The sequence below is a fragment of the Runella sp. genome (genome assembly GCF_965279615.1).
Lineage (GTDB): Bacteria > Bacteroidota > Bacteroidia > Cytophagales > Spirosomataceae > Runella.
In genome coordinates this window covers 2364398-2422068 of record NZ_OZ257252.1, presented here as the reverse complement: position 1 = coordinate 2422068, position 57671 = coordinate 2364398, and the positions used below count along the sequence as shown (strand labels likewise).

Here is a 57671-nt window from a genome sequence, read left to right as displayed (position 1 = left end):
TATTCCACACCATTTACAGTTACACGCCGAGCAGTTTCGGTATTTTGCCAAATCACGTAAGCAACAACCGTCAGCAGGCACCAGTTATCGGATTGTAACTCAACTCAATACGCAACCTAAAGTGCAACCTAAAGTTCGCCCTTTGGTTTCCTGGGGAATGCGCATTGCGGCAGGTATAACGCTGCTTTTGGTAGGATTTGCGGGTGGTTTGATGTACACAAATCGCACCTCAGCACAAGCTGAAACCGACAATGCAGAAGTAGCGGCGATGAAAAGTGCCCTCCGGTTCGAGCAAGTAAACCAAACCTCGGCGAGTGAGCGCATTCACGCGGTTAATCAGAGCGTGGAATTGGGGAAAGTAGATGCCGACATCACACAAATGCTCATCAATACCATGAACTTTGATGAAAATGTAAACGTGCGTTTGGCGGCGTGTCAGGCATTGAGCCATTTTGAAAATGAACCGTTGGCACGCGAAGGTTTGATTCAATCGCTCCGTATTCAGACCGATCCAAATGTCCAATTGACGCTGATAGAAATTTTGGTTTCCATCAAAGAAAAACGGGCGGCGGAAGAAATGCAGCGTTTGGCCGGGAATAAAGAAGTAATGGATGTAGTGCGTATGAAAGCCGAAGAAGGAGTTACGCACTTGAATCAATTGAAGAAAAATTCAACCTCATAACCATACAGCCAGACTTGTAAAGCCTGATAATTAATGAAATACCAAACTTTCCAAATCTTCGTCTTTTTTACAACACCCAAAAAAATCTTACAATTAGCAAATAACCACTAACGAGTGCTTTAGTACTCACAATCAAACCATGAAACGAAACATTTTATTGAGCGCCCTGTTTTTAGGGTGCTTCGGGGGAGCTTTTGCTCAGGAATTCAAGGCTAAATTTCCGAATGCCAAAGAGCGGAAAGTGGTCATTGAGATGGATGCCGGTAATATCAAAATCGAAGGCTACGATGGCGACGAAGTTATTATCAATGGGAATGGCTTTCAGGCGCCGCCCGAACAGGCCAAAGGGCTGAAAGCACTCTATAATACTGCCGTTGACAACACCGGTATCGGACTGTCTGTTACGACCCAAGGTAACCTGTTAAAAATTGAAAAAGCATCGCGAAAGCATGTAACCTATACGTTGCGTGTACCCAAGAAAACGGCGGTTTTTTATGAGCAAACCAATTGGAATCAAGCCAATATTACGGTCAATAATGTAGAGGGAGACTTGGAAATAAAAACCAACAACGGCAAAATTGAACTGAATAATGTTACAGGTCCTGTGGTGGCCAATACAACTGCCGGAGATGTAAAAGTGGTGTATTCGAGCCTGAATCAGGAAAAACCCACTTCTATCTCCGTGATCAGCGGAGCGATTGACGTAACGATGCCTGCCAATGCCAAAGCCAATCTGAGCCTGCGATCCATCAGTGGAGAAATGTACACGGATTTTGACCTTGGTACGAAGACCTCTAAAGATGGACTCGCAAAGGTGGGAGGAGGACATAACATTGACGCTACTACCAACGGCGGCGGTGTAGAGATCCAACTGAAAAGCATCAGCAGTAATATTTATCTCCGTAAACAAAAATAACCCTGTCTAACGCATACTGCCATGAAAATATTCTCATTCCTGTTGATTCTGGGTCTTTGTGTCAACGCGGCTTTTGCCCAGAAAATAATTGAAAAAAAATTTCCGTTCTCCACAAGCCAAACCGTTAACCTCAACCTCAGATTTGCCGACAGCATTCAGGTGCGGTATTGGGACAAAGCAGAAGTATCGGTACGTATCGCAGCGGTCATCAACGGCGGGCGATTGAACAATGCGCTAACGGTCGAATCAGGGTCAACATCTGACGAAATTTTCCTCAAAACAGACTTTGACAAAGAATTGCTCAAAGACGGAAAAGCCGAAGATTGCCCTGACCAAAAATACAGTTGGCGGACAGAGCATAACGGTGCCGATTATTATGTGTGCAGCAAAATTCATTACCAGGTGTACTTACCTAAAAATGCCAAACTAAAACTGGAAACCATCAACGGCAACATCGACATTAAAGGTGCTTCAGGAGCGGTATTTGCCAAAACCATCAGCGGTTACGTGGATTTTAGCTGGCCCAAAAGCAAAGGAGGCAACATTGCCATGAAAACCATCACGGGTGAGGTCTACACCGATCTGGATATTGATCTCAAAACAAAAAAACAAAAACATCCGATTGTTGGCTATTTGTTGGAAGGAACCGTCAACGGTGGCGGGCCGGACGTGCGATTGGAATCCATCAGCAACAACGTCTATATCCGGAAAAAAGACTAAGGAAGGTCGGTCTTTTTTAGTCACCAATTAAGTGCTTATAATTGGGCTTTATTGCCTTCCTTTTACTCCGTCCTTCAGGATGGAGCGGATAAGAATAAATCTATCAATAGGCTTTAGCCGTGACAGAAATACACAAGAAGTCAGTTTTTTCTCTTGTTGAAATACATTGTACTAACGAATTGATTTTTAAGGATATAACAGCCATGAACAAAGAAAGGTAAGAACGAAGCGGAAGTTGGAAGGAACTTTCATACGCCAAAAACTTTACGGTTCAAATAATCGTATGTTAGCATAAAAATACAGGCTTATGAAAACTCTTTCCTTCTTCTTCGTTTTTGCCTTCAGTATTTTTAACGTATTTGGGCAAACACCGCCTACCGTAACTCCCACGAGTGCTTTTATTGATTACGGTTCCAATGTAACTTTAACAGCGGCGGGATGTGCCGGCACCGTCAATTGGTCTACCGGACAAACAGGGACTTCCATCTCGGTTTCTCCCAAACAAAGCGCTCGCGTTACGGCCACTTGCACAGTTGGGATGCAGACAAGCGGAGCTTCCAACAGTGTATTGATTCAGGTAGGATTAACCACTTCCCCCTGCAACAGCAACGTAAGTGTTACGTCGTCGTTGTCAAACATCGGATATCGTTATGAATCAAGCAACTATATTTTAGGCTCAGCCGCCATCGAAGCCAGTGCGAGTATCCAGTTCAAAGCCCAAAGTTACGTACAGTTAAATCCCGGTTTTGAGGCAAAAAGCGGGAGCGTATTTAAGGCTTTTATGGGAGAATGCACCGAATTGCAAACGAGAGAAGTACTTACGGGAAGGCAATTACCGTGGGAGATTCTTTGGGGGCCTGATGATTTTATTTGGATGACCGAAAAGGATGGAAAAATCAGTAGGGTAAATCCGCAAACAGGCGCCGTTCAGACATTGATCACTATTTCGGATGTATATTCAAATGGAGAGGGAGGTTTGCTGGGAATGGTATTGCATCCTGATTTTACCAATAACCCTTACGTTTACGTCAGTTATAATTACAGTATTGACAATACCATTTCGGGAATGCGGGTAAAAGTGGTGCGTTTTACTTATAACAGCGGTAGTAATACGTTGGGCAGCCCCTTTATCTTGGTACAGAATATTTTAGGAAACTCCACGCACGATGGCAGTAGATTGGTCATTACCCCCGAATTGAAACTGTTTGTTACTACGGGCGATGCCCAAAATTTCAGTGCTCCTCAAGACAGTACTAACCTGAACGGTAAAATCCTGCGAATGAATTTGGATGGTACTGCTCCGGCCGATAATCCTTATCCCGGCAGTATCATTTGGAGCATTGGGCATCGTAATCCGCAAGGATTGGTGTATGCCAATGGAAAGTTGTATTGCTCATCACACGGGGCGAATATTGAAGATGAAATCAATTTGATTCAGAAAAAAAGAAATTATGGATGGCCTAATGTAGAAGGGCCATGTGATACGCCTTCTGAAATCACATTTTGTGGTGCCAACAATGTTGTTGAACCTATATTCTCTTCCGGCAATTCCGCTACATGGGCTTTTTGTGGATTAGACTATTATAACAATGATGCTTATCCCCGTTGGAAAGACCATTTATTGATGGTGTCCCTTAAAAACCAAACGTTATACAGTCTCAAACTAAGCACTGATGGAAACACTATTGACGGGTCGCCTGTTTTGTACTTTGTGAACCAATTCGGTCGCTTGCGCGACATTGCCATTGCGCCTAATGGGAAAGTGTATCTTTGCACAAGCAATGGAGGGAATGGTGATAAGATCATTGAAATAACCCCCATTGTGGAATAAGAGCCGCGAACAAAATAAATGCCTGAACACTATATTCCTGCCCTGAAATACCATTTTCTCACACCACTGTATGATTGGTTTATCAGGTTGACAATGCCTGAGAAGAAAGTAAAAACACAATTGATTCAACAGGCTGATCTACGGGCAGGAGAAACAGTGTTGGATTTTGGGTGTGGAACGGCTACGCTTACGCTTTTGATGGAAGAATTACATCCTGATTGCTCAATTGTTGGATTAGATGTTGACCCTCAAATACTTGCTATTGCTGATAAAAAAGCGAAGTTGAAAAATTCGTCTGTTCAATTAAAAGCATTTGAAGGAAGAACAATTCCTTTTCCCAATAATACTTTCGATAAAGTGCTGTCTTCCTGGGTATTTCACCATCTGACAACAGAGCAAAAATCCAATGCTTTTCGTGAAATTCACCGTGTGCTCAAGCCAAAGGGCGAACTTCACATTGCTGATTGGGGAAAAGCTGAAAATTGGTTAATGCGCTTTCTGTTTTTTATCGTGCAGGTGGTAGATAATTTTTACACGACCAACGATAACGTACGGGGAAAAATCCCTCATTTATTGTCGCAGGAGGGATTTCAGAAGGTTGAGCAAAAAGGCAATCAATCCACGTTGTTCGGAACATTAACTTATTTGAAAGTCCCCAAAAACTAAGCACGCTATGTCATTGCAGTTTTGCGGTAGGCTTCAAATACTTCCCCATTACTAATCGGGTCAGTAAAAATTTCCAGCATCTTTGATTTGCCGGTTGGAGCAATAAAGGCATTCCAACTATCCATAAAGTCTTCTCCTTCTTTCAGAGAGAAATAGTCTAAACCTGCATCTTCAGCAGTAGGACGAGCAGTTGTGGAATGGCGTGTTTCGAAGTATTGCTCCAGTTCGGGTTGAGCCGATGGGCCGTCAATGAGTCGAAAAATATTGCCGCCTGCGTTGTTGAACAGTACAATACGAAGATTTTGCGGAATATGCGGATGCCATAAAGCGTTGCGGTCGTAGAAAAAAGCCACGTCGCCTGTGATGATAAAAACGGTTTTTTCAGTCATCAAAGCCGCTCCGACAGCCGTACTTGTGCAGCCATCAATGCCGCTGGTGCCGCGATTGGCAAACACTTCGGCAGACTGACTGAGGCCGAGTAGATTGGCGTAGCGCACAGGCATACTGTTGGCAAGGTGCAATACGCTGCCTTCGGGCAGATTTCCCAGCACATTGCCTACTAAAGCAAATTCATTCCATCGGTTCTCGTGAAGCAAAAATTGATGCAAACTCCGTTTGGCTTTGCGGTCGGCTTGGAGCCATGCTTCACGGTAAGCACCGCGACCGTCGTCGTCGGAATCATTTTGTACAAACTGCTGATAATCTAAGTCTTCCAATAATTTTTGAAAAAAATACGTCGGCTCCACGGGAATTTGTGTGGTAAGCGTCTGAAAGGTATCGATGAGTTGTTCGGTCGTTTTAATGTGCCAATGACGAGCGGGAGAATGATTTCGCAGGAAAAGCTTGAAATTTTTAGAAATAAAGGAATCTCCGATGGTAATCAATAAATCGGGTTGGAGAGAGCTTAATAACTCTTCGTTTTTGCCCCGTAAAAACACATCATGTTGTCGAACAAATGCCTCATCCGCAGGTACATTGGAAATAATATCTCCCAACACCGGCACGCCCATTTCTTCACTGAACTCTTTCAAAACCGCCCAAAGTGCCGGAGTTGGAGGCAATTGCCCAACTGCAATAAGCACACGGCCGACATTTTCGAATTCATTCTGAAGCCGATGCCAAGTATCAGTGGACAATGTTGGTTCAGCTGCGAGCCGCTCGACCAGTTTTACGTGCCGGTCATAGATGATTTTTTCTTCTGCCGCAGGATAAAAAGGTTCGCGGATCGGTACATTGATATGAACGGGGCCTTTAGGGGTCGTTTGTGATAAATTGATCGCTTCGTTCAGAACACGCTCAATATACCAATTTGCGTCAGGATGAGAGTAGTCAGCCGGTAATTCAAACGATTTTTTTACATGTTTTCCGTATAATTCGTTCTGATAGATCGTCTGCCCATCCTGCTGATGAATCCATTCTTTGGGGCGGTCGGCGGTAAAAATAACTAACGGAATCTCCTGAAAATAGGCTTCTACTACGGCGGGAGCAAGATTGTAAGCGGCACTGCCTGAGGTACATACCAAGGCAACGGTCTTGCGACTGTATTGGGCCATGCCCAATCCGATAAAACCTGCCACGCGCTCATCAGGAATGACTTTTGTTTGAATGCCGCGATGGCGTGCAAACGCCAAGGTTAAAGCAGCACTACGCGAACCGGGAGAGATAACTACGTTTTTAACGTTTTTACGAGCGCAGATCTCTGCAATATTATTGATGGATTGAAGAAGCATATTTTTTCCGGAAGTGAGAAGGCAGTAGCGAGAATAAAAAAAAGTTTCTCACTCCTCGCTGCCGGCTTCCCGTTTCTGATTTATATCGGCAATGACGTTGTACTTTTTACCTCCGACATCACAAAGAAACTGCTTATGTGCGAAATCGCTTTGAGGGTAGCGAGTTTTTCCTGATAAAAAGTGTGATAACTTTCTACGTCAGTGGCAATGATTTTGATAAGATAATCAAACGTGCCCGAAACCACGCAACATTCCACCACTTCGGGCATTTGAAGCATAGCTTCGTTAAACTCCTGAAAGTTCTCTCGTTGCTGCTTATCGAGCGTCACGTTGCAGAAGACTGTAAGTCCTTTTCCCAGACGTTTCTTATTTAAGATCGTCACGTATTTTTCAATAACTCCTTCCCGTTCGAGTTTTTTGATGCGGTCGTGTACGGGAGTGATAGATAAATTGATCTCGGCTGCGATCTCTTTAATGGTCAGTTGCGCGTTCATTTGTAACAACTGCAAAATGCGGTGATCGGTTTCGTCCAAGTACATATAAATCAGTTGTTTTGTTCTCTTTTTTTGTTAACCATTCTTTCCGGCCGAATTTTTTTCGTTTCATAACCATTAAATAAGAGTAAAACAGAAAAAAACTATTTAATTACTTAAAAATAAGAAATATTTTCTTATTTTTAAGTAATTAACAGAAAATATTTTCCTTTAATGTAATTTTGTATCGTATTCCAATAAACACTTTAAGGCAATAAATCTCTTAACACATAGCTCATTAAGACAATGATCATCGGCGTACCAAAGGAAATCAAAAACAACGAGAATCGCGTGGCATTAACGCCCGCAGGAGCAGCAGAGTTTCGCAAAAACGGCCATACAGTGTATGTGCAGTCGACTGCCGGACAGGGAAGCGGTTTTGAGGATAATGAGTACGAAGCCGTGGGTGCCACAATTTTGGACACTATTGAAGAAGTGTATGCTATTGCAGAAATGATTGTGAAAGTGAAAGAGCCTATCGCTTCGGAATATGGCCTTATCAAAGAAAATCAATTGTTGTTTACTTACTTTCACTTTGCCTCATCGGAAGAACTGACCCACGCAATGCTGAAAAGCAACGCGGTGTGTTTGGCGTACGAAACGGTAGAAAAACCGGATCGTTCGTTGCCTTTATTGGTACCGATGTCGGAAGTGGCAGGACGCATGGCGATTCAGGAAGGAGCCAAATACTTAGAAAAGCCAATGGGCGGACGCGGTATTTTGCTGGGCGGAGTTGCGGGAGTTAAACCTGCTAATGTGTTGGTACTTGGAGGTGGAATCGTTGGTGCTCAGTCGGCCAAAATGGCGGCAGGTTTGGGAGCTAACGTAACGATTGTGGATATTAACCTGAACCGTTTGCGCTATCTGGAAGATATTCTTCCTGCCAACGTAGACACGGTCATGTCAAATGAATATAATATTCGTGATTTGGTAAAAACTGCCGACCTTATTGTTGGAGCGGTATTGATCCCCGGAGCAAAAGCGCCGCACTTAGTAACGCGCGACATGCTGAAATTGATGAAAAAAGGAACGGTATTGGTCGATGTGGCAGTGGATCAGGGAGGATGTATTGAAACCTGCAAGCCTACAACGCACGAAAATCCGATTTATGAAATAGATGGTATTGTGCATTATTGTGTTGCCAACATGCCGGGAGCCGTACCTTATACGTCTACCTTGGCATTAACCAACGCAACACTTCCTTATGCCCTTCAATTGGCTAACAAAGGTTGGCAAAAGGCGTGTGCTCAAAACGAAGATCTTAAAAAAGGCTTGAATGTAGTCAATGGTAAAGTAGTTTACAAAGCCGTTGCCGATGCATTTGGTCTTGAGTTTACCTCTTCAGCGGATGTTTTAGAGGAAGAACTGGTGGGTTAATTTTATTAATTGAGATTGATGGCGGAATGACCAAACATTATTGTTTGGTCATTTTTTTTATAACTTTTAATGCGGAAAAGAATGCCCTGCGTCCGAGATTAAATACCTTAAAATTTGTTTTTTTTAAGATTTTTTTTCACTTATTGATACTTTCAAAATAATATTTCTGTTATATATGATGGAGCATTTTTTTATTATTAATGCGTTATTTGCCCTCCTTAAATTTTAAATAAGTGCGAAATAAATAATTTTTTTATAAGAATTTATAAAAAAAAGTATAGTATTTCAATGGAAATGTTAACTTTGCATACCTTTTAGCAGGTTAAAAAAGTATTAAATTTTTGATAAAAAGTAGAAGAATATATATAAAATAAAAAAGACAGAAATACATAGCTTTATATGTTTAATTACGTCTTTTAAAAAGAATTTTTCATAACGTTGAGTAAAGTCAAAAAGCCGTGCGGACCTTCTGCATGGCTTTTTTGTGAATCTTCTGACTTATTGGGTCAAAATCAAAACCAGTCCGGATGCATTCCAATCGTAACATGATTATGACTTATTAATCGTTCGGCCAGCGAAATTGTCTTTACTACTTCGTATTCAAAGAAATAATTGGCAGTAGCCAATTTCCCCTGATAAAAATTACGCTCGTTTTCGGCATGTGTCTTACTAAGTGCCTTTTGTGCCTGAGTAGCTTGTTTTAACCATTGCCAACCAATTGTCACAATTCCGAAAAACTCTAAATAAAGTGTGGCATCGGCCAGCAATAATTCTTTATCACGTTGGGCAATAGCCAATAGGGAACCCGTGACTTTTTGGACTCGCTCCAAGGCAGCTTCCAACTGTAAGGCCAAGTTCGTTAAACCCTCTGACTGTTTAGCTTCTGCAATTGATCGTAGCATTTCTTCTGTCAGATAATTCAGCCCTTTGCCTCCGTGAAGAATCAATTTTCGCCCCAACAGATCCATACCGTGAATGCCCGTAGTACCTTCATGGATGGGATGAATGCGTGCCTCGCGATAGTATTGTTCTACCGGAAAGTCAGTCGTATAGCCTGCGCCGCCCAGGATCTGTACGGCAGCACTTGTGGTTTGGCAACACATTTCTGATGGGTATGATTTGGCAATGGGGGTTAGCAGATCTAACAGTAACTCAGCGCGTTGTTTGGTCTCACCTTCACTCACGTGTATCAGATCAGACCACAACCCACATTGCAACAGTAAAGAAAGTGCGCCTTCAACTACCGCTTTCTGAAATAACAGCATTCGTTTTACATCGGCATGATGAATGATGAGCGTTTGGGGTTGCGCCGGATCTTTAGCCGTAATAAGCCGTCCCTGCGGGCGTTCTTTGGCATATGAAAGTGAAGCATAATACGCGGCGGTGCCAATGGCAGTTGCATTCATGCCTACACCAACGCGGGCTTCATTCATCATTTGAAACATATAATTGAGCCCTTTGTGTGGCTCCCCAACCAAATACCCCAGGCAATCGTCATTGGAGCCAAACATTAAGTGAGCAATGGGCGCGCCTTTGTAGCCCATTTTGTGGTACACCCCTGCCGTAATAACTCCATTTTCCGTTAGTCCGGCGCTTGTTGGGCGTTTTTGAGGAACAACAAACAACGAAATTCCTTTGGTGCCTGCGGGCCCTCCTTTGATTTTGGCTAATAAAAGATGAACCACGTTTTCGCAGGCATCATGATCGCCGCAGGATATAAAGATTTTTTGCCCGTTAATTTTATATACTCCTGCTTCCTGCGTGGGTTCGGCAGAAGTGCTGATGTCAGAAAGCGAACTGCCGGCATTGGGTTCGGTGAGTGCCATTGTGCCTTGCCAACGTCCGCTGTACATGAGCGGAGTGTAACGTTCAATAAGTTCTTTTGAGCCAAAACTGCGAATTAAATTGGCCGCTCCCGTAGTCAAAAAAGGGTATACGCTCGCAGAATAATTGGCAGCCTGAAAAATAAATGCCGCCGCATTTTGAACTGTAACAGGCAATTGTTGACCACCTTCCTCATAGCTGAAAGTGGCATTGATCCAGCCATCTTCTCCAAATCGTTTTGTAACCTCTTTCATTCCTTCATAAACACGAATTTTGCCTTCTATCAGTTGTGGCTCTTTACGATCCATTACGGTTAAGAGCGGACGGAGCATTTTGTCGGCAATTTGTTCAGCGGCGTCCAAGACCATGTCAAATGACTCGCGATCATGGTCTTGAAAAAAAGGATAACGCGTCAATTGCTCGACGTTGAGCAGTTCGTATAAATTGAAATGAAGATCGCGTTTTGAGAAAAAAGAAGGCATTTTCGTAGATGTTAAAGACATAGAGCCGCAAAATTTTGCTTTTGCGGCTCTACAGGTTAATGGAAGATAAGATTATTTCACTTCATCGCGTAAAGCGCGGCGGAGTATTTTTCCCACGTTGGTTTTAGGAAGCTCTTTTCTGAATTCAATGTGTTTGGGGCACTTGTAAGCAGTCAGATTCTGACGACAGAACGCGATGATTTGCTCCTTTGTAAGGTTTTCATCTTTTTTGACCACGAATATTTTGACGGCTTCGCTGGTTTTCTCATCCGGCACGCCGACACACGCTACCTCCAATACGCCCGGGCATTGGGCTACTACATCTTCCACTTCGTTGGGATAAACATTGAAGCCGGAAACCAGCACCATATCTTTTTTGCGGTCAACGATTTTGAAGTAACCGTCGGCATCCATCATACCGATATCGCCGGTTTTGAACCATTGGCGACCGTCGATTGGGTCGGTGTACATTACTTTAGCCGTTTCGTCGGCTCGGTTATAATATCCCGGCATTACCTGAGGGCCAAAAGCACAGATTTCTCCCGATTCTCCTATATCCGCCCAGGTATCATCTTCCCGCAAAATACGCATTTCCGTACTTGGAAAAGGAATACCGATCGTTCCGATTTTATTCATCTTGTCATTCAGCGGATTGGCAGACAAAACGGGAGAGGTTTCTGACAGGCCATAGCCTTCGGTGGGTAAATTGCCCGTTAATTTATACCAACGCTCTGCTACCACCTTTTGCAATGCCATACCGCCGGCCGACGTGATTTTTAATTGACTGAAATCGATCTCCCCAAATTTCGGGTGATTCATTAACCCGTTGTAGAGCGTATTTAAGCCGGTAAAGACGGTCACTTTGTATTTTTTCAACTCCTTGATAAATGCCTCCATATCGCGCGGATTGGTGATAAGGAGATTCATTCCACCGTTTTTAAGGGCGGAAAGGGCATTACAGGTCAAAGCATACACGTGGTACAACGGCAAGGCCGCCACAATGACATTAGGCTGATTTTCAGGAAGATTATCAAGCACTGAGCCCAGATAGACGCAGTTGGCTTCTACGTTGGCTATAATATTGCGATGGGTAAGCATGGCACCTTTTGAAACCCCGGTTGTTCCGCCCGTATATTGGATAAAAGCCAGATCCAAATGATCCAAAGCAGGCTTGCTGTACGACTTTAACGCGCCCTGCTTTACAGCATCTGTGAATGACACGGCTTGCGGAAGATTATACGCGGGAACCATTTTCTTGACATTCTTCACCACGAAATTCACGATCTGCTTTTTGGGAAACCCAAGCATATCGCCGATCTGTGTCACAAAAACATGCTGTATTTGAGTAGCGGGAAGCACTTTTTCGAGTTTATCAGCAAAGTTGGCTAAAATCACAATGGCTTTTGCCCCCGAATCCTTGAATTGATGCTCCATTTCACGGGGAGTATAAAGCGGATTGGTATTAACAATGGTAAGCCCCGCCCGTAAAGCGCCAAACATTGCTACCGGATATTGAAGAACGTTGGGCATTTGAATCGCAATCCGGTCGCCTTTTTTAAGGCCGACGCTCTGCAAATACGCCGCAAAATCGTGTGACATTTTATCAAGTTGTCCGTACGTAATGTGCTTACCCATACAGGCATAGGCAGCATTTGAAGCATATTTAGTAAACCCTTCTTCCATCATATCCAGAAGGGAAGAATAGACAGCGGGGTCGATTTCATAGGGCATTCCCGGCGGGTAAAACTTCAGCCATGGAAAAGAATCAATAGTGACAGTCATCGGGTTTTAGGTTGATGTTTAGAAAAAATTGTACACTGCAAAGATACTAACGAAGAACTACACCCTAAGATTTCAGGTTATTTTTCGCAAATAAAATTCATATCCCTAATTCTTTTTGATCAATATCGAAAGATTTGGCCGAATCTTTCATGATTTCGATCACTTCACGGTAGCTAAAGAGCCGCCCGTTCAGGTAATCCTGCTCTTCGGGAAAAGCATAGATTTTCTTTCCTTCCAAATCGCGAATGTTTTCGTGCATAGAGATAATGACGTCGTGAAAGAATTCTGTAAATTGGGAAGAGGTCATCAGAGGAGACAGCTAAGATTTTTAAAATAAAGCCTAAAAGTTAAGGATTATTTGCGTTGCCGGTGTAGTTAAACCCGGATTCCTGATTCATCGTTAATTCTTAGCTCTGCGCTCGCAAGGATAATAACTGCATACAAAAACCTCCGTTTAATAGGGTATATAAATTATACTTTAAAAGTACTTTTTTGGACTGTTCGATACGTCTAAAAAAAACTTTCCGGCAATTAAAGTAATTTATGAGGTCGTACGTCTACATTGGTGAGCATTTACCATTGACGTTGGCAACACAAAAAAACAATATCGTACAAACCATCAAAAAGTACAGCAAGCAGTTGTTTGGCTTTATTCGTCAGCGTGTGAGCAATGACGAAGATGCCGAAGACATTTTGCAGGATGTATGGTATCAGTTGAGTACGCAGCCCGAAGTGGAAGCCATTGAACAAGTGGGAAGTTGGTTGTATCGAGTGGCCCGAAATCGTATTGTGGACGGTTACCGAAAGCAACGCCCCGAGCGACTGGAAGATTATGGTTATGAAGATGACGAAGGAGATGTCTATTTCAAAGATCTTTTACTCGCCGACGACGGTACGCCCGAAACGGAATATTTAAGAGAGATATTTTGGCAACAATTATTTGAAGCACTCGACGAACTTCCCGAAAATCAACGGCAGGTATTTATTTGGAATGAATTGGAAGATGAAACATTTCAACAGATTTCGGATCGTACAGGCGAAAATATCAAAACATTGATTTCGCGTAAACGTTATGCCGTGCAACACCTGCGTCAACGTCTCGAAAGCTTGTATCAGGATTTGGTGGATGGATAAGAGAATCACATGTAGCTGAAAAAATGATGAATTTGATTATTTATTAAATAGATAAGAATATGAACAGACCACATAAGTATAGACTCCGCTTTTTGCTCTTCCCCTTTTTTGCAGCAGCGGCTCTGGTGTTGGGGTGGGTTGTCAAATGGCTCTGGAACACTATATTACCGCCTTTATTGGGTGTAGGAATCATTTCCTTTTGGCAAGCGGTGGGTTTGCTTATCTTATGCCGTATTCTATTTGGAAATTTTGGACGCGGTTCGATGGGTGGAAATCCAAGATGGAAGCAGGAAGATCATTTTCAGGCAAGAGCGCAGTGGCGACAAAAATGGACAAATATGACAGACGAAGAACGAGCCAAATTCAAAGAAGAATGGAAAAAACGATGCAGAAGGTAGGGACACGATGTTCATATAAATCTTGATAGACCTTTGTAGGGGCAGGCTTTACGTCTGCCCTTTTTGCGTTTGTATTTGTGTTGAGGATTTCGCGGTTGTCGGGCGGAGGTAAACCCCGCCCCTACGTTTTGAAAAAAAATGAAAAATTTTCAAAATTCTTTAAAGTAATTTTTGATCTCATCCGTCATCCTTCCTGTACAGCAACTTGTACATTTTTCTAACGAACCATTTAAACACATTACAGCTATGTTTACGCAAATTTTGAAAGTTATCGGAGCAGGATTTTTAGGCGGACTGTTTCTTTTTATTCTTCCTTTTTTATTATTGAAGGCATTTTTGTTTTTCCTATTTGCAGGATTACTCTTTCGCTTGTTTGCAGGGCGTCGTCGCAGGTATTGGAGACATTACCAAGCTCAGTTTTCGCCTTACGAGGATGTAACGTCTCAGTACCGTAAAGAAGGCTTGAAAGATGAATTTCAACGCCCGTCCATCAAAATCTAATTAACCCCTACCATTTAGTAAATCAACATGAACCGAAGAACCAAATGGATCTTGGGCGTGACAGTTGCGCTCATTACCGCCGCAAGTTTACGCATTACCGTCGGACATCATCATTGGGGACACCATCGTCATCCTCAGGGGCAAGGCCACGAAAAATGCGAAAGCCGCTGGCATAAACAAGGCGAATGGGGCAAAGAAAAGCCTCAGGCCGAACCTAAAACAAATCAGTAACCAAACAAACTTATTACATTATGCATCATCATGGAAGATGCGGCTACGGAGATCCCGGTATGGGGTACGGCCGCTATGGAAAACGATTCGGAAGGCACTTTGGCGGAGGACAATTTCGCGTACCCGTCAACGTCTTGAAAACCGACAGCAGCTACGAACTTTTCGTCATTGCGCCGGATCGCGCCAAAGAAGATTTTAAGATCAGCCTGAAAGGCAATGAATTGACGATTTCGTATCAGGTAAAAGAAGAAACGGAAGAAAATAAGAACTGGATCCGCAATGAATTTCGCAAAGCCTCTTTTGAACGCAGTTTCTTTATCGACGAAACAATTGACTCTGCCGGAATTAAAGCCGAATATCAAAACGGGATTTTGCAGGTAACGCTGCCCATCATTCCGGGCTCAGAACAGCCGGCACAGGAAATTTTTGTGGCTTAGTATGCGGGTCACGCAGAGGCGCAAAGATGCAAAGGGAATAAATCTCTGCATTTTTGCGCCTTTGCGTGATTAAACAGTAATTCTTCGCTTTCTCCCCAATACCTGCCAAGTGCCGGCAATGGCCTGATTTTCCACTACATATGCTTCGTCATACAGATTGACCGTAGGGCAAACATGGTAAGGAACCCCGTACAATACATCGCCTACTTGGATGCTTTCCCAATCTTGAACTTTTAGTACACCGTGTTCTTCGCTTTGACCGATGAGCTCATAGTTTTCGAGATTCAGAAAACGAATGCGTTTATCAATGGGATTTTCGGCCGCTACGGCTTTATGGCCCATGTCAATGGTAACGATTCCTTTTTGCGGCTTGGAAATAACACGCGTCAATACCAGAGCTGCGTATTCAAAAGGTTGTTCGGGAAGTTTATCTCCATACCCCCAATCCCATAAAACGCACGTTCCGGGGCTGCAATAGATTTCGTTATGCAACGCATGCGCGGTGAACGTGGGTGTGCCGCCGGCTACAATAATAGGGGTGGGTAGGCCTGCTTCCCGGATGGATTCCACAAAATGCTGAACATCCACAAAACCCTCCTCCACTTCGTGTTTGCGGGTTTCAAAATCAGGCGTTCTCAAATGCCCGTCGTAGACATGCAATCCATGACATTTTAGGTTTGGCAATTCGTGAAGGTATTTATAGAGATCAAGAATAGTATCGTCGAGTGGGTGACCGGAGCGATCCATGCCGTTGTTTACGTCCAGAAAAACGTTGCCGGTAAGTCCATGATTTCCAAATATTTCATTGTGGTCGTTAGCAACGGCTTCAGTGTCAATGAGTGATGCAAAAAGCACGTCGGGGTATTTTTGACACAAAGCCACAAGTCGCTCAATTTTCGGACCTACCAGCTGGTGGGCAATGATAAGATGTTTGGCGCCGGCAATAGCCGCCATTTCAGCCTCGGCAATGGTTGCGCATTTAAATTTGGAAATGCCCGCTTCCAACATCATCTTCACTATTTCGGGCATTTTGTTGGTTTTTACGTGCGTATAGAGCCGCTCGGCCCCTCCTGCAATAGCAATCATTTTAAGAATATTCTGCTGAACGCGTTCTTTATAGATCAACAATGAAGGAGAGTCGGCATGGGACCCATTTTGAAGTTTATACCAAGGAGTTGAGGCCATACAATGAAGAAATTAATCGGTTTGGGAGTTCAAAAAATGAACCGCAAAGGTAAGCTCTTAAAACTGTTTTCCCCACTTCACTTTGCGGGCAAAATCTTCTAAGGTATCTGTGCCGCGAATGTCGATCCGTTGAATTTCGTAGGGATTCGAAAGTGGAAAACGATTGATTCGATTTCCAATACGGAATGCAAATCGGATTCCCAGCGCAGCCATCGCCTGTTGCATTTCCCGCTTGAACGTTTTGTCTTTGGGGCGCCCGCCGTAGGGGTAGGCGAAGGCAGGAATAAAAGATAAATTATTCTCGTTGAAAAATTGGATATTTTGGCGCAGATCTTCTTCAATTTCGACAACGCTTAATTTTCCGTAATGCCGGTGAGTGTGCGAATGCAGGCCCAGTTCAAATACATCGGTATCAAGTTGTTGAAGTTGCTCCGGTGACAAAAGAGGCTCAGCCGCTATATCCCATTGACTGGTTTGACCGGCATATCCCGAAGGCACAAACAAGGTAGCTTTGGCCTTATGTTCTTTCAGAACAGGATATGCATATTCCAGATTATTCACGTAGGCATCATCAAAAGTGATCAGAACGCCCTTTCCGGTAGAAAGTGAGACATCGGATAAGTTTCGGACACTGATAAACTCATAGCCTTGTTTTTGCAGATGCTCCAGTTGTTGACCCAATTGTTCGGTCGTGACGGTCAACATATCCCGGCGCGAAGGATCTACCTTATGGTACATCAAAATACGTACTCTATTTCCTGACTTACGAAGCTGTAAGAAAGCCACTCCCACAAATACTACCAACACAACGATGACCAGCAACATAAATCTCTATACGTACCAATAGTAAAAAAAAAAGAATTTATCTGACGAACGCCTTGAAAATCTTTGAGTTGCGAAATAGAAAATTGCAATATTGTTGCTAAATTCAAAAAGGGTAGTTACGTGCACATCAAAGAGTCCATCAAAGTTAATAAATTTGTTACGTCTTAATATGAAAGAGAGTTAAGTATTAATGAATAATTTATTTTTTCTATAAACATTTTTAAAAGCCTTGTTCTATGTCAAATTTATTAGATGCTTCTGAAGAGCCGTTATTGGTTGAAGACCCCCACCGTTTTGTGCTTTTTCCGATCAAGCACCACGACATTTGGCAATTTTATAAAAATCACGAAGCGGCCTTTTGGACAGCGGAAGAGATTGACCTTGCTTCTGATATGCAGGATTGGGAGAAGTTAAATGATGGCGAACGTCACTTCATTTCGCACGTTTTGGCTTTCTTTGCGGCGTCAGACGGAATTGTAAATGAAAATTTGGCCGTTAATTTTCTAAAAGAAGTACAGTATGCAGAAGCAAAGTGTTTCTATGGCTTTCAGATCGCCATGGAAAATATTCACTCTGAGACCTATTCTTTGTTGATAGACACCTATATCAAAGACCCTACAGAGAAAGATAGAATGTTGCGGGCCATCGAAACCATCCCCTGCGTGCAGAAAAAAGCCGAATGGGCAATGCGTTGGATCGGTAACGGTACTTTTGCCGAGCGGCTTATTGCTTTTGCGGCGGTTGAAGGGATTTTCTTCTCGGGTTCTTTCTGCTCTATTTTTTGGTTGAAAAAACGTGGTTTGATGAAAGGGCTTTCGTTCTCCAATGAACTTATCTCGCGCGACGAAGGCTTACACCGTGATTTTGCCTGTTTGCTTTATACTGACCACATTGTCAATAAATTACCTGAGGAAACGGTTTACAATTTGATTAAAGATGCGGTAGCCATTGAGCAGGAATTTGTGTCCGAGTCTTTGCCGGTATCTTTGATCGGAATGAATTCAAAATTGATGAATGAGTACATAGAGTTCGTGGCTGACCATTTATTAGTATCATTGGGCTTACAAAAAGTGTACAATGCCGTCAATCCGTTTGACTTTATGGATATGATCTCACTTCAGGGCAAAACCAACTTCTTTGAGAAGAAAGTAGGGGAGTACCAGAAAGCTGGCGTGAAGAACTCAAGCAAAGAAAGAGAAGTACAACAACTTAGCTTTGACGCTGATTTTTAGGTTGTTTGCTGTGTACACGATGAATAGAATAGAAAAGGGAGCCTTAAGCTCCCTTTTCTATTCTATGATTTAACTTGATTCTGCTTTTTCGCTTCTATTCCCGATAACCCAGCGCTTTGTTCATTTGCTTAACAATTAATTCAAAATCTTCGGGATTGCTTTCAAAATCAAGATTATTGACATTAATGGTCAATAACGTTCCGTCCAAATAGCTGTGCGCGAAGTTCTCGTATAGATCATTCAAATTCAATAAATATTCATCAGAGATACTTTGCTCAAAATCGCGCCCCCGTTTTTGAATTTGACTGCGGAGTTTTGGCAGATCGGCCTGAAGATATACGATCAAATCAGGCGCTTTGATGGCATTCATCATGGTTTCGTACAGCATCAGGTAATTTTGGTAGTCGCGTTCTTCCATCAACTTGGAATCGGCCAGGTTTTTGGCAAAAATAAACGCATCCTCATAGATCGTACGGTCTTGAATAACCGTCTGATAGTGCATGGAGCGAATTTTTTGGGCTTGTGAAAAGCGGCTGTTGAGAAAGAAAACCTGCAGGTTGAACGACCAACGAGCCATATCTTCGTAAAAATCGGATAAATAAGGATTGCCTTCTACAGCTTCATACAATACTCCCCACTTGTAATGTTCGGATAGTTTGCGCGCAAGTGTGGTCTTGCCCGCACCGATGTTTCCGGTAATAGCAATATGCATTGAGGTAAAAATTAACCGTTAGTAGTGATTGGTTTTGAGATTATAAAATAACATTACGACCTATAAACATACAAAAAGTCTGCGAAGATAAAGAGATTTTAGCCTTTTTCTCCCTGATATGACCACGGTCAATTATTGAGTGGCGATAAATTCGTATTTTTGCAGAAAACTTATCCGGTCAATTTTTCTTTTAACTGATTGACAAAGAGCAAAGCGGCTTGCCGCTGATGTAACGAACAACCGATTTTTTGTGATGAAACCTTATAGTGTTCTCTTGTATTATCAATACGTGTCCATTGAAGATACCGAAGCGTATCGCGATGCCCAACACGAGTTTTGTGTTAACAATAATTTACTTGGCCGCATTATCATTGCCCCCGAAGGCCTTAACGGTACCGTTTCGGGATTAACGGAAGATTGTGCCGCTTACATGAAGTGGGTGAAAGAAGACCCACGTTTTGCCACGATTGATTTTAAAGAAGAAAAGCACGAAACGCATGCCTTTCAAAAGCTGCATGTGCGCCTGAAAGAAGAGATTGTCAATTCTGATTTGCCTGTTGATCCACTCAAACAAACGGGTGTTCATTTGGAACCTGCCGAATTTAAGCAAATGCTTCAAAAAGATCCTGATTTGGTGGTGATCGATATGCGTTCCAACTATGAACACAGCGTGGGAAAATTCAAGGATGCCATTACGTTTGACATGGAAAACCTGCGCGAACTCCCTGACCATATCAAAGAAATTGAGCACCTCAAAGGACAAGGGAAGAAAATCGTAACCTACTGCACAGGTGGTATCAAATGCGAAAAAGCCAGTGCGTACCTGCTCGATCAGGGTTTTGACAACGTCTATCAACTTCACGGCGGTATTATAAAATACGGTTTGGAAGAAGGTGGCGAAGATTTTGAAGGTAAATGCTACGTATTCGACAATCGTCTGACGGTGGATGTCAATCAGGTAAATCCTAAAGTGATTTCCAAATGCTACGTATGCGGCACCGCTTCTGACCGCATGGTCAACTGTGCCAATAACGATTGCAATATTCACGTACCGATGTGTGAAGAATGCGGTTGGAAAATGGAGGGCGCCTGCTCTGAAGAATGTAAATGCAGTCCGAACAAACGCGTTTACAACGGTACGGGCTATTATCCCAAAAAGAGCGACCATTATACGCCGTTGCAGGGTTTGAAAAGCTTCAAAAAGTCAATGAAGAAGGAAGAAGCGTAGTCACGCAAAGACGCAGAGGAGCAAAGAAAAACTGCGCGGCTCTGCGTGATTAAACAAAACCAGAACCGTGGTCTGTGTCTCCACAGACCTACCCGATACAATTTTGCCTATTTGCCGGTTAACAAACATTTACACGTAGTGGTCTGTGGAGACACAGACCACGGTGTAGGAGGTAAGACGACCAAGATGCAACCTCATCTGAAGAATCGACCGGTTCAGAAACGTGAGGCGTAATGTGTCAAAAAGCCAAACTCGTCTTGGCCGGTTTCATAAAATTTAGCCGAAGACCAGGGGTAATTCTCGGGAGATTCAGCCAGATTCCATCGTTCCTGTAATGGATTGCGATGAACATAATCAATCTTTTGTTCCACTTTCCATTTCGTATCCATCAATACAGCCAAAGGGTCGCGTTGCCAAATTCGATAAGCTCGTTCCGGATCATCTACTTTAAAATAAGGCAATACAGCCGGATGATATACTTTCAAATCAGCAAGAATGACATGACTTGTGTATTTATTAAAACTTGCGTTGGGCATTTCCTTGCCGTTAGGCTCTTTTAGTTCCCAAACTACATGTAAATGATTGGGCATAATAACAAATCCATATACCTCAATTTTTTGTCTTTTGACCAACTCCTGCCATGATGAAATAATAATTTCTTTGTACTTATCCTTCTTCAATAAGTGTTTCCGATCTTTGATGGTATCTGTCCAAAAATAAACCTCATCAACGTTCATTCTTGAATTACGGTATTGGCTCTCTTGATGTATACGGTGCATAAACCATTATTGTTTTTTGGTTTAGACGTGGGTAGGACTAAAGAGATACAATCTTTGATCAGATATTGGCAGGTCAGGTCTGTGGGGACACAGACCACGGCGTAGGCTTATAAAGATACAATTTCTCATTTAGACACCGGTAGGTCTGTGAAGACACAGACCACGGGTTTGGAAGCTTTTCTTTGCTCCTCTGCGTCTTTGCGTGACGTGATTTATTAAATTCCTTCTTTCTTCAAAATTTCTGCTGCCTCAGTATCTTCGTATTGGAAAATAAGCTTCTTTAAATCAGCAATTAATTGCTTCTGAATAGCTTTATACGCAGCATTTCCGTATTGATTTTTTAATTCTTCGGGATCTTTTTTGAGGTCGTACAATTCCCAATATTCACCGTCATTGTAAAAGCGAATCAACTTGTAGCGGTCAGTGCGGATGCCAAAATGTGTTTGGACGCTGTGTTCGGCAGGGTATTCGTAATAATGATAATAGGTTGATTTTCTTGGTGTTTTGCTGAAAAATGATTGGCCCTGCATGTCTTTAGGAACAGCCAATCCTGCTTCCTGCAAGATCGTAGGAGCAAAATCTGTGTTGTTGTGGATGGCTTTGTCGACGGTGCCCGGTTTGATGTGTTTGGGATAGCGGATGAGCATTGGCATGTGGTGCGATTCTTCGTACATAAAGCGCTTGTCAAACCACCCGTGTTCTCCCAAATAAAACCCTTGATCAGACGAATAAATGACGATGGTGTTTTCGGCTAAACCTGTTTTGTCCAGATATTCCAACACACGACCCACATTACGATCCAACGATAATAATGTGCCCATATAATCCTGCATATAGCGCTGATATTTCCACTCGTCAAGGGCGCGGCCTGATAGATTTTGCTTTTTGAAATCAGCCGTTACTTTATCATAATAGGTGAGCCATGCTTTTTGTTGGGCAGGATTCATACGTTTGACAAAAGCATCATCACCTGCATCTACTTTCAGATCTTCTTTCAAACGCATGGTTTTCGTCACGGTCATGTCCTGACGTTTGGCGGCGAGGCGACCTTCGTAATTGTCGTAAAATGTTTTGGGTAGTTGAAACTTTACATTGTCGAAAGCGCGGAGATCGCCGGTATCAGGAAGCCAATTACGGTGCGGGCATTTGTGGCCGATCACCAGACAAAAAGGTTTGGAAGCATCGCGGTCGGCACTCAGCCATTTCAATGCCTTATCAGTAATGACATCCGTAGCGTACCCTTCTTGGCGAACCGTTTTACCGCTCATTTCAATAAAATCAGGATTATAATAAGCTCCCTGCCCGGGCACTACCGACCAATAATCAAAGTATTGCGGCGTAGCCTGTAAATGCCATTTACCGATCCAACTCGTCTGATAACCTGCGGTTTGCAGGTATTTTGGGTACATGTCCTGACCTGCATTAAATTGAGTAAGATTGGTTTTATGTCCGTTTTTATGACTGAATTTACCCGTCAACAGAGTAGCACGACTGGGCGCACAGATAGAATTGGTACAAAACATATTTTGATAGATCGCGCCTTCTTTGGCCAAACGGTCAATATTAGGCGTTTTGATGTATGGACTTCCGTAAGCGCTGATGGCTTGCAGTGCGTGGTCGTCCGAGAAGAGGATCAAAATATTAGGACGCTTATCTTTGGATTTAAAAGATAAAAGCCCGCCACTTACCATTAAGGCAAACGCAACAAGTGCAATGAATGATTTTTTCATGTATTGAAATTTTGTGTTTAACGTCAGGGAGGATTATTTAACGTCGGCGAGGGCTGGGCGCCCCCGCTCCAAGCCTCGCCGACGTTTTTTTATTGTTCCAACCAATCATACCCAAATGAAACATACACAATTTGAGTATAATTATCTTTCTCGTACAAAACCCCGATGTTTCGGTCTTTTTGCACTACCAGATCTGAATAAGCGGCCGAGCCTCCGTACATTTCTTTGCCGGCAGACCAACTCTTTCCGTCGTCATAACTGACGCGGACGGTTAATTTCTCACGTTTGGTTTGGCTGTTGGCATTGGAAAAGATCAATACTTTAGAGCCTTTTTTGGGTTGGAAATCAATGATACTTCCCTGACAAACAGGGTCGGGTAGGTCGCTCATGATTTTTACTTCATCCCATGTTTCACCTGCATTATTGGTAAAAGCCTGAATCCGGTATTTCGCATCACCCGATTGATTCCGGCAATTGAAGAGTAGGCTTCCGTTAGAAGTTTCGGCAGCAATGGCTTCGTTGCTGCCGGCGTAATTCACATTAGGTGAAAGTTTGAAGGTCTTGCCGTGGTCGTCGCTGTAATAAGCGTGGGCTATGTAATCTTTCGATTGCTTTTGTGGCGGCCCTGCCGAATGATTGGCCGGGATAAAGATGCGTCCTTTGTAATTCCCCTTTTGAATTTGCAGTCCATGTCCGGGCGTATTGGCATAGGAGCGCCAATCTTCCGTAAAATTATACTTCGGATTCACTTCCGGCTTGTTCGGCTTGGAAACCTGAATGGTAATGTTGACAGGTTCATCCCACGTTTGACCGCCGTCGGTACTGGTTTTGTACCACACTTCCCGGATGGCTTTTCCTTCGCGAACTTCCTGCTCATGTGCTATGCCTGTGTTGTAAAACAGAAACAATCGCCCCTTGGGAAATCGTTTATCCGTCAGATCAAAAACAGGCGCTTGATTGCCTGCCTGATCAGCGCCGTTATCGACGACAACCTGTAGTTTTTCCCATGAAAGACCATTATCGGCACTACGTTTCATCACAATTTCTACATCGCCAAAATCCCCGCAATTGTTACGACGAGCTTCGGCAAAAGCCAACAAATTGCCATTGGGAGCCTTAACAATGGCAGGGATACGGAAGCATTTGTAGCCATCTTCCCCGTTTTGAAATACAATCGTTTCTTTTGGAGAATCATTGGCCGATTTTGAAATAAAAAAAAGTAGAAAGAGGTATAAATGCATTTTTGCAAGGATTGAAATGTACTTCGTTGACGACTGAAAAATAAGTAGTATTTCCTGTCAAAGGAGGGGAAAGCGGAAAATTACCGACAGACTTCGGTAAAATTGGGTGAATAATTGGCCGAAAGAGGCTTGAAAATGAAAGGATCAGGTAGGTTATTGTATCAAATTGTATTTCCATAAACGATGAAAAAACGAATTCTTCTGCCGGTCATAGTTTGCGCGATTGTGGGAGTAGGCTTTAAGAGACTGCCAACCGCTCCAAAGCGTCCCAATATTGTGTTTTTATTGGCCGATGATCTTGGTTGGGCGGACTTGGGATGTTACGGAAATACCTTTCATGAAACGCCCAATTTGGACAAATTAGCCGCCGAAGGAATGCAGTTTACGCGAGCGTATGCGGCTTGCGCGGTGTGCTCCCCCACAAGAGCGAGCATCATGACGGGCAAGTATCCCGCACGACTCAAAATCACCGACTGGATTCCGGGCGTTGTTTATCCGTACGCCAAACTTACCACAGCTCGAATGCGGTATGAATTGCCGTTGGAAGAAGAGATTTTGCCCGAAACAGTACACAAAAATGGCTATGCTACCTACCATATCGGTAAGTGGCATTTAGGTGAAACGGATGAATTTTGGCCGCACAATCGTGGATTTGATGTCAACATCGGCGGGCATTCCAAAGGGCAGCCCGGGTCATATTTTTATCCGTATAAAAATGTAACACCAACGGCGGATTATTCCGTTAAATTTCTGCCGGAAGGTGGAAAAGAAGGCGATTACCTCACCGATTTTCTAACCGACCATGCCCTGAAATTGATGGAGAAGGGTGCTCAAAGTGATAAGCCTTTCTTTCTGAATATGAGCTATTATCAAGTTCATACACCGCTACAGGGGAAACCGGATTACATTAAAAAATACGAAGAAAAAAAGAAACAACTCGGCCTTACCAAGCCGAATACTGCTTATGCGGCCATGATTCAAAGTTTGGATGAAAGTGTGGGGCGCATCATGCAAAAATTAGATGAATTGGGATTACGGGAAAATACCATTGTTATTTTCAGTTCTGATAACGGTGGCTTGGTTGAAGTGGATGGGAATGCTCCGTTACGCGAAGGAAAAGGATTTTACTACGAAGGAGGCATTCGGGTGCCGTTATTGGTACGGTATCCGACCATTACAAAACCGAAAACACAATCACAAAGCATCGTTTGCAGCATTGATTTTGTGCCGACATTATTGGAATTGACGCATCTACCCAAGAAAAAAGACGTTGATGGAATAAGTTTTGTGCCTTTGTTGTCAAATTTCGATAGAACGACAAACATGAAAAAACGTGACTTATTCTGGCATTATCCGCATTATCATACGCCGCAGCGACCGCCAACAGGAGCGGTTTTATCGGACGATTATAAGTTGTTGGAATATTTTGAAGATGGGCGATTGGAATTGTACAATGTTCGGGAAGATGTTTCGGAAAAACGTGATCTGGCAAAAGAAAAACCCGAACTGACGCAAAAATTGCTCAAAAAACTAAAAAAATGGCAGCAGGAAACGGGAGCTTTACTACCCGCTCCTAACCCAAATTACGATGCTGAAAAACCATTCAGAAACTCTGTCACGGCGTGGAAAGGAGAAAATAGATTGTAATCCGGAAAGACGAAGAAAGCACTTGTGCCTTTCTTCGTCTCTTCCACTTTTAATGTACTTCTTTCGCCTCAAACCCTGCCTGTTGCACCGCAGATTGGATAAGGTCGCAGGTGAGGTCTTCGCCGGATACTGTCAGGATTTTCTCAGGATTATTGGTGTCTACTTTCCAGGTTTCGACATTTTCAAGTTGATTTAAAAAGGGCGTTACTTTAGCCACGCAGCCGCCGCAATTGATATTGGTTTTGAATTGTAATGTTTCCATGATGTATGAATTTTACGATTTTTGATGTTATAATTTTTTCATTTTCAGACGTAGACTGTTGCCCACCACCGATACTGAACTCAACGCCATCGCCGCGCCGGCAATCATGGGATTGAGCAAAAAGCCATTGATGGGATATAACACACCGGCCGCGAGCGGAATTCCGATAAGGTTGTAAATAAATGCCCAAAACAGATTCTGATGAATAGCAGCCACGGTCTGTTTGGAAAGAAGAATCGCCTGCGGAATCTTTTGTAAGTCGCCGGAAATGAGCGTTATTTTAGCTACATCCATCGCAATATCAGAGCCTTTTCCCATCGCAATACTCACATCGGCCAATGCTAAAGCGTGCGAGTCATTGATGCCGTCGCCTACCATCGCTACGACTTTCCCGGCCTTTTGGAGTTCTTTTAAAAAAGCGGCTTTGTCGGCGGGCAATACCTGAGCTTTAAAGTGTTCAATGCCAACTTGTTGCGCCACTTGTTTGGCCGTTTGTGCATTATCACCGGTCAGCATATAAACCTCAATTTCCTGATCCTGAAGAGCTTTGATAGCTCCGGCTGAAGTAGGTTTTAGGGGGTCAGTGATGGCAAAAGCGGCTAAGACTTTAGTTGTGTCGGCAAAAATAATGGCCGTTTTAGCTTCTGACAACCACTTATTTATGGGAAGACCGAATATCGGGAGCCCCAGTTCGGTCATCCAAACAGGGCTGCCAACATAATAATTTTTACCTTCAATGGTGGCTTTTACCCCTCGCCCTGCTATGTTTTCAAACTGTTGAACAGGGCACGTTTTTATACCTTCCGGTTTTAAATGATTTACAACGGCTTGGGCCAATGGGTGAGAAGATTGGCTTTCAAGGGCGAGCAAAATGCTTTTTTGCTCCTCATTATTTTCAACCCAAAAACTATCCGTAACGGTTGGCTTTCCTTCCGTGATGGTGCCTGTTTTGTCCAATATAACCACATTCACGCGGTGAGCCAGTTCCAGACTTTCAGCGTCTTTGATCAAAATACCATTCTCAGCACCCTTCCCTACACCGACCATGATGGCGGTGGGCGTAGCCAATCCCAACGCACACGGACAGGCAATGACCAACACCGTAACGGCGGCGAGCAAACCTTGTTCGAGGGCATTCTCTCCGCCCATTGCCAACCATGTTAGAAATGTCAAAACAGAAATGCCGATGACAATGGGGACAAAAATGCCGGCGATCTTATCGCTCAACTTTTGGATGGGCGCTTTGCTCCCCTGAGCGTTTTGCACCATTTGAATGATGCCGGCCAAAAGCGTGTCGCTGCCGATTTTCTCCGCAATGAAGCGAAAACTTCCCTGCTGATTGACCGTTCCCGCAAAAACCTTGGCACCTTTGGATTTTTCAACGGGAATCGGTTCTCCGGAAAGCATACTTTCGTCCACAAAAGAGGCGCCGAAGAGTACTTTTCCGTCCACAGCAATTTTATCACCGGGCTTGACAATGATTCGGTCACCGATGCGAACTTGGGCCAATTCGACTTCTTTTTCTTCTCCGTTTTCAATGATCCATACCGTACGAGGTTGTAGCCCCATCAATTTTTTGATCGCCGATGAGGTATTGGATTTTGCCCTTTCTTCCAGCAATTTTCCCAACATGATAAAGACAATCACCACGGCAGCCGCTTCATAATACACATGCGGATGCAGTCCGCGACTGTGCCAAAACTCGGGGTAGAAGGTGTTGAAAATACTGAATAGGTAGGCAATGCCCGTACTGAGCGCCACGAGGGTATCCATATTGGCTTGACCATGACGGGCCTGCTTCCAGGCGTTAATGAAGAAACTTTTTCCAAATAAGGCCAAAACGGGCGTAGTGAGCGCCAACATGATCCAATTGGCGTAAGGCAAATCCATAAAAAACATCCCGATAACAACGACCGGCGCAGTCAAAATACTCGCCCAAATCACGCCGGTTTTAAGGGATTGGACATGCGTTGCTTTGATTTCGGCTTGTTTCACTTGGGCGTTTTCTGTATCTATAATCAGATCATACCCAATGGCCTGTACCGATTTTTTAAGATTTTCGGGCGTGGTTTGATTGGAGTAAAAAGTGATTTGGGCCGTTTCGTTGGCAAAATTGACCGCCGATTCCAGTACACCGGTCTGTTTTTTGAGCACATTTTCGACGCTGGTTGCGCAAGCCGCGCACGTCATGCCCGTAACAGGTATTGTTATTTTTTGTTCATTTTCTATTGCTAACGTTTCCATGAAGTTCTCGATTTGATACTGCAAAGGTACATTTGGTAGATGAATGCGGTGTTACACTATTTTTGCTAAGATTTATACTTTTATTGTTTTGTCAGTTTAAAGAAGTTGCCAAGTGCAGATGTATTCACTTTTGTGATTTTGCGAAGCCATCACTTTAGGAAGCCCAATTCTTTCGGTTTTGAGAAACCGAAAGCACGGAGATGTGACGTCGAAGGTGTGACTCCGGGTTTAAGAACCCGGAGTTTGGGGTTCTTAAAACCCAAAGAGAGAAGTATATCGCCGACTTAGCTTACATTCCATAAATAATAAAACATAATTTTGTTTTGTATAATATTGAAAGTCAACATTATATGTACTGATCCCTGATTTGTGTTTACTACTTTAGTGGTAAGTAAATCTTCTATTGTGCCTTTTAATAAAAAACAACTCAAGATGTTCAAACACCTTTTTTGTTTACTGCTGATTTTCTCCTTGTGGGGAAACCATCGATCCGTTGCCCAAGTTGCTGCCAAACACGATTTGGTTTTTGATAAACTCCCAACGCGTTGGGACGAAGCGCTGCCGTTGGGCAATGGTTTCATAGGAGAGTTGATCTGGCAAAAAGGAGATAAAGTACGTTTCTCGCTCGACCACGCCGAACTCTGGGATCTGCGCCCGATGGAAGGCATGAAGAAGCCTGAATTTACCTATGCGTGGGTGCAGGAGCAGATCAAAAAAAACAACTATACGGCAGTGCAGCAATACGGCGATGTGCCGTATGAGCGCGAACCTGCACCAAGCAAAATTCCCGGTGCAGCTTTAGAAATTGACGCAAAAGAGTGGGGCGAAGTAAACTCAGCCAGGGTGGATATTCAGAAAGCGATAGCTGAAGTAAAATGGACCAATGGAGCCAAACTTACGTCTTTTGTGCACGCTGCATCGGCGCTTGGGTATTTTCGACTGGAAGGGGTGAAAGCGTTTAAGATCAATTTATTAACTCCCAAATACGAAGGCGAAGTAGATAAAACGGCGGGCGGCTCGGTGGCAGGTGATGATCTGGCGCGGTTGGGGTATAAACAGGGAAAAATAACACAAAACAGTAATTCATCTACGTATCGCCAAAAAGGTTGGGGCGGTTTTGAATACGAAGTAAGCGTACGCTGGAAACAAACGGCGGCCACTGCGTGGGAAGGAGTTTGGGCTATTTCAGCGCATTATCCGGATAAACCAAAAATCGAAGCGAGTAAATTGACGGCCAATGTATTAGCTTTTGACAAGGCAGTACTGACGCATGAAGCATGGTGGCAAAATTTCTGGACAAAATCAGGCATTACGTTGCCTGACACTGTTCTGGAAAAACAATACTATCTGGAACAATACAAATTTGGCAGCACCGCCCGCCGAGGTGCTCCGCCGATTTCACTACAGGCCGTTTGGACGGCCGACAATGGTCGGCTGCCGCCTTGGAAAGGAGATTTTCATCACGATCTGAATACGCAATTAAGTTATTGGCCCGGCTATGCCGCCAACCATTTGGATGAAACCCTCGGCTATCTCGATCACCTTGACCAAAACCGTACCGCTTACCGCGATTATACCAAGTGGTTTTACCAAACCGACGGAATCAACGTGCCGGGAGTGACCACGCTTACGGGTGTTCCGATGGGTGGCTGGATTCAGTATTCTTTTTCGCCCACGGTTTCCTCATGGTTGGCGCAGCATTATTATTTGCAATGGCGCTACAGCATGGACCGCGATTTTCTCCAAAAGCGAGCGTATCCGTGGTTCAAAGAAGTGGCAACATTCTTAGAAAAGAACACGTTTTTGAATGCGCAGGGAAAACGCCAATTACCCATCAGTTCAAGTCCCGAGATCAATGATAATAAGGTAACAGCTTGGTTTTCGGAGAATACCAATTACGATCTGTCGCTTATGCGTTTTACGTTTAGCAAAGCTGCCGAGTTGGCGACGGAGTTGAAACTAACGCAGGACGCCGCGCATTGGCGGATGATTTTCAGTCAGTTTTCTTCCTATGCTGTTTCCGAAAACGCGGAATTGAAATTTGCGCCCTCGTTGCCATATAATGAATCGCACCGTCATTTCTCGCATTTAATGGCGATTCATCCTTTGGGAGAAATACGTTGGGAAAATGGTGAGAATGACCAAAAAATGATCAAAAACAGCCTTGCTTTACTCGATAAGATCGGCCCTGATTGGTGGTGTGGGTATTCGTATGCGTGGTTGGGAAGTTTGAAGGCACGGGCTAAAGACGGTGTCGGTGCCGCCAAAACGTTACGGACGTTTGCTACTGCATTTTGCTTACCCAACTCGTTTCACGCCAACGGTGACCAGACCAAATCAGGACTGTCGAAGTTTACATATCGGCCGTTTACATTGGAGGGAAATTTTGCTTTTGCGGCAGGAGTTCAGGAAATGCTGGTACAAAGTTATGCGGGTTTTATTGAGGTATTTCCTGCCGTGCCTGCTGATTGGAAAGAGGTTTCTTTCAAAAATTTACGTACTGAGGGAGCAACGTTGGTAAGCGCAAAACGCAGCGGCGGCTTGGTAGACGAAATTGTTTTAAGGTCAGAAAAAGGCGGTTTGGCACGGCTGAAATTGCCTTTCAAAACTCATTTTGTGAAAGAAAAAAAAGGCGCTGTGCTGGAAAAAATAGAAAATGAATTTGTAGAGATCAGTTTTCAAAAAGGAGGATTTATTGTTTTTAAGAATGGTTATGAATGATGAAAAAAGGGAAATACAGCAGAATGAAGCATGAACACCAGTAATTTTATAGAATAATTGCCGCTTGTTCTCGTTTATTTAATTCCTTCTTTGCACAAAAGAACATGGTTTGGAAGGGGGTAAAATCAAAAGTAAAAATCTAATGATTTGTCTGTAACTTTGCGCGCCATAAAAGAGAACTAACCGAATATGCCTTCTCCAAAACCACTAATACTAGTCAGCAACGACGATGGGATTACCTCGTTAGGAATCAGAACCTTAGTAGAGTTAATGAAAGAGTTGGGAGAAGTGGTTGTGGTAGCACCTGACAGTCCGCAGTCGGGTATGGGACATGCCATTACGATCGGCGAGCCTTTGCGCTTACATGCAACTGAGATTTTCAAAGAGGTAAGAGCCTACGAATGCAGTGGTACGCCGGCAGATTGTGTGAAGTTAGGGAAGCATTATGTGTTAAAAGACCGTACTCCCGATCTGGTAGTGAGTGGGGTGAATCACGGATCAAACAGCTCGATCAGTATTCTGTATTCCGGAACCATGTCGGCGGCCATTGAGGCAGCCATTGAAGGAATTCCCGCCATTGGCTTCTCATTGTGCGATTTTGCACCGAATGCCGATTTTTCCCACGCCAAACCCTACATTTTGCAGATCGCCAAGGCTGTCTTGGAAAATGGATTGCCAAAGGGAGTAGCCCTGAATGTAAATTTCCCCAAAAAATCGGGTGAGCCGTTGAAAGGGACGCGTATCTGTCGCCAAACAAACGGAAAATGGCAGGAGGAGTTTGAGAAAAGAAAAGATCCTTATGGGCGCAGTTATTTTTGGATGGCCGGCAATTTTGTCAACTTCGACGAAGGCAATGAGGACACGGATGAATGGGCATTGGCCAATAATTATGCTGCGGTGGTACCTTGTCAATACGACATGACAGCTTACAACACAGTAGAACTCATGAAAAAGTGGCAATTGGAAGAGAAAGTACCGGAAAGTTAATGGTTTGAGGGTCAGATTATTGGATTTTTGCCGCTTTACGCTTAATTTCCTTGCACATAACCCCCTCAACCTATGAAATATAATCAATCAACTAAAAACCCCTGATAGCATGGCACTTTTAGGAAACTTGTTAAAAGGAGGACTAAAGCTGACCGTAAGCATTCAGCGTGAAAAAAATAACCACGCAAAAGTGCAGCGAAAAACGTTGAGTAAACTTCTTGCAAAGGCGCGATATACGCAGTTTGGCGAAAAGTATAATTTTGAAGAAATACTTAATACAGCCGTTTTTGACGAAGGCAATGCGTTTTACGAAAAATACAAACAGTTCGTTCCTGTTCATAATTACGAAAAAATTTTCCGCGACTGGTGGCACAAGGCGCACGAAGGAGAAAAGAATGTCTGCTGGCCCGGGCGCGTCAAATACTTTGCGTTGAGTTCGGGTACTTCAGAGGCGGCTTCCAAGTACATTCCCGTTACCAAAGCCATGACCAAAGCCTTCCAACGCGCGAGTATTCGTCAGATTTTGTCATTGGGACGTTACGAAGAATTACCCAGTGACCTTTATGAAAAAGGTTTCCTGATGATCGGCGGCAGCACAGAATTGAGTGTGATTGACGAAGGACGTTTTCAGGGTGATGTAAGCGGAATCAATGCGGCCAATATCCCTTTTTGGTTTGAGCGTTATTATAAACCCGGGCGCGAGATAGCCCGTGAGCGTGATTGGAGCCGGAAACTGGAGAAAATTGTGGAAGAAGCACAGCACTGGGACATCGGCTTTATGGCAGGCGTGCCGGCTTGGTTGCAAATCATCATGGAGCGAATCATTGAACGGTATAATCTCAAGAATATCCATGAAATATGGCCTAATTTGAGCGTTTTCGGCCACGGCGGTGTTTCTTTTGAGCCTTATCGGGCCGGTTTTGAGAAACTTCTCGGCAAGCCACTTATTTACATTGATACCTATTTAGCTTCGGAAGGATTCATTGCCTTCCAAAATCGCCCGCACGCCGATGGCATGCGGTTGGTGCTCGACAACGGTATTTTCTACGAATTTGTGCCGTTCAATGATAAAAACTTTAACGAAGACGGTGAATTGGTCGCTAATCCGCAAACGCTGATGATCGATGAAGTGGAAGAAGGAGTGGATTATGCGCTGCTGATTTCTACCTGCTCGGGAGCTTGGCGGTATTTGATTGGAGATACGATTAAATTCGCCAACAAACGCCGCGCCGAAATTACCATTACGGGCCGTACTAAGCATTATTTGAGTCTTTGCGGGGAGCACCTTTCCGTAGAAAATATGAACAAAGCCGTAGAACTCAGCGCCGAAGACTTGGGTATTACGGTGAAGGAGTTTACCGTGGCGGGCATTAGCCATGATTCACTTTTTGCCCATCAATGGTACATTGGCACCGACGATGCGGTAGATGCTGACATGCTGCGCGACAAGATAGATGCTCATCTTAAGATACTGAATGACGATTATATTGTAGAACGGCGACATGCTTTGAAAGACGTTTTTGTAACAGTTTTGCCTTCGGCTACATTTCTTGGCTGGATGGCAAAAAGAGGAAAAATGGGAGGCCAGAACAAGTTTCCCCGCGTACTGAAAAAGAACCTTATTGACGAATGGGAAGCCTACTTACAGGAGCAGGGGGTACAGGTTGAAACCGTTAATTTGAAATAAACGTACTCCTTTTTAAAAGCACTTTTTCCCTATTCACCGATAGAATATTACACTTCAACGAGCTGTTGATTGATACTGCCCTTCGACAAACGCCATCTTTGCGTTGTCGAAGGGCAGTATCTTTTCAGGCACCTGATGCCTGCTTCCCTTCCGACGCATTCATACAACCATTTTAAACAATCAAAATTTTTAAGCCATGAAACGAATTAATTCTTTCATTGTGGCGGCAATGGCCTTCATGATGATGACCCTTGCCGGCTGCAAGAAAAACGACAACGAAATCGACCCCGCAGATGGGCCTGTTTTTGTGGGCAAACGGTTGATCCTTAGCTCATTTGTGATGACGCCGGCGGTTGACCTCGACGGTGACGGAAAAGTAGATCCTGACCTGATGGCTTTTTTGCAGGCATGCGAAAAAGATAACATTGTGATTTTTGAAAAAGGCGGCAGGATGTCGGGCGAGAACGGACTTCTGCGTTGTGATGACGACGGTCCAAGCGAGGGGGATGCGGGAACCTGGACGTACAACGAGCAGACGCAAATTTTGCGTATTGTAGCTGCTGACGATAAAAACGATATTTCGGAATGGAAGATCATTGAGGCATCGTCAAAAGTTTTGAAAGCGCAGGTAGAAGTAGAGGAAGATGGCTTTGTGCTTAAAGCGGTAATGACTTGGAAAGCCGTTTAGGCAGATTACTCGAAAAAATATACCTTGGATTAAGTATTCATTATTCAACGTTTATTCAATTGACCGGACTGAATGATTATTGGTTACGTCTCATCGGCATCACATTGTTGATGCTGGTGAGCGTATCACTTACTAATTATCTCAACCTACCCTTCAGTTGGGTCGAAACAGTAAATCTGGTACTTATACTTATTGAAATTGTAGTCACCTGGGAGGTTGTGCGCTTGATCATCTTTACGTTAAGAGAGCGGTACATTCACCGTAAGCAGGTGCTTCAACGTCTGTTTTTTACGTTTGTTGCCGGAACAGTGAGCATGGCATTGATTCACTGGATTTTGAGCATTGCCCGTTATTGGGTTAGACACCGGTCGCTTAATGATTTTATCAATTATCAGGTAATTATTACGGTAAATGGTCATGGCCTTTCTTTTCCGGTGTATGGAATTGATTTTGTGCAGGCCGGAATTTTATTTTTGTTGTTTTTAGGGATGTACGAGGCTCTTTTCTTCGTGTTGGAATCCCGACAAATGAACAACCGTCTACGGCAGGCGGAGCGGGAAAAAGAAGCCCTTGAGAAAACAAATCTCCAAAGCCAACTGGAAGCACTAAAGCAACAGGTAAACCCCCATTTTTTGTTCAATAGTCTGAATGCGTTGGGAACACTCATTGAGGAAGATCCCAAGCAGGCGTCGCTGTTTTTGGAAGAATTGAGTACCGTGTACCGGTATTTACTCCGGTCGAATGAACATAACTTGACCACATTGGCGGCTGAGTTGGACTTTATCCATTCGTATGCGCATTTGCTCAAAACCCGCTACGGAGCCGGCCTGCGACTGTTCGTCAATGTAGATTCGCGCCATGAAGCCTTTCAGCTCCCTCCCTTAACGTTGCAATTACTGGTTGAAAATGCCGTAAAGCACAATATCATTCTTCCCGAAGAACCGCTTACCATTACTATTTCTACAAATGCCCTTAATCAGTTGATAATCACCAATAACCTGCAACGAAAAAATGCCAAAATTCATTCCAACGGTCTTGGGCTCAATAATATACTAACGAAATACAAAATGCTGGGGCAGGCTACTCCGACCGTTCACGAAACCGAAATCCAATTTGCCGTTTTTTTACCCCTTATTGAATAACAATCCATGGAAACCGGTATCCTGCATTTTTAAATTTATTAAATTTGTACATAATCGTTTGCTTAATTCTGCACACTTTTGAAACCGCTCAATGATAAATGGCCCCGCCGAATCATTACCCTGGCTTTGGCGTTAGTGCTTAATTTCTTTTATTTTAGAAATAACCGCTATGACTTCGACGCCAAAATTTACCTGAGCCGGTCAGTACTTAGTACGGTCTACATTGTGCTGATTTGGGAGTTGACAGTAGGTTGGGTATTGTACGTTCGCAGCCGTTATGCCAACATCAATCAGACGCGCCAACGGGTAGTAACCACCATTGTAGGGTATGTTTCACTCACCGTAATTTTACAGTTGGTGTTTGTGGGATTAATTGATCTTGCCGGTTTTTATGTAGTTGCCCTTACCTGGCGTTCGTATGCCCTCAATGTGGTTGGCGGATTGGTATGTACAGTACTCATAGGTTCTACCTACGAAGCCATCTATTATCTGAGGAAATACGGAGAAGCGGTACAGGAAGCTGAAGCGGTCAAAAAGGAAGGATTGCAAAGCCAGTACGATAGCCTGAAAAACCAGGTCAATCCTCATTTTTTGTTTAATTCACTCAATTGCCTTTCAGCCTTGATCAGTGAAGATAAACGTCGGGCCGGGTTATTTTTAGATGAGCTTTCGAGTGTGTATCGGTATTTGCTTCAGGCAGGCCAAAAGCCAATGGTTACGTTGTCCGAAGAGGTCAGTTTTCTGAATTCCTATCGTTATTTACTGGATACGCGTTTTGGGGATGTTCTTCGATGGGAACTGGACATGAATGAATATTTTGCCGATTGCCTGCTCCCTTCGCTTACGTTACAGGTACTGATTGAGAATGCCCTTCGTCATAATCAGTTACTGTCGGACCAACCGCTAAGGTTTTTTATTCAAACTACGGTGAATGGAGAGTTGGTTGTAAGAAACAGCATTAAACGTAAACGAACGTCGGTAGCGCCTTCACAGGGCAGGCTGATGAAATTAGCCGCTAATTTTGAGATGTTGGGCTTTCCTCAACCTGTTATTGAAGATGATGGTCGGCATTTTACCGTTCGGATAGCATTGTTTCAGCGTGAACAAATCTTGTCGGGATCTGTCAATCCTAAACTGTCAAATCTGTGAAAATCCCTGCATATACCAAACAAAATACGGTAATACAATTGGCTGTTTTGCCGGTGTATATACCTTTGGTAAACTGGATTTTGATAGGAAATCTGTACTGGAGTGATTGGCGCATATTTTTAGTAACGTCATTACTTATGTTTGGCTTTATTTATCCTCACTGGTTTATCAATAATATTATTGCGCTCGAATATCACCGGTTGTATCAGCACCCCAATCAACTTGTTAAACGATTGATTTATACCGTTATATTGAGTTGTTTTAACTCTTGTCTTTTTACTTGGATCGCTTATCAAAGTTTTGGTTTAGCAGGTTTCTCGGAGTATCATCCACAGCCTGTTCGACTGGCATGGGGGCTGAGTTTTGTTATTTTTACTGTGATCGTAGTAACGGCTGTTTTTGAAAGTATCAATGCCTTTGAACAATGGGAAAAGACGTTGCGGGAAACGGAGCAACTTAAAAAGATTCATCTCCAAACTCAGTTTGAAGGCCTGAAAAGTCAGATCAACCCTCATTTTTTGTTCAATTCACTCAATTCACTTTCATCGCTTATAGAAGAAGATACCGATCAGGCCGAGCGATTTGTGGAAGAAATGAGCAGTGTATACCGGTATTTGCTGCGAAGCAACGAGACCCAACTGGTTAGATTGTCGGATGAGTTGACGTTTGCCAATTCATATTTTCATTTATTGAGCACTCGCTACGGTGAAAATATACGGTTGGAGCAAGCCATTGATGATGATTATCAAGAGTATCTTTTGCCGCCGCTGACGTTGCAGCTATTGCTCGAAAACGCCATCAAACACAATGTTATCTTGCCCGAGCAGCCGCTTCATATTCACATTGAAACCATATCGGCCGGCCATCCGTCGGAACAAACCGGCGAACCGGGACGATTGAGGATTCGAAATAATTTGCAGCGTAAGTCTACGAAGGTTTTATCCAACAGGGTAGGATTGGCAAATATTACCACTCAATACCGATTGTTGGGAGGGGGAGAGGTAGTGGTACAGGACGACGATGCCTTTTTTACGGTAACATTGCCTTTGATACGCAGGAACTGACGTTTCAAAGGCGGTTTGTACCGTTTCAGGGACTCCATTCTTGAAAAACCGACTTGTATCGCCGACATTTAGAATATTAACCATTGCTTAACCATGAATATATTAATCATTGAAGACGAAGAACTTGCCGTTCGAAAACTGTCAAAATTGTTGCTGGATGTGGATGAGAGTATTAACATCGTAGGCACCTGTGCCAGTGTAAGGTCTTCCGTAGCGTGGCTCAATGCCAATGCCCAAGGGCAATCTTTAAGCCCTGATCTGATTTTGATGGATATTGAACTTGCCGATGGACAGAGTTTTGAGATATTTGAGCAGACCACCGTTAGTGCCCCCGTTATATTTACAACCTCTTATGACGAGTACGCTTTGCGCGCGTTTAAGGTCAACAGCATCGACTATTTGCTCAAGCCTATCAAAAGGCACGAGCTGGAAGCGAGCCTCGAAAAATACAAACGGACGCATTTTGCCAACGGAGCTGCTGCCGGCAAAAACGAAACCAAAACGGTAGACATTGATGCGTTGGTGCAACAACTCCGGCAGCATATTCAACCGGCTGATTACCGCCGCCGTTTTTTGGTAAAACACCTGCAACAATGGGTACCTATTGAGGTAAGCGATATTGCCTATTTTTATTCCGAAGAGGGCGTCAGCCTGTTTCGGACAACAGCAAATCAGAAATTTTCGTTGGATTATCCGTTGGACGAATTGGAAGCAATGCTTGATCCGTCGCATTTTTTTCGAGCCAACCGCCAGTACATTGTGCACATCAATACGGTACAGCAGGTGCACCCTTATTTTAATAATAAATTGAAGTTGATCCTTAAGCCAAATGCCGATGATGAAGTATTGGTAAGCAGAGAGCGCGCCACGGACTTTAAGCGGTGGATGGGCAAATGAAGCGTTTGATTCCTTTCAGTGACACAAAACTCCGAATATTTGGGCCAATTGTACTGTTTTTGATCGGTACCGTATTTTTTCGTCTCAACTGGTATTTTGAATTACATACCATTGATCTGCTTATCTCAGATGCGATCGCCTTGACGGCCGGCTATATTTGTTGGGAGAGTACACGCTTTGTGATCAGACGCCTGCAAAAAATATATCCGGGCTATCAAAACACCCGAAGGCGTTGCCTTTGGTTGTTGGTGGCCTTTCCTTTTTTTGTTTTTTACGCTATTGCCGTCAGAACGTCGATACGAATCCCGTTGGGGTTTGTCCGACACACACCTTTACCGCAATATATTTATACCATAGGAATTCAAATTTTTTACAACAGTGTTTACATCATTATCAATGAAGGATTTTACGTATTGAGAGAATGGCAAAAAAGTCATGCCGCCAAAGAAGCGCTGAAAAAAGCAAGTTTGCAAACACAATTAGACTCGCTGAAAAGCCAGATCAATCCCCATTTTTTATTCAATAGCCTGAATGCGCTCACCGCTCTGATTACCGAAAATCCTGCCAAAGCAGAAACATTTGTGGACGAGATCAGCAGTGTATATCGGTACTTATTACGGAATAACGAGCATGAATTAGCGACTGTCCGGGAAGAGATAAGCTTTATTCTTTCGTATTTTCACCTGCTCAAAACGCGTTATGGCGAAGGGATTCAACTGCATTTGGATGGACTGAAAGGCCACGATGATTTTCAATTGCCACCCCTGACGTTACAGGTATTGGTCGAAAACGCCGTGAAGCACAATGCGATTTTGCCCGAAAACCCTTTAATGATTGATATTTCTATAGAAAATAATACCTTGGTAGTGCAGAACAACGTACAGCGAAAGACCGTAAGAGTAGCCTCCAATCGCGTGGGATTGGCCAATATTGCGGCTAAATATCGTATACTGGACTACGGGGCCATTGAAATCATTGACACCGACAACCACTTTACGGTTCGTCTTCCCCTGATCACACCAACCCTTTGAGATTGTGTATCCAAGCGCATGAATACCATTGTTCACACGACCAAATTTCGCATCATCGGGCCTATACTCGTATTTGCGTTTGTCGAATTCTTTTTTCGATTGGTGTGGTATGTGGCTTCTCCGTTGGAAACGATTTTGAAAAACGATCTCATTATGCTTACCGCGGCCATCATCAGCTGGCAGGTGGCGCGTTGGACGGTTTTGTCCATTCAGCAACGTTTTCCCGGATTGGTTCATGCGCGAAAACGCCTTCTTCTTCTTTTAGCACTGATGCCGGTTTTGGGCAATTTTGCCTGGATTTTGGCGCATTCTGTTTGGTTCATCACAGATGGACATTTTTTATATTTTGATAGTGTTGTCGATTATTGCCGCACGCTGGGTATTCAACTCTTCTGTCATATTATCTATTACGCTATTTATGAGGGGAGTTATTCATTTCGGGAATGGAAGCGTGATTACATTGAAAAGGACGAATTGGAAAAAATAAATCTCCAAAGCCAATTGACCTCTTTGCAACACCAGGTAAACCCTCATTTTCTGTTCAACAGTCTTAATTCTCTGTCTTCTCTCATCAGCGAATCACCCGCTCAGGCCGAAGAGTTTGTCGAAGAGTTAAGCTCGGTCTATCGGTATTTATTGCGCGACAATGCGCAGAATCTGACCACATTGGCGGCCGAATTGGCGTTTATTCGGTCGTATTATCTTCTATTGAAAACCCGACACGGGAATGGGCTGACGTTGCAGGTGAATGTAGCCCAAGAGCTGCAATCGTATCAAATGCCACCGTTAACGATGCAGTTATTGATTGAAAATGCGGTCAAACACAACGTCGTTTTTCCCGAACAGCCCTTGCGAATAACGATTGAAACCAATGCGTTGCAGCAATTGGTCATCAGTAATAATTTGCAACGTCGAAAAGTACGGGTGGCTTCCAACGGGGTAGGACTGAGCAATATCATGGCCAAATACGAGATGTTGGGTCAAAAAAGACCAATGGTGCAGGATGACGGAGAACGTTTTATTGTCACCTTGCCGCTCATCTAACAGTAAATACTTGCATAGTTATTCAACTGCCGTCAAGTACAATTCATTGGCACCTTATACCGTTTCGACGGCCGGCTGTGATGATTCATCGTGATTGAAATTGCTGAAAATGGTTTTTGACAACAATTTTGCATCGAACATTAACCATTTATACAGCCATGCAAAACAAAAAAATTCTATTTGCCACCATGCCTTTTGAAGGGCATTTTAATCCGCTTACAGGTCTTGCCGTTCATCTCCAGTCATTGGGCTACGAAGTGGCTTGGTACGCGGGAGCTTCTTATGCCGACAAATTACGGAAACTGGGAGTGGATCATTTCCCGTTTCAAAAGGCCGTGGAAATCAATCAGTACAATTTGGATGAGTTGTTTCCCGAGCGTAAACGCATCAAGGGAACAATTGCCCGCCTACGATTTGACATCAATCGCGTGTTTATTGAGCGCATTCCTGAGTTTGTCGAAGATGTAAAACGTATTTACCAAGATTGGCCGTTTGATTTAATTGTATACGACCTTGCATTTACTGCGGGTCCTGTCATCAAGCAGTTGCTTAATATTCCCGTTGCAGCTGTCGGAGTAGTTCCTTACAGTGAAACTTCCGAAGATTTGCCTCCTTCAGGCATGGGCAAGAGCCCATCGATCCACTTCATGATCAAGCGGTGGCATTCGTTTCTCAGCTATTTGACTACTGAAGTTTTACTCAAACCCTGTACAAACCTTTTCAATAAATATTTGGACGAATATGGACTTGAACCAACAAAAGACTTTGTTTTCGATGCCGCTATTCGGATGCCTGATTTGTATTTGCAAAGCGGCGTACCCGGATTTGAGTACGAGCGAAAAGATATGAGTAAAAATGTGCGTTTTGTTGGGCCTTTATTGCCATACAAGGGTAATGTTAAACATTTTTTTACGCATGCTGCAAAAACCAAGACCTACCAAAAAGTGCTGTTGGCAACCCAGGGAACAGTAGAGCGTGACCCAAGTAAGATCATTGTGCCTACCTTAGAAGCGTTTAAAAACGACCCCGATACGTTGGTCATTGTCACCACGGGTGGGTCACAAACCGCTGAGTTGCGGGAGCGCTATCCGCAGACTCATTTTATCATCGAAGATTTCATTGATTTTAATTCGGTAATGCCCTTTGTGAATGTGTATGTAACCAACGCCGGTTATGGCGGCGTAATGCTGAGCATTCAGCACGAAGTACCGATGGTCGCTGCCGGTGTGCACGAAGGCAAAAATGAGATTGCCGCTCGGATTGGCTATTTCAAGCTTGGAATTAACCTCAAGACCGAAACGCCCAAGCCTGCGCAAATCCGCAAAAGCGTGGAAAAAATTATGGCCGACAAAGAATACAAACGTAACGTTCAGAAACTGAGCTCGGAATTTCGGCAATATTCGCCCAATGCTCTGTGCGAGAAATACATTAAAGAGTTGTTTGGAAGCAAAAGCGGTAAATCGTCGCCTATGCGTCAGGTTTCAGAAGTTCATTCCTGATCATTCCTTCTTCTTTTGAAAAAATGCCCTTCGATAAAGCTCGGTTAGCGTTGTCGAAGGGCATTTTTCTTGCGCCAACAAGAGTTTAGTCTGCTTTGGTCCAAACCGTTGTTTTGCCAAAAGTGACTACTTTTATGTATCCTCTGATCTCCAGTTTGCCGTCTTTTAATTTCATAACGCTGTCGTAGGTTTTGCCGCTTTTGGGATCGTATACTTTACCGTTACGCCATTCACCTTTCTGAAAAACATAGTGCTCCAAGATAGGCATGTTTAAAAGGGGGCGACCTTTTAAGGTAGCATCACTGTTTTTGACATCTTTTTTAGGCGTTTTACCGTCGGATTCGTAGAGATTTTTACCCCAGATCAGCTTTCCAAAGTACTCATTGCCCGATTTGTAGATTTGAATTTTACCGTCTTTGTCGGCATTGAGCCACACGCCTAAGATCGCGTCGGCATTTTGACCAAACGTACTTTTGTCGCTCAAAAGCAGCAATGAGGCGGAAATAAGGAGTATTTTCATGGTGTTTGCGGTGGATAGTTGAGGCAAAGTTATATAACTGACAAAGGAATGGTTTGGTTTTGAGGGACAAATCCCGTTGAATACAAATAAATCGGAACAAAAGAAATTGGGCTGAAAATCAATAAATTGGATTTATGCCTTGAAGTATCTATTTTTAAAGGTAAAGCCCGAAAATGGCTAGTATGCGTTCAAGTTATTCTCTTGCCCTTATGAAAAAAATACTACTCTCTTTGTGCGTTCTGATTGCGTTTTCGTCGATGGCCCAAAAGCGTAATTCGCAAAACAAAGCCATTTATTTGGAAGATATTTCATGGCCGACAGCCCAAAAACTTCTCACTCCTGATGCCGTTGTGGTAATTCCTTTGGGAGCGGGGTCTAAGGAACACGGCCCACACCTGCCTTTAGCCACTGATTACCTGCAAGCCGAGGCATACGCCAAAGAGATTGCGCTTCAGCGAAATGTTATTATCACGCCCGTGGTTAGTTATGGATTTTATCCTGCTTTTTTGAAATATCCCGGTTCGACAAGTATCAATTTTGCCACCGCTACCAATACCGTCGTGCAGATTGTGAGGAGTTTGGCGGCGTATGGCCCCAGGCGTTTTTACATTATCAACATTGGTGTAAGTACTACGCCTACCTTACTGACGGCAGCCAATACGTTGGCAGAAGAAGGGATCTTGTTGTATTACAGTCGCTATGACCGTCAGGGATTTGTCAATGCTGAGCAACCTTTTCGCACCAAAACCTACAGCGGCCACGCCGACGAACTGGAATCTTCCAATATGTTGATGATTCGTCCTGATTTGGTTGATATGCGTAAAGCTGTCAATGATTCCTCCATGAAAGGGAAGTCGGGAAATATGACGCCGGTAAAGATTGATGGAGGGAATTTGAATACCAGTGGAGTCAACGGATATGCAGCCTTAGCCACGCCTGAAAAAGGCCGAAAGAGCATGGCCGCTTTTGCCAAAGAACTGATTCGCGAAGTTGATAGCGTAAGCACTTGCGCTTTGCCCAAAATGCAGGACAAAAGTGCTGAATACAAGCTGTACGAAGGGAAATACGTGAATGGTTCGGGCAAAGAAATGGTGCTTTACCAAAAAGATGGCAAACTCTATTTTACGTGGGACGGTAAGGATTCCCGAAATTTTTTTCCGCTGTACAAAGATGCGCCCGATTATTTCTCTTCCATGAACCTGAACATTCTTTTTGTAAAAAATGAAAGTGGCGGCGTCAACAAAGCATGGTGTCAGTATCGGGGAGAAAGCTTTTGGATAACAAAAACAAACTGATAAGTGCCATGAAAAGAAAAGACTTTTTGAAACTGGGTGGACTCATTGCCGCTACGGCTTCCCAACCGGATGTTTTTGCGACATCAAAACCTCAGAATCCAACAGGCGAAGTCGATTTTATGCACGATGGGTTGGCGCTTTCTCCCAAAGAGTATGCCGGCTTGCTGATGAAATTGGCCGATGAAGGAAAAATTAAGGCCGATTATTACTCCAACGGCGGTGTGGTAGAAGAAATGGAAGCGGTTTTTGCGAAACTGTTTGGGAAAGAATCAGCGGTATTTATGCCCACCGGAACGTTGGCCAATCACATGGCTATTCGGCGTTTGGCAGGGCAGAATCGTAGAGTGATTGTGCAGGAACAGAGTCACTTGTATAACGATACGGGCGATTGTTCTCAAACGTTGAGCAATCTGAATCTAATTCCTCTCGGTCTAAATGCGGTCGAATTCACGTTGGAAGAGCTGGACTATGTGGTCAAAAAAACGCAGGGAGGACGCGTAGAAACGCACGTTGGCGTCATCTCTATTGAATCGCCCGTACGGCGACAAAAAGACCAACTGTTTAGGTATGAGAGCGTAAAAAAAATAGCGGATTACGCCAAAAACAATAACATAAAAATGCACTTGGATGGGGCGCGGGTGTTTGTGCAGCCCATTCATAACAATATAAGTGTTGTGCAGTATTGTGCGCCGTTTGATACTGTTTATACATCTCTTTGGAAATGTTTCAACGCGGCTTCGGGGGCAGTGTTGGCGGGACCTAAAAGCTTTACCGAGAACCTATTTCACGAACGACGGATGTTTGGCGGCGGACTTCCCACGGCGTGGGCGTTTGCGGCGGTGGCCCTGCATTTTGTCAATAGTTTTGCCGAAGATTATAAACAATCGTGGCAAAAAGCCGAAACCTTGTTTTCTCTTCTTCAGAAGGACGAGCGGTTTAAAATTACTAAGTTTGAAAACGGCTCCCACATTGTAGGGTTGGAAGTAAAAAAAGCGAATGCCGAACGTTTCAAAGAAGCGCTTGCTAAAAAGAATATTCAGGTATCTGCTCCGACCGCCAATGGATTTTTATTGAAAGTAAACCCTTCCCTTCTTCGAGAATCGGCACCCAATTTGGCAAGCCGTTTTAGCGAATCATTGAAAGAAAGCGAGATGTAGTTTTTCCCGCAGTCGCTCGCGTCTCGCGAGTGACGACTATCACAAGGCCTCTGGCCTTTCATAAACGAGGCTGGAAGCCTCAAAATAGTCGTCACTCGCGGGACGCGAGCGACGGCGGCAGACGCGACTGCGACTTAAAACAAACTCATTTCACCTGCCAAAGGTGCGGCCAAGCGTTCTCGGATACGTCCTAAATCGCTTTCATGCTGTAATACCCACATCATTTTGGTAATGGCGGCTTCGACAGTAATATCGCCGCCGCTTACTACACCGATCTTATCAAACCATGTACTTGTCTGATAGCGTCCCTGCATTACGCGTCCGCCGTCGCATTGCGATACGTTCATGAGTATGATGCCTCGTTCGGTCGCTTCTTTTAATTCGTGCAAAAACCAAGGAAGGGTAGGAGCATTGCCGGCACCGAAGGTTTCCACTACCACTCCCCGTAAGTCGTTAATAGACAGAATCGAACGAACTACGTTTTGGGTAATGCCCGGAAAGAGCTTTAGGATGGCCACATTCTGATTCAACTGAGGTTGGGTACGAAAATCTAAATCAGGATTTGGAGTAGTAATGAAAGGAAAGTTGTACTCAATCGTGACGCCAACCTCGGCCAAAGACGGGTAATTTTCGGAGCGGAAAGCATTGAACTGCGAACTTTCTTTCTTTTTGGCGCGGTTGCCGCGTAACAATACGTTTTGAAAATAGATACATACTTCCGGTACTAATGGACGCCCATCTATCTGCGCGGCGGCAATTTCCAAAGCGGTAATGATATTTTCACGAGCGTCAGTGCGAGCCACGCCGATGGGCAATTGTGCCCCCGTCAAAATCACGGGTTTTCCCAGGTTTTGGAGCATGAAACTCAATGCTGAGGCAGTATAAGCCATCGTATCTGTTCCGTGTAAAATCACAAAACTATCGTACAACTCATAATTACGTTGAATCAGACGCGCAATTTCCGCCCATACGTCGGGGCGCATGTTGGAAGAGTCCATGATTTCTTCCAAACTCGTAAACGTGATCTCAAAATCCAATCGCTTGATTTCGGGAAGTTTATCCAATATTTGTTCAAAATCAAAAGGAACTAATTGGCCTTTCTCAAAGACCATGCCTAATGTGCCTCCCGTATAAATAACCAAAACCGACGCACGCGGTCGGTTAGGTAAAACGGGATTAATGGTGACTGTTTTATATGCAGGCAAGAGCGATTAAGTTTAAAAGTTGAATGCTGGTCCGGATTTGTAACGGTGCGACGATTCGCTCCGGACCACGACTGCTTGGGATTTGTAATCCCAAGTTTAAAACAAACTCAAATGATAAAATTGGTAGTTAAAAAGTCAGAACGGTGCTCTTTTAAAATGGTGTTCAGCAACTCTTTGTTGGCATCGTTCAGTTTGGTAGCTACCAATGAGCGGATCGAAAAAGAACGCAGGGCATCATGTACAGATAACGTTCCTTCGGCACTGTCTTTCCGGCCGGTAAACGGAAATACGTCGGGTCCGCGTTGGCATTGGCAATTGATATTTACACGGCTTACCTGATTTACCAATGGGTCAATCAGATCCGCAACTTCCGTGGCATCATTACTGAAAATACTTACCTGCTGTCCGTGCGGCGATTCAATGAGGTAGTCAATGGTCTCTTCAATATGATCAAAAGGTATCACAGGGATCACCGGACCGAACTGTTCTTCGCGATAAAGTCGCATGTTTTTATTGACAGGAAATACTACGGCAGGATAGACAAAGGATTCAGCCGTAACGCCACCATTTTCGTTGACAACACTTGCCCCATTGGCGATGGCGTCATCAATGACCTCTTTGAGGTAGGCGGGTTTGCCGGGCTCTGCTACGGGCGTAAGGTTTACACCTTTCTCCCACGGCATTCCGTATTTCAGTTGAGCAATGGCGTTGCTCAATTTGGTGTTAAATTCTTCAGCGACGCTTTGGTGTACAAAAATGATCTTGATGGCTGTACAGCGTTGACCATTGTACGATAATGTTCCCAAAATATTTTCACTTACTGCTAAATCCAGATCAGCATTTTCGGTGACAATGGAGGCGTTTTTGGCATCCAAACTAAGCACCGCCCGCAAACGATTCAGTTTTGGGTGTTCCTTTTTGAGTTCATTGGCCACCTTACTGGAACCGATAAAGGCCAAAACGTTGATCTTGCCCGTTTGCATAATGCCCGGAATGACCGTTGCGCCACGTCCATATACTGTGTTGACTACGCCTTTTGGGAAAGATTCCTGAAAGGCTTTCAGTAAAGGATAGTGCAATAAGGTGCCGTGTTTCGGGGGTTTAAACAAAATGGTATTGCCCATCAAAAGAGCAGGAATAAGCGTCGTAAAGGTTTCATTAAGAGGGTAGTTGAACGGTCCCATGCACAACACAACGCCCAAAGGAGAGCGGCGTATTTGGGCAATAACGCCTTCACTGATCTCGAATTTAGACGAACTGCGGTCAATGTCTTTCAGTTCATTGATGGTTGCATTAATGTAATCAACGGTACGATCAAATTCTTTCACGGAGTCGGCGTACGATTTGCCGATTTCCCAAAGTATGAGTTTTACCACCAATTCTTTCTGGTCACCCATTTTCTTCACAAAGCGTTCCAAACATTGGATCCGGTCACTTACGCTCATGGTGGGCCATTGTCCGCGCCCGCTGTCGTAAGCCGCCACGGCGGCATCCAATGCTTCCGTTGCTTCGACTTCCGAGGCCAGTGGATAAGTTCCGATCAGTTTCCGTTTCAGACCATCCGGCGTTGATACAAAAATAGGAGAATGCACCTCGCTTACCTCGCCGTCCCACGCTTTCATTTCACCATTGACCAAGTATTCGCGTTGGTGAATTTCTTCAATTTGAAACTCCTTCGGAATCTCACTTTCTTTTACAAATAACTTGTTGAGCTGTTCTTGGAAATTCATAGTTGTTAATGGGTTGTTTAATTGAACCATATAAGCAATTCTTATATGCAACTTATATGCCTTATCGGTTCGCCGACGCGATGGTTGATAATAATTTACTGAATCACAGTGCCATTACGGATTTCTTCGCTGGCTTTGGCTACAAATACATCGCCTTCATTCACATTTCCAAACACTTCTGCCTCGCTTACTGTTTCCTGTCCTTTGGTTACTTCCACTCTCTCTGTTTTTTTGTTGACAACTTTGATGAGAAACAATCCTTCGCTCGTATTGATAAGCGCAGATTTAGGGACGACAAAGGTATTGTTACTTCTGGATAAATTGATGATGGCCTCGGCGACCATGCCCGGCGAGAGCGTTTTGTCGGCGTTGATCACATCCAATTCAACTCGTTCTGAGCGCAATTTAGTATCCAATGCCCCCGCTCTGCGGATTATTTTGGCCGAGAATACGTGGTCAGGGATGGCTTTTACGGTAAACTTTACTTCGTCAGAGAGTTTAACCAAGCTTTTGTAAGCTTCGGGAATAAGCACAACCAAACGCAGTTTGCGAAGTTCCTGTAAGGTAAAAACGGGCAGTTCAGAACCTTTGCCTGAAGGTCCTACATAAGCGCCTAAATTGACATTCCGGGAGGTAATGATTCCGTCAAAAGGTGCAGTGATGTTGAGGTAATTGGTCATGATACCGGCCTCTTTGTAAGACGCTTTGATGGCTTCCAACTGCGCCAGATCAGAGTTCTTTTTGGCCATTGCGATATCCAGATCGTTTTTAGAAATGGTGCCCGGCGTTTTACTGGTTTCCAACAAACGATTGTAAGTAGCATTACTGGACATGTAAATAGCTTCCTGGGATTTCAGCTTTGATTCGGCGGCGGCCAATTGTGAACTTAATTCCGGTGCTTCCAATGTAGCCAATAATTGCCCCGTTCTGACCTCAGACCCTAAGTCAACTTTCAAATCTTTGATAAAACTGTTGACCTTGGCGTACAGATCCACTTGGCGGTAGGCCATCAACTCCGCAGGGATTTGTAACGAAGAAGCAATTTTTCCTTTATGCAATTCAAACGTTTCGAGCGCCGGTGGCTCAACAACCGTTTTAACGTTCTCGTTTTTTGCTTCGGGCGACGAACAACTGCTTACCAAGGCAAAAAGCGGTAAACTGCACGCCACGAATAGATATGAATAGGAAGTGATTTTCATTTTTTTTATGCATTTAATGATGAAATGTACAGTTTACTTTCTTCGTCGTTGGCTTCTAATGAAACTGATTTTGTGCTTGTTTTTTCCTGTCCCCACGCAAATACCAAAGGTAAAATAAATAAAACGGCAAACGTGGAAGCGATCAGGCCACCGATCACGGCGCGACCCAGCGGAGACGATTGATCGCCGGCTTCGCCTAAACCGCTGGCCATCGGAATCATTCCCGCCACCATTGCGAGCGTGGTCATTACGATGGGACGCATACGGAGTGCAGCAGCTTCTTTGGCGGCTAAAATGGCTTTACCGCTGTGTAGGCGTAACTGTTCGGCGTTGGTAATCAGCAAGACCGCATTGGAAATAGAAACTCCAACCGACATGATAATACCCATATACGATTGCAGATTGAGCGTTGAACCCGTTAACAACAGCAACGTTAACGCGCCGACGATTACGGCCGGCACCGTAGCCAACACAACAGCCGATACTTTGAACGACTGGAAATTGGCCGCCAACATGAGAAAAATAACCACAATGGCCACGATCAATCCGTTTTGCAAACTGTTTAAAGTGTCGGTCAATGTTTGGCTCATACCGATCAATTCAACCGAAAGCCCGCGCGGTAATTCTCCCAAGGAGGAAATGGCTTTTTGGACATCTGCGGCGGCAGTTCCCAAATCTTTGTTGTTAAGATTGGCCGTGACTGACAATAAGGGTAAAGCCCCGATATTGTCGTTTTCACCGTAGGTTGTATCCGGTTTGATGGTCGCAATGTCACGCAGAATCGGGCGTGCTGAATTTTTCAGCAACGGCACTTCACCGATCTCATCAATGCTGTTCATTTTATTTTCGGGCACCTGCACCTGAACACCGTAACTGAAACCTCCTTTTTCATCCACCCACACATTCTTTTCAGTATAGCGTGAAGACGAAGTCGAAGCGATCAGAGAACGGTTGACGTCACTCATATCCACACCCAACTGCGCGGCACGTATTCTGTCCACTTCGATGTTGATGGATGGATATTTGTTGGATTGGCCCAACTGTACATCGCGCAAATAGTTGATTTCCTTTAGTTTATCAATTACTTTTTGAGCATACGCCTCATTCGTTTTTTTGTTCCTTCCCGACAACCGTACTTCGATGGGCGTAGGTGAACCTTGGCTTAATATCTTATCCGTCAGCTCGATAGGCTCAAAAGAAAGTTTAATGTCGGGGATTTTCTGTGCGATCCGTTTTCTGATGTTTTCTTTTAATTCATCTAAGTTGACTTTGTAATGTTCGCTCAATGCTACTTGGAGCACTGCTTCCTGCGGCCCGGCCATGAATAAATAAATGGGACTTACCGAAAACAAAGCCGGGTGTTGACCCACATAAGCCGAAGAAACGACGATGTTTTCAGCACCCACTATTTCCTTAATGGTGTTGATGGTTGCCAAGGTTTTCTCTTCAGTACGCTCGATGCGGGTTCCTTCGGCGGCACGCAGGCGCACCTGAAATTGGCTTCCGTTTACTTTAGGCAAAACGTCTTTGCCGATGGTGGAAAGCAGAAAAACCGATAACGCACAGGTAATGAGCAGATAACTAATGACAATGAGTTTGCGGAAAGGAAGCATTCGGTCAATGAAGCGTAGAAAACGCAGTCGGGTACGTTCGAAGAGACTTATCTTTCCGTTCTGATTGCTGTCTTCATTTTCAACCAACACTTTCTTTTGATCAGGCAGATCGTTTTCAGAATCAGCCGCCGGATACTTAAAAGGATGATGGTGGCCTTTGGGCGCTTTCATGATCCAGTTGGCCATGACAGGCACGAACGTTTGCGCCAAAAAATACGACACCACCATGCTGAAACCAATGGCAAGTGCCAGTGGCAAAAATAAGGAGCCCGGAATGCCGCCCATCGTAAAAGCGGGTGCGAACACGGCCAGAATACAAAACAGGATCAGCAATTTCGGAAAAGCAATCTCTTTACAGGCATCCCAAATGGCCAACCGCTTGGGTTTGCCCATGTCGAGGTGTTGGTGAATATTCTCAATCGTCACGGTACTTTCATCCACCAAAATCCCAATGGCGAGTGCTAACCCGCTCAAGGTCATGATGTTGATGGTTTGCCCGAAAAGATTTAGAAACAATACCCCCGAAATAATGGAAGTAGGAATGGTCAAAATCACGATCAATGCTCCACGCGCATCTCCCAAAAACAATAACACCATGAGGCCCGTCAAAATGGCTCCAATGACGCCTTCCACCACCAAGCTTTTAACGGAATTGATAACATACACCGACTGGTCAAATTCATAGGTTAAGTGGACATCATCGGGCAATTGCGACTGCATTTTGGGCAGAGCCGCCTTTAATTTTTGTACTACTTCCCACGTAGAAGCATCGGCACCTTTGGCAATGCTCAGATATACAGAGCGTTTGCCATTCACCAAGCCATATCCTGCCGTCACGTCGGCGCCATCTTCTACCGTGGCTACGTCGCGCAGATAAAGGTTTTGTACGCCTCCTTTAAACAAAGGAATATTCTCAAAATCCTTGATATTACGAATCGTTGTATTGGTAGGGGTAATGTAATTTTTATCGCCAATGCGAACGTTGCCGGAAGGTGCCGTCTGGTTGTTCAGACGAATAGCTTCTACCAATTGATCGGGTGTCATGTTATGTGCCCGAAGCAACCCGGGATCGGCTTTAATGACAACGGTACGAATATTTCCTCCAAAAGGCGGCCCGGAAACCAAGCCCGGAATGGTGGTAAACGATGATCGAACATAGACGTTGGCCATGTCGAGCAATTCATTGTTGCTCCGCTTATCGCTGCTCAAAATAAGTTGCCCGACGGGTAAAGTGGACGCGTCAAATCGAATGATGAACGGCGGCTGCGAGCCCGTGGGAAAAATGGCCTGAGCGCGGTTACAGAAAGCACTTACTTCGGCAGCGGCCTGCGCCATGTTGGTGCCGGGGTAAAAATTCATTTTCATCAGGGTAAGTCCCTGAATGTTTTTGGTCTCAATGTTCCTAACCCCGTTCACGTACAGCAACAGGTTAATGTATTGTTTCCCAAAAAAAGTCTCCATTTGGTTAGGAGTATATCCACCGAAAGGGTGAGCTATGTAAATGACGGGCATATCCAATTTTGGAAATATGTCCACCTTAATGGTACGAAGAGCACTGATACCAAAGAAAAACAGCGAAGCAACCAACACCATGATAGTGATGGGCTTACGCAGGGCAAAGAGGATTAATTGCATACTGTAAATGTTAAGTGTGGGTATAATGGGTATTCTGCATTCTTATCTTCGGCACTTATAGATTCTTCGTGAAAATGCTGAAATCTCCTTCTGCAGCGGCTTTGAGGAGCAATGCCTGCCAAATGTTACTGTAGGCAATTTCACGATCAGTTTCGGCCCGAATCAATGTGTAAAGGGATTGGGTCACATCGACCAAATTGGTGAGGCCATTGTTGTACAAAACCGTTTTTTGCAAATACGCATCGGACGCGGCCTTTACTTGAATGGGCACTTCGCGGTAGATCGCTAAGGCATTCTTGATTTTTGTATCCGACAATTGCAATTGTGCTTCCAGTTGCTGATTTGCGAGATCATATTCTTCCTGCAATCCTTTGCTGATCAATAACTGAGACTTGACCTGTTGCGAGATCCGCAGCCGTTGCGTCAGATTCCATGTAATACCGACGCCAAGCAAATAATTGGTTCGGGTGGGTTTTATGCCTTCAAAGAAATTATGGGTAAAAGCCGTTTGGTCTTGTGCGTAGGTGTTACTGAAACCTGACCCGCGCGTTTGCAGCACTCCTACCAGTGACAAGGTAGGAAAGGCTAACGTGCGGTAATACTTGGCTTGCCCGTCGCTTAGATTAATTCTGCTTCGGTAGAATTGAAGCGTAGGATGTTGTTGCACAGTAGCTTGTCCTTCTTCATTGATCAATGCGGGAAGTTTTGTGACAAAGAGCGTATCCAGTATAAATTCCTGCGCAGGAATTCCTAATAATCGAGCGAGAATATTGGCCTGTTCCTGCTGAAAATCAAGCGCTTTGGTAAGCGTGATCTTAACATTGGAAATTTCCGCATTGGCCTGCGATGAATCCACTCCCGCGATCAATTCATTTTTAGCGCGGGTAACCACCACACTCCGAAAGGTTTCGGCTCTCGAAAGATTTTTCTGATAAGAAGCCGTCAGACGTTGGGCGGTCAATAAATTCAGGTACGCAGCGGCTACTCTGATCTGATGCTGAAAAATTTCCTGCTGCCAGTCTTTCTCATCTCGGTAGGCAACGGCGGTGGCAGTATTGATCTTCTCTTTTGCTCGGCCGAAAGCGTAAAAATCCCAGTTAACATTGGTGAGGTACATAGCCCCGAAAGCTGCGTTCCAATTCTCTTTGGGCAACGGAAGGCCGGAAGACGCAACACCGAGGCCACCAAAACCATATAAAGGCCCATTTTGACCATTAACGGTGCCATAATCCATTTGCCCGGCGAGGTTGACATTGGGCAAATAATCTCTTCTTGCCTGCTCTATGCTTACTTTCGAAGCACTTGCATAACTGGCTTTCGCTTTGATGGTGCCGTAATTGCTGACGGCGGTTTGAACGGCTTCGGTAAGGGTAAGATTTTTTTGAGCGAGTGTGGGGATACAACTGCTGAGAAGCAGGGTAATTTTAACTAATAGATGGTGTTTTTTTAGAATCTCCATATTAATTCTGTTTTTTATTATGCAGACAAGTCTATCTACTTTAAAATAAAAAAAGTTAGAGGAATTTCTCCACAATTTTTTTTGCACTTTCCATCGTATCGGCATTCCGGTAGATAGAGCCACTGGTTGTTCCGCCTTCCAAAAGCAGGAAAATCATGTCCGAAAACAATTCATCGGAAAGGGGAGAAGTATGTTTGACCTCTGATACCAATTGGCGAATGTAGTTGCGGCTACGCTCTTTCTGCGCCTGCACCATTTCAAACACTTTGGTGTCTTCGCGGCTTACTTCCGAGCTGATCTTGATGAAGTTGCAGCCTTTAAAACCCAATCGTTGTTGTCGCCGGATGCGGTAGTCAAACACGGCCAGGATTTTTGCTTTTGGGTCTTCAAACGTTTCGACGTAGTCGTGCATTTCGGAAAACCATTGCTTGCCTGCTTTGTCGATATAGGCCAGCAACAGGTCGGTTTTGGAATCAAAGTGGTTATAGAGGGAAGCGCGGGCAATGGACGCTTCTTCAATGATCTGGTTGATTCCCGTCAGGTTGTAGCCCTGATCAAAAAATAGCCTTGATGCTACATCAAGGATTCTGTCTTTTACAACGGATTCTTTCATGAAGCAAAACTAAAAGCTTTATTTTGGATAGACAAGTCTGTCTACTGTAGTTTATATAAATTAACCGGAAATTAATAATTCACAGGAAGTATACTCAGTATTTGCGGTAGGTATTGACGCGGCTGACCCAATCCGTGCCAAATTCAATACGGATTTGTTTGCCTTGGGGAGTAATTAGGATTTTGGTAGGATAGCCATCTACGGGATACATTTTCTCCACTTTTTTATCCGACATAACCACGGGAAAGCTGTAGGTTTTCTTCTGCATAAAATCCCGAACTTTCGATTCCGTATCATTACAGGCGATGGTAACCAATACGATGTCATTCTGAGCTTTGATGCCATCATAAAATTTCTGCATTACAGGAAGTTCCTGCACACAGGGAACGCACCAAGTTCCCCAAAAATCAATCAGTATCCATTTCCCCTTATGTTGAGACAGATCAAAAGAAGTACCATCAAGCAGTTCCAATCGGAAAGGAGAAGCATCTTTTTGGTCAGTATTAAGAATTTCCTGCCAATAGTCTGCAAAAGGTTCTTGACCAAGTTTTTGATTTTCGTAGTATTCTTTAAGCGTACCAATGTGATGAGGATCAATTTTGGCCATTTCAACTAAAAGCTGAGTTACTTCAGATTGCCTTCCTTTTTTGACAAGTAAATCAATATAGGGTTTGCGAAAAATATCGTCATCGGCATCGTCAAACAAAAAAATACTTTCGTAGAAATAGGAAGATTTACGATTTCGGTCACTTTCATCGGGGCTATATTCAGCAGCGGTTTGTAAAAATGCTTCAGCTTTGGCGGATTCATTAAATACTTTAACCTGTTGACTGTTAAGGTAATTAACACTTGCAAACATAAAACGAAAATAGGCTCGCTGAGCGTTTTTGTTTCTGTCGGATGTCTGAAAACCATAGAAATCATTTTTAACCAGATTTTCCAGTCGTTGCGAAACGGCATCAAGCATACGATTTGCCGACGCAGTACACAAAGGATATTTTTGGGCTATTTGGTAAATCAGCACCGCATAACGTTCCGTTCGATTGGTTTGTTGGCGAGGCAATTGGGCGTGTATTTCGGTTAATTCCTCAATGATCTGCTTAATTTCTTCTGCACCGGTTGTAGTCTGTTTTGCCTTTACCCACATTACCAACGGCTTTACAGAGTTTGCGACAGTTGAATTGCTGCTCTTGGCAAGCATATTGAGCAATTCATAATTAAACACTGAATCTTTGTCAGAACGAGCCGGTTTGATAAAATGTTGGGCAAAGGAATCGTGTAAGAGTTCATTCAAGCTGCCGGGACTCTGGTTTGCCAATTCATTGGCAGATAATAGGGCAGAGTCTTTTTGGTAAGCATGTGTAAAGTCTTGGAAATTGTTGAAATGACTAACGAATTTTGTAGTTTTTTTCTGCCCGAAAACGGCAGAAAACACGCCTGAAACGAAGAGCAAAAGAACAAAACTTCTCAGTTGATACTTCATGGCTTTTACGGGTTTTTATTTGGTCAGCAAAGTAGCATTTTCAGTCGTCTTTTGCGCAATTTCATCGAGAGAAACCTGCATTAAATCAGCTACTTTCTGCGCAATTAGAGGAATATAAGCAACTTCATTGCGCTTGCCGCGATACGGGACGGGTGCCAAATACGGGCAATCGGTTTCCAAGACAATATGTTCTAAATTTATGAAAGGTAATACTTTGTCCAAACCACCGTTTTTGAAGGTAGCCACGCCGCCGATTCCCAGTTTAAATCCTAATTCGATAGCTTTTTGCGCCTCTTCAAGCGTTCCGGTAAAACAATGAAAAATACCCCTAAGGCGTGAGTCACCGATTTGTTCAATCAACTCAACTACTTCCCAAAAAGCACTTCGGCTGTGAATGTCGATCCAAAGGTTGTGTTTCAACGCCAAATTGCATTGTACCAAGAATGCTTCCTTTTGCTGCTCTACAAAGGTTTTATCCCAATACAAATCCATGCCGATTTCACCGATTGCCACAAATTGTGGTACGGACCGCCGGTCCGTTGTAAGAGTAAACTGTGATTTTAAATCCTGCTCAGTGAAAGTTCGGGATTGCAAATCCGAAACAGCGTCTTTCGTGGCAGATGCTTTATTGAGCCAATCCTCCACAATGTAAAGCTCTTGCTGAAAATCTTCTTTTACATACGTAGGATGCAGACCCATCATGGGCAGGCATACATTGGGATATTTTTCGGCCAATGCCATCATACCGTCAATGGTCGTATGGTCGCAATTGGGCATCCAGATTTGGGTAATTCCTGCGTTAAAAGCGCGGTCGAGCATTTCCGTGCGGTCCTGTTCGAATACTTCGTCGTAAATATGGGCGTGGGTTTCTATCATTAATGAGTGAATTGTGATTTAGTGAATGTAAACGTGTTTTGAATTCAGACATTTTAACATTCTTCAGTTTTGCAGTTTTACATTTAGCGGTTTTTCAGTTCCTCAATACTGCCGTCCTTTCCAGACGGTGGTTTTTCGTACATAATAATTGATCAACATGGCAAAATTCGTAAAAACGTGGTAAAGCCAGAAAAAAGGAACACCAATAAAAAGTTGCGGTTGTTGCAGCCAATTCAGAATGCTTACGAGCCAGGCACAGATCCACAACACGTATAAGAAAAGAGTAATAAGAGCGATTTTTGGTGCTGTAATTCCGAGCACTATTATAAAAGGGAAGAATAATGTATTGACATACAAGCCGATACGCTGTTCCCATGGTAAGGACATTGCACCATACATCCAACGTTTTCGTTGAATCAATAAATGCGAATACGTTGGAATTGGTTTGGAAAGAGTGAGCACACGTCGATCAAATAATTGAACAAATCGGAAACCCTTAGCCAGAATCGCTCGAAAAAGAGCGTAATCTTCCGTGATTGAGAAACCGATTTTTTCATACCCTCCCACCGCATCATACGCTTTGCGTGTTACGGCCATATTATTGCCCATAGCCGTAACGGGAAAACCGAACAATGACAATAAACGCAT

General features: G+C 43.9%; 50 protein-coding genes (2 of these 50 running past the window's edge). 27 read left to right on the top strand and 23 right to left on the bottom strand.

The features are described 5' to 3' along the window. The 5 genes from ACQY73_RS10580 to ACQY73_RS10560 all read left to right on the top strand — a co-directional run. Positions 1-682, top strand: the 3' portion of a protein-coding gene (locus ACQY73_RS10580; protein WP_428665283.1) for a HEAT repeat domain-containing protein. 98 nt of this gene lie to the left of the window's left edge; the window shows 682 of its 780 coding nt (coding positions 99-780); the start codon falls outside the window, past its left edge; the stop codon is at positions 680-682. Between the two features lie 139 nt (positions 683-821). After that, positions 822-1598, top strand: coding sequence for a DUF4097 family beta strand repeat-containing protein (locus ACQY73_RS10575; protein WP_428665281.1), 777 nt, complete (start codon positions 822-824; stop codon positions 1596-1598). A 21-nt stretch (positions 1599-1619) separates the two neighbouring features. Beyond that, a complete protein-coding gene (locus ACQY73_RS10570) occupies positions 1620-2318 on the top strand; it encodes a hypothetical protein (RefSeq protein WP_428665278.1) in 699 nt (232 codons plus the stop codon). Positions 2319-2625: 307 nt separating this feature from the next. Continuing rightward, positions 2626-4149 carry a PQQ-dependent sugar dehydrogenase gene (locus ACQY73_RS10565; protein ID WP_428665275.1) on the top strand — a complete coding sequence of 508 codons (1524 nt, stop codon included), beginning with the start codon at positions 2626-2628 and terminating at the stop codon, positions 4147-4149. A gap of 18 nt (positions 4150-4167) precedes the next feature. After that, positions 4168-4815 (top strand): class I SAM-dependent methyltransferase, encoded by a 648-nt coding sequence (locus ACQY73_RS10560; protein WP_428665272.1) that lies wholly within the window; start codon positions 4168-4170, stop codon positions 4813-4815. Positions 4816-4820: 5 nt separating this feature from the next. On the opposite strand, the gene menD is transcribed toward ACQY73_RS10560, so the two are convergent. Beyond that, positions 4821-6545 (bottom strand): 2-succinyl-5-enolpyruvyl-6-hydroxy-3-cyclohexene-1-carboxylic-acid synthase, encoded by a 1725-nt coding sequence (gene menD, locus ACQY73_RS10555; protein WP_428665269.1) that lies wholly within the window; start codon positions 6543-6545, stop codon positions 4821-4823. A gap of 80 nt (positions 6546-6625) precedes the next feature. Then, positions 6626-7084, bottom strand: a complete 459-nt coding sequence (locus tag ACQY73_RS10550; protein WP_428665266.1) for an Lrp/AsnC family transcriptional regulator — start codon at positions 7082-7084, stop codon at positions 6626-6628. Positions 7085-7324: 240 nt separating this feature from the next. On the opposite strand from ACQY73_RS10550, the gene ald reads away from it, so the two are divergent. Further along, on the top strand, positions 7325-8455 hold the full coding sequence (ald, locus tag ACQY73_RS10545; protein WP_428665263.1) for an alanine dehydrogenase: 1131 nt from the start codon (positions 7325-7327) through the stop codon (positions 8453-8455). Positions 8456-8967: 512 nt separating this feature from the next. Here the strand turns inward: ald and ACQY73_RS10540 are convergent. From ACQY73_RS10540 to ACQY73_RS10530, 3 genes are all read right to left on the bottom strand, one after another. Further along, positions 8968-10782, bottom strand: a complete 1815-nt coding sequence (locus ACQY73_RS10540; RefSeq protein WP_428665260.1) for an acyl-CoA dehydrogenase — start codon at positions 10780-10782, stop codon at positions 8968-8970. 51 nt (positions 10783-10833) lie between these two features. Then, entirely contained in the window at positions 10834-12543 is a 1710-nt protein-coding gene (locus tag ACQY73_RS10535) for an AMP-binding protein (RefSeq protein ID WP_428665257.1), read from the bottom strand. 97 nt (positions 12544-12640) lie between these two features. Continuing rightward, complete coding sequence (locus ACQY73_RS10530; protein WP_428665254.1) at positions 12641-12850, bottom strand: hypothetical protein; 210 nt, start codon at positions 12848-12850, stop codon at positions 12641-12643. 236 nt (positions 12851-13086) lie between these two features. Between ACQY73_RS10530 and ACQY73_RS10525 the strand changes: the two genes are divergently transcribed. The 5 genes from ACQY73_RS10525 to ACQY73_RS10505 all read left to right on the top strand — a co-directional run bounded on the left by ACQY73_RS10525 (position 13087) and on the right by ACQY73_RS10505 (position 15244). Beyond that, the gene (locus ACQY73_RS10525) at positions 13087-13677 is read left to right on the top strand and encodes an RNA polymerase sigma factor (RefSeq protein ID WP_428665252.1); all 591 of its coding nucleotides are present in this window, start codon (positions 13087-13089) and stop codon (positions 13675-13677) included. Positions 13678-13736: 59 nt separating this feature from the next. Beyond that, entirely contained in the window at positions 13737-14075 is a 339-nt protein-coding gene (locus ACQY73_RS10520; protein WP_428665249.1) for a hypothetical protein, read from the top strand. 246 nt (positions 14076-14321) lie between these two features. Continuing rightward, complete coding sequence (locus ACQY73_RS10515; RefSeq protein ID WP_428665246.1) at positions 14322-14576, top strand: hypothetical protein; 255 nt, start codon at positions 14322-14324, stop codon at positions 14574-14576. 27 nt (positions 14577-14603) lie between these two features. Continuing rightward, entirely contained in the window at positions 14604-14807 is a 204-nt protein-coding gene (locus tag ACQY73_RS10510; protein WP_428665243.1) for a hypothetical protein, read from the top strand. Positions 14808-14827: 20 nt separating this feature from the next. After that, positions 14828-15244 (top strand): Hsp20/alpha crystallin family protein, encoded by a 417-nt coding sequence (locus ACQY73_RS10505; protein ID WP_428665240.1) that lies wholly within the window; start codon positions 14828-14830, stop codon positions 15242-15244. A gap of 69 nt (positions 15245-15313) precedes the next feature. On the opposite strand, the gene ACQY73_RS10500 is transcribed toward ACQY73_RS10505, so the two are convergent. Together ACQY73_RS10500 and ACQY73_RS10495 are read right to left on the bottom strand one after the other, a co-directional pair. Further along, the gene (locus ACQY73_RS10500) at positions 15314-16429 is read right to left on the bottom strand and encodes a D-TA family PLP-dependent enzyme (protein WP_428665236.1); all 1116 of its coding nucleotides are present in this window, start codon (positions 16427-16429) and stop codon (positions 15314-15316) included. A gap of 57 nt (positions 16430-16486) precedes the next feature. Next, positions 16487-17254 carry a polysaccharide deacetylase family protein gene (locus tag ACQY73_RS10495; RefSeq protein WP_428665233.1) on the bottom strand — a complete coding sequence of 256 codons (768 nt, stop codon included), beginning with the start codon at positions 17252-17254 and terminating at the stop codon, positions 16487-16489. Positions 17255-17490: 236 nt separating this feature from the next. Here ACQY73_RS10495 and ACQY73_RS10490 point away from each other — a divergent pair, with 236 nt between their 5' ends. Next, entirely contained in the window at positions 17491-18486 is a 996-nt protein-coding gene (locus ACQY73_RS10490) for a ribonucleotide-diphosphate reductase subunit beta (protein WP_428665230.1), read from the top strand. A 94-nt stretch (positions 18487-18580) separates the two neighbouring features. Here ACQY73_RS10490 and ACQY73_RS10485 read toward each other — a convergent pair whose 3' ends face one another. Further along, a complete protein-coding gene (locus ACQY73_RS10485) occupies positions 18581-19198 on the bottom strand; it encodes a deoxynucleoside kinase (protein ID WP_428665227.1) in 618 nt (205 codons plus the stop codon). A gap of 253 nt (positions 19199-19451) precedes the next feature. Between ACQY73_RS10485 and ACQY73_RS10480 the strand changes: the two genes are divergently transcribed. Then, positions 19452-20426: a rhodanese-related sulfurtransferase gene (locus ACQY73_RS10480; RefSeq protein WP_428665224.1), complete on the top strand. Its 975-nt coding sequence runs from the start codon at positions 19452-19454 to the stop codon at positions 20424-20426. Positions 20427-20641: 215 nt separating this feature from the next. Here ACQY73_RS10480 and ACQY73_RS10475 read toward each other — a convergent pair whose 3' ends face one another. The 3 genes from ACQY73_RS10475 to ACQY73_RS10465 all read right to left on the bottom strand — a co-directional run bounded on the left by ACQY73_RS10475 (position 20642) and on the right by ACQY73_RS10465 (position 24176). Further along, the gene (locus tag ACQY73_RS10475) at positions 20642-21205 is read right to left on the bottom strand and encodes a transposase (RefSeq protein ID WP_428665221.1); all 564 of its coding nucleotides are present in this window, start codon (positions 21203-21205) and stop codon (positions 20642-20644) included. A 215-nt stretch (positions 21206-21420) separates the two neighbouring features. Further along, positions 21421-22935: a sulfatase family protein gene (locus ACQY73_RS10470; protein ID WP_428665219.1), complete on the bottom strand. Its 1515-nt coding sequence runs from the start codon at positions 22933-22935 to the stop codon at positions 21421-21423. An 89-nt stretch (positions 22936-23024) separates the two neighbouring features. Beyond that, positions 23025-24176, bottom strand: coding sequence for a sialidase family protein (locus ACQY73_RS10465; RefSeq protein ID WP_428665216.1), 1152 nt, complete (start codon positions 24174-24176; stop codon positions 23025-23027). 183 nt (positions 24177-24359) lie between these two features. On the opposite strand from ACQY73_RS10465, the gene ACQY73_RS10460 reads away from it, so the two are divergent. Beyond that, complete coding sequence (locus ACQY73_RS10460; protein WP_428665213.1) at positions 24360-25823, top strand: sulfatase; 1464 nt, start codon at positions 24360-24362, stop codon at positions 25821-25823. Positions 25824-25872: 49 nt separating this feature from the next. On the opposite strand, the gene ACQY73_RS10455 is transcribed toward ACQY73_RS10460, so the two are convergent. Then, a complete protein-coding gene (locus tag ACQY73_RS10455; protein ID WP_428665211.1) occupies positions 25873-26085 on the bottom strand; it encodes a heavy-metal-associated domain-containing protein in 213 nt (70 codons plus the stop codon). A gap of 27 nt (positions 26086-26112) precedes the next feature. Next, positions 26113-28329 carry a heavy metal translocating P-type ATPase gene (locus ACQY73_RS10450; protein ID WP_428665208.1) on the bottom strand — a complete coding sequence of 739 codons (2217 nt, stop codon included), beginning with the start codon at positions 28327-28329 and terminating at the stop codon, positions 26113-26115. Positions 28330-28761: 432 nt separating this feature from the next. On the opposite strand from ACQY73_RS10450, the gene ACQY73_RS10445 reads away from it, so the two are divergent. From ACQY73_RS10445 to ACQY73_RS10395, 11 genes are all read left to right on the top strand, one after another. Continuing rightward, positions 28762-31050: a glycosyl hydrolase family 95 catalytic domain-containing protein gene (locus ACQY73_RS10445; protein ID WP_428665205.1), complete on the top strand. Its 2289-nt coding sequence runs from the start codon at positions 28762-28764 to the stop codon at positions 31048-31050. Between the two features lie 189 nt (positions 31051-31239). Continuing rightward, entirely contained in the window at positions 31240-32037 is a 798-nt protein-coding gene (gene surE, locus ACQY73_RS10440; RefSeq protein ID WP_428665202.1) for a 5'/3'-nucleotidase SurE, read from the top strand. 109 nt (positions 32038-32146) lie between these two features. Beyond that, positions 32147-33724, top strand: coding sequence for a GH3 family domain-containing protein (locus ACQY73_RS10435; RefSeq protein WP_428665199.1), 1578 nt, complete (start codon positions 32147-32149; stop codon positions 33722-33724). A gap of 196 nt (positions 33725-33920) precedes the next feature. After that, positions 33921-34412, top strand: coding sequence for a hypothetical protein (locus ACQY73_RS10430; RefSeq protein WP_428665196.1), 492 nt, complete (start codon positions 33921-33923; stop codon positions 34410-34412). Next, positions 34397-35554 (top strand): sensor histidine kinase, encoded by a 1158-nt coding sequence (locus ACQY73_RS10425; RefSeq protein ID WP_428665193.1) that lies wholly within the window; start codon positions 34397-34399, stop codon positions 35552-35554. The genes ACQY73_RS10430 and ACQY73_RS10425 overlap by 16 nt, the downstream gene beginning before the upstream one ends. A gap of 78 nt (positions 35555-35632) precedes the next feature. After that, on the top strand, positions 35633-36703 hold the full coding sequence (locus ACQY73_RS10420; protein ID WP_428665190.1) for a sensor histidine kinase: 1071 nt from the start codon (positions 35633-35635) through the stop codon (positions 36701-36703). Next, positions 36700-37767 (top strand): sensor histidine kinase, encoded by a 1068-nt coding sequence (locus ACQY73_RS10415; RefSeq protein WP_428665187.1) that lies wholly within the window; start codon positions 36700-36702, stop codon positions 37765-37767. Before ACQY73_RS10420 ends, ACQY73_RS10415 begins: the two co-directional genes overlap by 4 nt. A 93-nt stretch (positions 37768-37860) precedes the next feature. After that, on the top strand, positions 37861-38664 hold the full coding sequence (locus ACQY73_RS10410) for a LytR/AlgR family response regulator transcription factor (protein WP_428665184.1): 804 nt from the start codon (positions 37861-37863) through the stop codon (positions 38662-38664). Next, positions 38661-39695 (top strand): sensor histidine kinase, encoded by a 1035-nt coding sequence (locus ACQY73_RS10405; protein WP_428665181.1) that lies wholly within the window; start codon positions 38661-38663, stop codon positions 39693-39695. Before ACQY73_RS10410 ends, ACQY73_RS10405 begins: the two co-directional genes overlap by 4 nt. Before the next feature lie 18 nt (positions 39696-39713). Continuing rightward, the gene (locus tag ACQY73_RS10400) at positions 39714-40739 is read left to right on the top strand and encodes a sensor histidine kinase (RefSeq protein ID WP_428665178.1); all 1026 of its coding nucleotides are present in this window, start codon (positions 39714-39716) and stop codon (positions 40737-40739) included. A gap of 158 nt (positions 40740-40897) precedes the next feature. Next, positions 40898-42238, top strand: a complete 1341-nt coding sequence (locus ACQY73_RS10395; protein ID WP_428665175.1) for a glycosyltransferase — start codon at positions 40898-40900, stop codon at positions 42236-42238. Between the two features lie 85 nt (positions 42239-42323). Here ACQY73_RS10395 and ACQY73_RS10390 read toward each other — a convergent pair whose 3' ends face one another. Next, positions 42324-42758 (bottom strand): DUF2147 domain-containing protein, encoded by a 435-nt coding sequence (locus tag ACQY73_RS10390; RefSeq protein ID WP_428665172.1) that lies wholly within the window; start codon positions 42756-42758, stop codon positions 42324-42326. A gap of 209 nt (positions 42759-42967) precedes the next feature. Here ACQY73_RS10390 and ACQY73_RS10385 point away from each other — a divergent pair, with 209 nt between their 5' ends. Together ACQY73_RS10385 and ACQY73_RS10380 are read left to right on the top strand one after the other, a co-directional pair. Continuing rightward, a complete protein-coding gene (locus ACQY73_RS10385; RefSeq protein WP_428665169.1) occupies positions 42968-44053 on the top strand; it encodes a creatininase family protein in 1086 nt (361 codons plus the stop codon). 8 nt (positions 44054-44061) lie between these two features. Next, entirely contained in the window at positions 44062-45210 is a 1149-nt protein-coding gene (locus ACQY73_RS10380; RefSeq protein WP_428665167.1) for a threonine aldolase family protein, read from the top strand. Between the two features lie 134 nt (positions 45211-45344). Here ACQY73_RS10380 and ACQY73_RS10375 read toward each other — a convergent pair whose 3' ends face one another. The 9 genes from ACQY73_RS10375 to ACQY73_RS10335 all read right to left on the bottom strand — a co-directional run. Continuing rightward, a complete protein-coding gene (locus ACQY73_RS10375) occupies positions 45345-46415 on the bottom strand; it encodes an asparaginase (protein ID WP_428665165.1) in 1071 nt (356 codons plus the stop codon). 107 nt (positions 46416-46522) lie between these two features. After that, the gene (locus ACQY73_RS10370; RefSeq protein ID WP_428665163.1) at positions 46523-48145 is read right to left on the bottom strand and encodes an NADP-dependent glyceraldehyde-3-phosphate dehydrogenase; all 1623 of its coding nucleotides are present in this window, start codon (positions 48143-48145) and stop codon (positions 46523-46525) included. A 95-nt stretch (positions 48146-48240) separates the two neighbouring features. Beyond that, the gene (locus ACQY73_RS10365; protein ID WP_428665160.1) at positions 48241-49344 is read right to left on the bottom strand and encodes an efflux RND transporter periplasmic adaptor subunit; all 1104 of its coding nucleotides are present in this window, start codon (positions 49342-49344) and stop codon (positions 48241-48243) included. Between the two features lie 5 nt (positions 49345-49349). Then, on the bottom strand, positions 49350-52592 hold the full coding sequence (locus ACQY73_RS10360) for an efflux RND transporter permease subunit (protein ID WP_428665158.1): 3243 nt from the start codon (positions 52590-52592) through the stop codon (positions 49350-49352). A gap of 55 nt (positions 52593-52647) precedes the next feature. Beyond that, positions 52648-54051, bottom strand: coding sequence for a TolC family protein (locus ACQY73_RS10355; protein WP_428665155.1), 1404 nt, complete (start codon positions 54049-54051; stop codon positions 52648-52650). 55 nt (positions 54052-54106) lie between these two features. Further along, on the bottom strand, positions 54107-54664 hold the full coding sequence (locus tag ACQY73_RS10350) for a TetR/AcrR family transcriptional regulator (protein ID WP_428665152.1): 558 nt from the start codon (positions 54662-54664) through the stop codon (positions 54107-54109). Between the two features lie 94 nt (positions 54665-54758). Beyond that, on the bottom strand, positions 54759-56147 hold the full coding sequence (locus ACQY73_RS10345) for a TlpA family protein disulfide reductase (RefSeq protein ID WP_428665149.1): 1389 nt from the start codon (positions 56145-56147) through the stop codon (positions 54759-54761). Positions 56148-56162: 15 nt separating this feature from the next. Then, a complete protein-coding gene (locus ACQY73_RS10340; RefSeq protein ID WP_428665147.1) occupies positions 56163-57023 on the bottom strand; it encodes a TatD family hydrolase in 861 nt (286 codons plus the stop codon). Positions 57024-57125: 102 nt separating this feature from the next. Next, positions 57126-57671, bottom strand: partial view of a glycosyltransferase gene (locus tag ACQY73_RS10335; RefSeq protein WP_428665145.1) — the 3' portion only. 519 nt of this gene lie beyond the right edge of the window; only the last 546 of its 1065 coding nucleotides appear in the window; its start codon lies beyond the right edge, outside the window; the stop codon is at positions 57126-57128.

What these genes read in the sequence shown, in the direction of transcription:
- ACQY73_RS10575 (WP_428665281.1), top strand. Translation starts at nt 822, where the DNA reads ATGAAACGAAACATTTTATTGAGCGCCCTGTTTTTAGGGTGCTTCGGG.
- ACQY73_RS10570 (WP_428665278.1), top strand. Translation starts at nt 1,620, where the DNA reads ATGAAAATATTCTCATTCCTGTTGATTCTGGGTCTTTGTGTCAACGCG.
- ACQY73_RS10565 (WP_428665275.1), top strand. Translation starts at nt 2,626, where the DNA reads ATGAAAACTCTTTCCTTCTTCTTCGTTTTTGCCTTCAGTATTTTTAAC.
- ACQY73_RS10560 (WP_428665272.1), top strand. Translation starts at nt 4,168, where the DNA reads ATGCCTGAACACTATATTCCTGCCCTGAAATACCATTTTCTCACACCA.
- menD (WP_428665269.1), bottom strand. Translation starts at nt 6,545, where the DNA reads ATGCTTCTTCAATCCATCAATAATATTGCAGAGATCTGCGCTCGTAAA.
- ACQY73_RS10550 (WP_428665266.1), bottom strand. Translation starts at nt 7,084, where the DNA reads ATGTACTTGGACGAAACCGATCACCGCATTTTGCAGTTGTTACAAATG.
- ald (WP_428665263.1), top strand. Translation starts at nt 7,325, where the DNA reads ATGATCATCGGCGTACCAAAGGAAATCAAAAACAACGAGAATCGCGTG.
- ACQY73_RS10540 (WP_428665260.1), bottom strand. Translation starts at nt 10,782, where the DNA reads ATGTCTTTAACATCTACGAAAATGCCTTCTTTTTTCTCAAAACGCGAT.
- ACQY73_RS10535 (WP_428665257.1), bottom strand. Translation starts at nt 12,543, where the DNA reads ATGACTGTCACTATTGATTCTTTTCCATGGCTGAAGTTTTACCCGCCG.
- ACQY73_RS10530 (WP_428665254.1), bottom strand. Translation starts at nt 12,850, where the DNA reads ATGACCTCTTCCCAATTTACAGAATTCTTTCACGACGTCATTATCTCT.
- ACQY73_RS10525 (WP_428665252.1), top strand. Translation starts at nt 13,087, where the DNA reads ATGAGGTCGTACGTCTACATTGGTGAGCATTTACCATTGACGTTGGCA.
- ACQY73_RS10520 (WP_428665249.1), top strand. Translation starts at nt 13,737, where the DNA reads ATGAACAGACCACATAAGTATAGACTCCGCTTTTTGCTCTTCCCCTTT.
- ACQY73_RS10515 (WP_428665246.1), top strand. Translation starts at nt 14,322, where the DNA reads ATGTTTACGCAAATTTTGAAAGTTATCGGAGCAGGATTTTTAGGCGGA.
- ACQY73_RS10510 (WP_428665243.1), top strand. Translation starts at nt 14,604, where the DNA reads ATGAACCGAAGAACCAAATGGATCTTGGGCGTGACAGTTGCGCTCATT.
- ACQY73_RS10505 (WP_428665240.1), top strand. Translation starts at nt 14,828, where the DNA reads ATGCATCATCATGGAAGATGCGGCTACGGAGATCCCGGTATGGGGTAC.
- ACQY73_RS10500 (WP_428665236.1), bottom strand. Translation starts at nt 16,429, where the DNA reads ATGGCCTCAACTCCTTGGTATAAACTTCAAAATGGGTCCCATGCCGAC.
- ACQY73_RS10495 (WP_428665233.1), bottom strand. Translation starts at nt 17,254, where the DNA reads ATGTTGCTGGTCATCGTTGTGTTGGTAGTATTTGTGGGAGTGGCTTTC.
- ACQY73_RS10490 (WP_428665230.1), top strand. Translation starts at nt 17,491, where the DNA reads ATGTCAAATTTATTAGATGCTTCTGAAGAGCCGTTATTGGTTGAAGAC.
- ACQY73_RS10485 (WP_428665227.1), bottom strand. Translation starts at nt 19,198, where the DNA reads ATGCATATTGCTATTACCGGAAACATCGGTGCGGGCAAGACCACACTT.
- ACQY73_RS10480 (WP_428665224.1), top strand. Translation starts at nt 19,452, where the DNA reads ATGAAACCTTATAGTGTTCTCTTGTATTATCAATACGTGTCCATTGAA.
- ACQY73_RS10475 (WP_428665221.1), bottom strand. Translation starts at nt 21,205, where the DNA reads ATGCACCGTATACATCAAGAGAGCCAATACCGTAATTCAAGAATGAAC.
- ACQY73_RS10470 (WP_428665219.1), bottom strand. Translation starts at nt 22,935, where the DNA reads ATGAAAAAATCATTCATTGCACTTGTTGCGTTTGCCTTAATGGTAAGT.
- ACQY73_RS10465 (WP_428665216.1), bottom strand. Translation starts at nt 24,176, where the DNA reads ATGCATTTATACCTCTTTCTACTTTTTTTTATTTCAAAATCGGCCAAT.
- ACQY73_RS10460 (WP_428665213.1), top strand. Translation starts at nt 24,360, where the DNA reads ATGAAAAAACGAATTCTTCTGCCGGTCATAGTTTGCGCGATTGTGGGA.
- ACQY73_RS10455 (WP_428665211.1), bottom strand. Translation starts at nt 26,085, where the DNA reads ATGGAAACATTACAATTCAAAACCAATATCAATTGCGGCGGCTGCGTG.
- ACQY73_RS10450 (WP_428665208.1), bottom strand. Translation starts at nt 28,329, where the DNA reads ATGGAAACGTTAGCAATAGAAAATGAACAAAAAATAACAATACCTGTT.
- ACQY73_RS10445 (WP_428665205.1), top strand. Translation starts at nt 28,762, where the DNA reads ATGTTCAAACACCTTTTTTGTTTACTGCTGATTTTCTCCTTGTGGGGA.
- surE (WP_428665202.1), top strand. Translation starts at nt 31,240, where the DNA reads ATGCCTTCTCCAAAACCACTAATACTAGTCAGCAACGACGATGGGATT.
- ACQY73_RS10435 (WP_428665199.1), top strand. Translation starts at nt 32,147, where the DNA reads ATGGCACTTTTAGGAAACTTGTTAAAAGGAGGACTAAAGCTGACCGTA.
- ACQY73_RS10430 (WP_428665196.1), top strand. Translation starts at nt 33,921, where the DNA reads ATGAAACGAATTAATTCTTTCATTGTGGCGGCAATGGCCTTCATGATG.
- ACQY73_RS10410 (WP_428665184.1), top strand. Translation starts at nt 37,861, where the DNA reads ATGAATATATTAATCATTGAAGACGAAGAACTTGCCGTTCGAAAACTG.
- ACQY73_RS10405 (WP_428665181.1), top strand. Translation starts at nt 38,661, where the DNA reads ATGAAGCGTTTGATTCCTTTCAGTGACACAAAACTCCGAATATTTGGG.
- ACQY73_RS10400 (WP_428665178.1), top strand. Translation starts at nt 39,714, where the DNA reads ATGAATACCATTGTTCACACGACCAAATTTCGCATCATCGGGCCTATA.
- ACQY73_RS10395 (WP_428665175.1), top strand. Translation starts at nt 40,898, where the DNA reads ATGCAAAACAAAAAAATTCTATTTGCCACCATGCCTTTTGAAGGGCAT.
- ACQY73_RS10390 (WP_428665172.1), bottom strand. Translation starts at nt 42,758, where the DNA reads ATGAAAATACTCCTTATTTCCGCCTCATTGCTGCTTTTGAGCGACAAA.
- ACQY73_RS10385 (WP_428665169.1), top strand. Translation starts at nt 42,968, where the DNA reads ATGAAAAAAATACTACTCTCTTTGTGCGTTCTGATTGCGTTTTCGTCG.
- ACQY73_RS10380 (WP_428665167.1), top strand. Translation starts at nt 44,062, where the DNA reads ATGAAAAGAAAAGACTTTTTGAAACTGGGTGGACTCATTGCCGCTACG.
- ACQY73_RS10370 (WP_428665163.1), bottom strand. Translation starts at nt 48,145, where the DNA reads ATGAATTTCCAAGAACAGCTCAACAAGTTATTTGTAAAAGAAAGTGAG.
- ACQY73_RS10365 (WP_428665160.1), bottom strand. Translation starts at nt 49,344, where the DNA reads ATGAAAATCACTTCCTATTCATATCTATTCGTGGCGTGCAGTTTACCG.
- ACQY73_RS10360 (WP_428665158.1), bottom strand. Translation starts at nt 52,592, where the DNA reads ATGCAATTAATCCTCTTTGCCCTGCGTAAGCCCATCACTATCATGGTG.
- ACQY73_RS10355 (WP_428665155.1), bottom strand. Translation starts at nt 54,051, where the DNA reads ATGGAGATTCTAAAAAAACACCATCTATTAGTTAAAATTACCCTGCTT.
- ACQY73_RS10350 (WP_428665152.1), bottom strand. Translation starts at nt 54,664, where the DNA reads ATGAAAGAATCCGTTGTAAAAGACAGAATCCTTGATGTAGCATCAAGG.
- ACQY73_RS10345 (WP_428665149.1), bottom strand. Translation starts at nt 56,147, where the DNA reads ATGAAGTATCAACTGAGAAGTTTTGTTCTTTTGCTCTTCGTTTCAGGC.
- ACQY73_RS10340 (WP_428665147.1), bottom strand. Translation starts at nt 57,023, where the DNA reads ATGATAGAAACCCACGCCCATATTTACGACGAAGTATTCGAACAGGAC.